This window comes from Bradyrhizobium sp. CCBAU 45384 (assembly GCF_028128665.1).
In the GTDB taxonomy this organism is placed as follows: Bacteria; Pseudomonadota; Alphaproteobacteria; order Rhizobiales; family Xanthobacteraceae; genus Bradyrhizobium; species Bradyrhizobium manausense.
The window spans coordinates 110404-165822 of record NZ_LBIZ01000110.1; the positions used below are offsets into that span (position 1 = coordinate 110404).

Consider the following 55419-nt stretch of genomic DNA (forward strand, 5'->3'; position numbering starts at 1 on the left):
CGGCGCACGGACCGTTTCTGGAAACACACCGAACGAGCCCGCTACCTCCTCGAGCGGCTTTTGCTTGTCGGCCCAGTGCAAGGCTGTGTAGTCGAAGCCGTGCACGATGGTGGGTTTGACCACTTCGAAATAGGGCGAGATGTCGAAGTCGCGGGGCATGTAGAGCGAGGAATCGCGGATGTGCAGGATCTCGCGGCGGGCGGCGCGGCTGCCGGCCTTGGTGATCTTCGGCAGGATCGGATAGCGCACGGCGTCGAAGGCCTGCGCGATCAGCGCCGAGCAGATGATCTTGGTCGGATCGCCCGAGCCGAGCGCGATCATGCGCCGCCGCCAGCGCTGCGGCACCGGCAGCGGGAACAGGAAACGCATCAGGTCCAGGATGTTCTTGGTGTCGTAGCCGAAGCCGATGCGGTTGATCGCATAGCGGCAGACCGTGTTGCGGTCCTCGTAGGACAGCCCGACCGGCCGGCAGAGGCGGGTATGGTAGGGGAAATATTTCGACAGCGGCGCGGAGGTGACGCCCTCGCCGATATTGGCCTCGATCAGCACATGCGGCTCGCCGTCGGGCTCGACCGCGCCTTCGACCGGGCCGACATAGAGCGCGGCATGCGACCAGGTCGACTGCGTCAGATATTTGATGATGCCGGAGATGCGGTTGTTGCCCTCGACCAGCATGACGTCGCCGGGCTGGATCACGCCGCGCAGATGCTCGGGGTCGCTGGGTGTGAACGGCTCATAGCCCGGCACCTCTTTCGAGAGGTATGCGGCTATCACCTTTCCGACTGAATCTAGGACCGTCCCCATGAACTCCCCCGGGGGCCTTTCTGGCCGTCTTTTTTTCATCTGTATCATGGTCGAAACCCGTTGCAATTCAGTTCATGACCTCTGTGAGTTCAAGCACGATTGATTCACCATGATGGTTGCTGCGCAACATCAGATGCGGCAAGGTTCGCCGGCTGTTCCCGTTCGCCGCAAGTCTCCGGAAACCATGACATGACAATCACGCGCCGCAGCTTCCTATCGGCGTCGGCGGCCTTTATGTCCGCGCCGGTCCTGAGCGCCGCGGCCGCGCCATTGCCGCGCGAGGCTGACATTGTCGTGATCGGCGCGGGTGCGGCCGGTATCGCTGCGGCGCGGCGCGTCATGGCGGCCAACCGCAAGGTGATCGTCGTCGAGGCGGCCTCGCAGGTCGGCGGGCGCTGCATCACGGACAGCTCCACCTTCGACGTGCCGTTCGATCGCGGCGCGCGCTGGATGCATAATCCGGACACCAACCCGATGATCCGGCTCGCGCGCAGCGCCGGGCTCGATGTCTCTCCAGCACCGTCGGGCCAGAAAATGCGCATCGGCCGCCGCAATGCCCGTGCGGGCGAGACCGAGGAGTTTCTGGCGGCGCTGGTGCGCGCCAACAGGGCGATCGACGAGGCCGCGCGCGGCAAGCTCGATACCTCATGCGCGTCGGTGCTGCCGAAGGATCTCGGCGACTGGGCGGGCGCGGCGGAGTTCCTGCTCGGCGCGGGCTTTGCCGGCAAGGATCTGAAGGAGCTGTCGGCGATCGACAAGGCGCGCGCGCAGGACCGCAATGCCCCGATCGCCTGTCGCCAGGGTCTCGGCACCCTGATCGCCAGGCTCGGCGAGCAGGTGCCGGCAGTGCTTTCGACGCCGGCGAGCCGGATCGTCTGGAGCAATCGCGATGTCGGCGTGGAGACGCAATCCGGCAAGATCGCCGCGCGCGCCGCCATCGTCACGGTGTCGACCAATGTGCTGATCTCAGGTGCGATCAAGTTCGCGCCTGACATCCCCAAGCGCACGCTGGATGCGGCGTCAAAGCTCACGCTCGGCAGCTACGATCACATCGTGGTGCAATTGCCGGGCAATCCGCTCGGGCTGTCGCGCGACGACATCCTGATCGAGCAGAGCAACTCGACGCGCACCGCGCTGATGTATGCCAATATCGGCGGATCGTCGCTGTGCTCGATCGACGTCGGCGGCTCGTTCGGCCGCGATCTCTCGGCGCAGGGCGAAAGCGCGATGACGGCCTTCGCGAAGGAATGGATCACAAAATTGTTCGGCAGCGAAGCGGCGGCCGCCGTGAAGAAGACCGCCGCGACGCGCTGGAACGCCTCGCCCTATGTGATGGGCGCAATGTCGGCGTCCTCGCCCGGCGGCCAGCTCTCGCGAAAGATTTTGACCGAGCCGATCGGCAATCTGTTCCTCGCCGGCGAAGCCACGCATGAGACGCTGTGGGGCACCGTCGACGGCGCCTGGGACAGCGGCGAGCGCGCCGCGGACGCAGCGCTCCGCAAGATCGGCGCGATCAGGGACGAGCCGGCCGACGTGCCGACGCAGTCGACGAAGCGCCGGCGGGCGCCGCGGTAGTAGGGGCAGAGGCAATCAGGCCGCAACAAACTGCGCCGGGACGATAGCGGGTGGTTACCGCAATACCCTGTCCAGCACCGGCAGCCCTGTTATCACCGCGATCGCGATCAGGGCGTAGCAGATCCTGCGAAACACCGTCTCGCTGGCGCGGCCGAACAGCGAGGCGCCGAAGGCGACGCCGAGCGCATAGACCGGGCCGACGATCACCGACAGCACCAGCGACTCGCGCGAGATCAGGCCTGTCGTGGCATAGCTGACCATCGAGAAGCAATCCGAGGCGCCGAAGAACAGCAGGATATTGGCGCGCGCGACCAGCGGAGCGATGGGCCGGCCGAGCCAGTAGCCGACGATCGGCGGACCGCCGGTCTGCGCAAGCCCGCTGCAGAAGCCGGAGAGGCCGCCGATGCCGACAGAGAGCCAGACGTGGTCCTTGCCGCGGTAGCGCCAGCCCGACAGCAGCAGCAGAAGAAGCGCTGCGACGAAGCCGGAGATGATCCAGCGCGTGGTGACGGGCTCGAGCACGCTGAGGAAATAGGTGCCGAGGGGGACACCGACCAGCGCGCCCAGCACGATCACCGCGGTCGCCTTGCGATCCGCCTTCCGCCAGGCATCAGGCAGCAGCGGCGCGGCGGCAACGAAGTCGATGACGAGGAGGAGTGCCGCGACCAGCCGCGGCGCCGCGACGCTGCTCGCGAGCGGCATGAAGATCAGCGCCGAGCCGAAACCGGAGAAGCCGCGCGCGGTGCCCGAAACGAAAGCGATGGCGCAGAGCGCCATCGCGATGGTGAGGCTGACGTCCTTGGGGAGGAAGTCGGTGATGCTCATGCCCTGTCGTTCCGGGGCATCACGCCCTCAACGTGCCGCCGGTCTTCTTCGTGACATCAGCCACGATCTTGGCGGCGACCGCCTCGATCTCCTGATCGGTCAGCGTCTTCTCGCGCGGCTGGATCGTCACCGCGATGCCGACCGACTTCTTGCCGTCGTCGATGCCCTTGCCCTCGTAGACGTCGAAGACGTTCACGCCGGTGATCAGCTTCTTGTCGACGCCTTGCGCGGCGCGGACGATGTCCCCGGCCTTCACCGTGCGGTCGACGATGAAGGCGAAGTCGCGCGTAACAGGCTGGAATGCCGAGAGCTCGATCAGTGGCTTGGCGCGGGTCGGCTTCTTCTTGGCTTCCGGAATGCGGTCGAGAATCACCTCGAACACCACAAGCGGACCGTCGGCGCCGAGCGCTTCCAGCGCGCGCGGATGCATCTCGCCGAAGTAGCCGAGCACGTTCTGCGGCCCGATCTGGATCGTGCCGGAGCGACCCGGATGCAGCCAGGCCGGACCACCGGCGACGATCTGCAGCGCCTGCATCGGTGCGCCGCTTGCTGCCAGCACCGCGAGCGCATCGGCCTTGGCGTCAAACACATCGGCCTGTGCCGAGCCGGTCCAGTGCCGTCCGAGACCTTCGGACGAAGCCAGGCCGCGCCGCACGCCGCTCGCCGCCATGAACTGGTCTCGCGGGCGATCGCCCCTGAAGACCTGGCCGACCTCGAACAGCGCGACATCGCCATAGCCGCGATCGGCATTGGCCTGCGCGGCAGCGACCAGTCCCGGCAACAGGCTCGGCCGCATGTCGGAGAGATCAGCGGCGATCGGATTGGCCACCTCCAGCTCGCGCTGGCCGCCGCCGAACAATTGTGCCGCGGCCTTCGTAATGAACGACCATGTCACCGCCTCGGTCATGCCGCGGCTTGCCAGCGCGCGCCGGGCACGGCGGGTGCGCAGCTGCAGCGGAGTCAGCACCGATTTGCGCGCGTCCTCGCCGCGCTCGAACGGCGTCATCGGCACCTTGTCGACGCCGTAGATGCGGACGACTTCTTCAACGATATCGGCCTTGCCGTGCACGTCGGAGCGCCATGAGGGCACCGCGACCTTCACGACCGGACCCGGGCCCGCCATCATGAAGCCGAGATGGGTGAGGATGCGCTTCATCTCCGGCACCGGCACCTCGATGCCGGAGAGCCGCTTCACCTCGGTGACAGGGAAATCGATGATGCGATCATCGCCGAAGGCCTTGCCGACCACGACGTTCTCCGATGGCGTGCCGCCGCACAGCTCCATCACCAGCTTGGTGGCGAGCTCGAGCCCGGACACCATGAAGGCCGGATCGACGCCGCGCTCGAAGCGGTAGCGCGCATCGGAGTTGATGCCGAGCTTGCGGCCGGTCTGGGCGATGTTGATCTCGTTCCACAGCGCCGATTCGATCAGCACGTCGGTGGTGGTCTCGTCGCAGCCGGACGCTTCGCCGCCCATGATGCCGGCGAGCGATTCGACGCCGTGCTCGTCGGCGATCACGCAGATCGAGGGATCGAGATCGTAGGTGCGGCCGTCGAGCGCGAGCAGCGTCTCGCCCTCGCGGGCATGGCGCACGACCAGATTGCCCTTCACCTTCTTGGCGTCGAACACGTGCAGCGGGCGCGCGCGGTCATAGGTCATGAAGTTGGTGATGTCGACCAGCGCGTTGATCGGGCGCAGCCCGATCGCCGTCAGCCGCTTCTGCAGCCAGTCCGGCGACGGCCCGTTCTTGACGCCGCGGACGAGCCGGAGCGCAAAACCCGGGCACAGCTTGGCGTCCTCGACCGTGACTTTCACGGGACAAGGGAATTCGCCTTTGATCGGCTTGATGGTCGGGTCCTTGAACTTGCCCATGTCGGCAGCGGCAAGGTCGCGCGCGATGCCGTGCACGCCGGTGCAATCCTGCCGGTTCGGCGTCAGATTGATCTCGATCACGGGATCGCCGAGCGCGGCCCATTCGGCGTAAGCAGCGCCAACAGGCGCATCCGCCGGCAATTCCATGATGCCGTCATGGTCGTTGGAGAGCTGCAGCTCCGCCGCCGAGCATAGCATGCCGCGGCTTTCGACGCCTCTGATGGTGCCGACGCCGAGCGTGATGTCTTTGCCGGGGATATAGGTGCCGGGCGGTGAGAACACGCTGACGAGCCCAGCGCGCGCATTCGGCGCCCCGCACACCACCTGCACCGGCGCGCCACCGTCGCCGGTGTCGACCATGCAGACGCGCAGCCGGTCGGCATTGGGATGCTGCTCGGCCGAGATCACCTTGGCGATGGTAAAGGCCTTCAGCGCCTTCGCCTTGTCCTCGATATTCTCGACCTCGAGCCCGATCATGGTGAGCTTGTCGGCGAGCTTGTCCAAGGGCTCGTCGGTGTCGAGATGATCCTTCAGCCAGGAGAGGGTGAATTTCACGAGCTCAGCCCTCCCGCGAGTGTCGGCACTTCGAGCGGCTTGAAGCCGTAATGGTTCAGCCAACGGACGTCGCTGTCGAACAGCTGGCGCAAATCGGCGATGCCGTATTTCAGCATGGCGATGCGGTCGATGCCCATGCCCCAGGCAAAGCCCTGATACTCGTCGGGATCGATGCCGCAGGCGCGCAGCACGTTCGGATGCACCATGCCGCAGCCGAGAATCTCGAGCCAGTCCTCGCCTTCGCCGAAGCGGATCTCGCCCTTGTCGCGGCGGCACTGGATGTCGACTTCCAGCGACGGCTCGGTGAACGGGAAGAACGAGGGGCGGAAGCGCATGTTGATGTGGTCGACCTCGAAGAATGCCTTGCAGAACTCGTGCAGGATCCATTTGAGGTGGCCGAGATGCGAATGCTTGTCGATGACGAGGCCCTCGACCTGGTGGAATTGCGGCGTGTGGGTCGCGTCCGAATCGATGCGGTAGGTGCGGCCCGGGCAGATCACGCGGATCGGCGGCTTCTGGCTCAGCATGGTGCGCACCTGCACCGGCGAGGTGTGGGTTCTAAGCAGCATGCGCGAGCCGTCCTCCTTCGGATGGAAGAAGAACGTGTCGTGCATCTCGCGCGCCGGATGGCCTTCCGGGAAATTCAGCTTGGTGAAATTGTAGTCGTCGGTCTCGATATCGGGCCCTTCGGCGACCGAAAATCCCATGTCGGCGAAGATCGTGGTCAGCTCGTCCCAGACCTGGCTCAGCGGATGGATGCGGCCCGTTTCAGCCTGCGCATCGCGTAGCGGCAGCGTGACGTCGACGGTCTCGGACGCCAGCCGCGCATCGAGTGCCGCGGACTTCAGCACGTCGCGCCGTGCGGCGAGCGCCTCGGTGACCTTGTCCTTGGCCTGGTTGATCGCGGCGCCCTGCGTCTTGCGCTCGTCGGGCGACATCTTGCCGAGCGTGGCCAGCAGCGCCGAGATCGAGCCCTTCTTGCCGAGGGCGGCGACGCGCACCGCTTCGAGCGCGGCTTCATCGCCGGCGGCCGCGATCTGGTCGAGGATGGATGCTTCAAGCGTTGCGAGGTCGGACACAGTCAAATCCTTGGCTCCAAATTCGGCTGGGTTGTCGCCGCCCGAAGGGCGTAACGTCAAGCAAAAAGCCGGTCATTTCGGCTTCTCGAGCGGCTGGGTTGAACCTCGCGCGGGGGCCGGGCACCAAGACAGGATGCGAGGAGACTTTGTGATGCTTTCGAAATGCTGTCTGGCCGCTGCCGCCATCGTCCTGTCGGTCGCCGCAACGCCTGCGCGCGCCATCGTCTGCATGGACACATCCATGACGTTGGATGAGGTCGTGGACGCCATCGGCGCCCAGAAGGGCTGCCAAAGTGCGATGAAGCTGGCTCAGGATTGCGCGCTGACCGCGAGCGGCGATGTCCAGCTCGGCGCCGCCGTCGAAAAGAAGTGCGAGGCGGACTTCAAGCCGGGCCTCAGTGCCGCACAAGCGCAGGCGTACAAGAGCGAGATGCACGCATGCGACATCAAGTACCGGAACAAGTCCGGTACCATGTACATCTCGTTCACGGCTTTCTGCCGGGCGGAGGTCGCCCAGCGTTACTCTGAGCGCGCGCTGAAGGCTGCGGGCACGAAGGCCCGCTAGCCTGATCAGGCAGCGAGTGCCGCCTTGGCCTTCTCGGCGATCGCCTGGAACGCCGCGGGCTCGCTGATCGCGAGATCCGACAGCACCTTGCGGTCCACGGTGATTCCGGACTTGGCCATGCCGTCGATAAATCGGCTGTAGGTCAGGCCGAACGGACGGACGGCAGCGTTGATGCGCTGGATCCAAAGCGCGCGGAACGTCCGCTTCTTGCGCTTGCGGTCGCGGAAGGCGTATTGCTGGGCCTTCTCGACAGCCGGCTTGGCGGCGCGGATGGTGTTCTTGCGGCGGCCGTAGAAGCCCTTGGCGGCCTTGTAGACTTTCTTGTGCTTGGCGTGGGCGGTCACACCGCGTTTGACGCGAGACATGACAATTATCCTTCAGAGATGACTTTGTTTTCGGATTGCCGCGAAGGACGCGGCAGAGATGGCATCGATCTTCGACGTCCTTGGACGCGATCAGGCGTTCGGCAAGAAGTACTTCTTGACGTTGTCGCCGTCGGTCTTGAACAGCACAGCGGTGCCGCGGAGCTGACGGATCTGCTTCTTCGTCCGCTTGATCATGCCGTGACGCTTGCCGCGATGGGCGAACATCACTTTGCCGGTGGCAGTCACCTTGAAGCGCTTTTTAGCGCCCGATTTGGTCTTCAGCTTGGGCATTTGGCTCTCCTAATGGCCAAAGAAATCCGCCCGCGAAGGCGGTCTGGCCGTCAAAAATGCTCGTTAGAGCGTTGATTGTGCTCAGGTTTTTGCGACAAAGCGCGAAACCCGCACGAAACACCGCCACGGCAGCCCTAAATCAGCCGGGCGATGAAGGCCGGGCTTATGACAGAGAACGGGCCAGAAGGCAACGATGAACCGGCCAAAGCCGCTCGCCGACTATTGGGGGTCACCACCCCATCGTTCATGTCGTCCCGTTCGGAGCAGGACCAAAATGGCCTATTTCTCTCAATCGATTTTGTCTGTTGTCGCCCGTCCGCGCCACCTTGCACTGTTTGCCGTGCTCGCAGCGGCTGCCGTTCCATCGAGCGCCGATGCCCGCATCGGTGGTTATGACGGCGTCTGGAACGTCACCTTCGCCACCACCCGGGGCGTCTGCAGCTCGGGCTACAGCGTCCCCTTCACCGTCACGGGCAACCGGGTGTCGTCCGCTGGCGGCGGCCGGGTGTCCGGCACCGTCAACCGCGGCGGCGCCGTCGCGGTCCAGGTCTCCGTCGGCGCCTCCCACGCCAGCGGTGGTGGCCGGCTCGGCGGTACGGCTGGGGCCGGCTCCTGGAGGGGCGTCATCTCCGGCGACCAGTGCAGCGGCACCTGGCAGGCGACGAGGACCTGAAAACAAAACGGCCCGCCGGAGATCAGGACGGGCCGTTGAAACTTCGGCTCTAGCGTGCCGATCTCAGCGCGGAGCCAGCACCATGACGACCTGACGGCCCTCGAACCGGGCGTCCTGCTCGACCTTGGCGAGCTCGGCGACGTCGGTCTTGATCTTGTCCAAAAGCTTGGTGCCGATCTCCTGGTGCGCCATTTCGCGGCCACGATAGCGCAGGGTGATCTTGACCTTGTCGCCCTCTTCGAAGAACCGCAGCATCGCGCGCATCTTCACGTCGTAATCGTGGTCGTCGATCATCGGGCGGAGCTTGATCTCCTTGATCTCGACGGTCTTCTGCCGCTTGCGGGCTTCGGCGGCTTTCTTCTGGGCGGAATACTTGTACTTCCCGTAGTCCATGATCTTGCAGACGGGAGGGCTGGTATTCGGCGAAATCTCGACGAGATCCATGCCAGCTTCCTGGGCCATCTTGACGGCCATCATCGTCTCGACGGTGCCCTTGTTGTCACCGTTCTGGTCGATCAGCTGGATCTGCGCGTTGCGAATATCATCATTGATGCGCGGCCCGTCTTTGCTGGCTGGGGCCGGGGCTCTATTGGGACGGCGAATGGGTGGTTCTCCAAAGTTGTGAAAGGAAGCGGCTATTTTGAAGGAAGATACTGATGCCGGCAAGCAAGTCGCCCGTGCCGGAAGCGAGAAACCCTCAAATGCGAGGCATTTTGGTCACGCCCATCGGCACGGTGCTCGACATAGACACCTTGCCTCTGTTCCGCAAGCGTCCCAAAGGGACAATGCCGAGATAGGCTTGCCTTGCGGAATACGCCTTGGGACCTCAAACCCCACAACAAGAGTAAACGTTCCATGACCTCAGCAATTCCCGATGCCGTGCTCGACTTCATCGATGTTGGCGAGGGTTCGTCGGCGCGCCGGATCGCGGTTCGCCACCGCGCCGGGCGAGGATCTGGGCCCGGCCAAGGACCTGGTCTCGTCTGGCTCGGCGGTTTCAAATCGGACATGCAGGGCGGCAAGGCGGTAGCGCTGGATGGCTGGGCCGGCGAGCATGGCCGCGCCGCCGTCAGGTTCGACTATTCCGGCCACGGCGAATCCAGCGGCGCTTTCGCCGATGGAACCATCGGCAGCTGGCTCGAGGACAGCATCGCCGTGTTCGAGCGCTTCTGCACCGGCCCGCAAATCCTGATCGGCTCCTCCATGGGCGGCTGGATGGCGCTGCTGCTCGCGCGCGAGATCAAGAGGCGGCAGGAGACACAGCAAGCCAAAGCCTCGCTCGCGGGTCTCGTGCTGATCGCACCGGCGCCCGACTTCACGGAAGAGCTGATGTGGAAGAATTTTTCGCCCGGGGTGAAGCAGGAGATCGAGACCAAGGGCTTTTGGCTCAGGCCATCCGAATATGGCGACGGCACGCCCTATCCGATCACACGCAAGCTGATCGAGGAGGGGCGCAACCATCTCGTGCTCGGCGGCGCCATCGATCTCGGCTGTCCGGTGCGCATCCTGCAAGGCGCCCAGGACCCTGACGTGCCGTGGCAGCACGCGTTTGCGCTGACCCACCGCCTGCCGGCCGACGATGTCGTGCTCACCCTGATCCAGGACGGCGACCACCGCCTGTCCCGCCCGCAAGACATCGCGCGCATTCTTGCCGCGGTGGCGGAGATCGGGTGAGGCGTTGCCAAGCGCTCGGTGTCATCGCCCGACTTGATCGGGCGATCCAGTACGCCGAGATGGTTTTGGTTGAACGATAAGCCGCGGCGTACTGGATGCCCCGCCTTCGCGGGGCATGACGACGAAACTATCGCTTCTCCACCTTCGCCATCGGCTTGCGCTGCGCCAGCGCTGCCACCGTCGCGGTGCCGATCGGGCCCTGCTCGTCGTAGAGCCAGCATTCGCCGATCGCGACGCCATCGGTGGCGTGATGGTTTACCACTTCGAAGCCGATCCAGTTCGTCACCGGCAGGCGATGCAGATAGATCGTCACGTCGCTGTTGATGTAGCCGAGCCCCTTGTCGCCGGCATTGGCAAACGGACTGGCGAAATCGGCGCCAACAGCGACATGCACGAACGGCGTCATCGGCATGCCGGCCACGAGCTCACGCACCTCGCTCATCCAGAGCCGGCGCGGTCCGAGCGAACCCATGTGTCCGACGATCGGCCGCGTCGTCCATTTGCCGTTCATGCCGAGCCTGGGATCGGTGGGTTTTGGAATGTCTGATGGCTTCGGCACGTCCCAGTTCGGCGGCGACCAGACATTGCCGTCAGGGTTCTGCGTCCGCCGCAACATCTGGCACGAGGCGCGCGCCATGCTGACGCCGCCGGAGAAGAATTCCGCCTCCACCACACGGATGCGCATTCCGTCACGCACCAGCTTTGTTGTCACGTTGATCGGCTTGTCGATGGTCGGCAGGCGAAACATGTCGACGGTCAATCGCGCCGGCACGAAGTCAGGACCGGAATGGCGCTCCTCGATGGCGAAGCCGAGCAGGCCGACGATAACGCGTCCGTGCAGCGATTTCGGATCCCAGGGGCCGCTCGCCACTTCCGTCGGATGGAATGTCTCGCCGTCGCGGGTGAAGAAAGGGATGTTTGTCATGGCGCGCGAGATTGCGGGAATGAACGGGGAAATCAAGGGTGATGCACGTCCCCACACTCCCGTTGTCATCGCCCGGCTCGACCGGGCGATCCAGTACGCCGAGGCAGCAGTGATTGAGCCGAAAAGCCGCGGCGTACTGGATTCCCCGCCTTCGCGGGGAATGACAGCGGTGGGTTAGGAGGCGGCTTGCCACTCCTCACGCACGCTCTCGTCCGACTCCTTGTTCAGCGCATCGGCTTGCATCGCCTCGAACTCATCCCTCTCCAGCAACTGTCCCAACGCCCACACCGCCGCACCACGCACCAGCGGGCTTGCATCATCCAGCAAGCGCCGCGCCTGGTCCGCCAACGTAACGTCGCCGGAATTGCCAATCGCAATCAGCACATTCCGCAGGAACCGGTCGCGGCCAATCCGCTTCACCGGCGACCTCGTGAACAGCGCGCGAAACGCGGCGTCGTCGAGTCGCGCCAGTTCGGCCAGCTCCGGTGCACGCAACTCATGCCGCGCGGCGAGTCTTGCTTCGCGGCCCTGTTGCGCAAACTTGTTCCAGGGGCACGCCGCCAGGCAATCGTCGCAGCCATAGATGCGGTTGCCGATGGCCTTGCGAAACTCCTGCGGGATAGATCCCTTGTTCTCGATGGTCAGATACGAGATGCAGCGCCGCGCATCGAGCTTGTAGGGGGCCGGAAACGCCGCGGTCGGGCAGATGTCGAGACAGGCCCGGCACGAGCCGCAATGGTCGATCTCGGCGGAGTCGCGCGGCAGTTCGAGCGTGGTGTAGATCGCGCCGAGAAACAGCCATGAGCCGAACTCGCGCGAAACCAGATTGGTGTGCTTGCCCTGCCAGCCGAGATGCGCGGCCTGCGCCAAGGGCTTCTCCATCACCGCCGCGGTGTCGACGAATACTTTCACTTCGCTCGGGGCAGTCGCGACCAGCCAGCGCGCCAGCGCTTTCAGCCGTTTCTTGATGAGGTCGTGATAATCGTCGCCCTGCGCATAGACCGAGATCGCCGCGCGCGTGCGCTGCTTCAGGATCGCGAGCGGATCCTGGTCGGGGCCGTAATTGACGCCGAGCATGATCACGCTGCGCACGTCGCTCCACAGCCCGCGCGGATCGACGCGCCGCTCAGGCTGACTCGCAAGCCAGTCCATGTCGCCGTGTCCGCCCGTGGCGATGAATTCGAGAAAATGCGCGCCGGCCTGCTCGATCGTGCCAGGCTCGGTGATGCCGATGCAGTCGAAGCCGAGCGCGCTCGCTTCGCGTGCCAGCTGAGCCTTCAGTTCAGTCGGATCAAGGCTCAGAAATCCAGGTCCACGTAGGTTCGCGACGCCGGCACGCCCGCCAGCCACTCGCTCAGCAGCGGGCGGAACGACGGGCGGGATTTCACCCGCGCGTACCACGCCTTTGCTGCGTCGTCCTCGCTCCATGGCACGTCGCCCAGATAGTCGATCGCCGAGAGATGCGCCGCGGCGGCGAGATCCGCGTAAGTGAGCCGGTCGCCGGCAAGGAAGTTACGCGTCTGCGCCAGCCAGCCGATATAGGCGAGATGATAGCGCACGTTTGCTTTGGCAGCGCGCATGATATCGGCTGAGGGCGGCCCGCCGCCGTGCTCTTCGCTCATGAAGCGCTTGTAGATGCGCTCGGTGACGAGCGGGTGCGACACTTCCTCGAAGAACTTTTCGTTGAACCAGGCCATCAGCCGGCGCACCTCGACGCGCTCGGCGATCGTCTCCGGCATCAGGCGCTTGGGTCCCATCTCGGCGCCATAGGCCTCGTCGAGATACTCCGCGATGATCGCGGCGCCCGGGATCGGCGGCTGCTCGTCGTCCACCATCACAGGCGTCGTGCCGGCCGCGTTGAGCAGCAGAAATGCCTCGCGCCGTTCCCAGCTGCGTTCCTCCGTGAGCTTCAATTCGAGCCCGTATTCGCCCGCGATCAGGCGGATGAAGCGCGAATGCGGGCAAAACGGATGATGGAACAGCGTAAACATGCAGCCTTTGACTATTTGATGGTGCTTAAGAATCCATCAATGTTTGTGCGGTGCCACACTAGTCCTTCAAATCAGTGAGGCAAGGCGCGATAGCGCATTTTGCGATTGCGAGCGAGGGGCGAATAGGCGAGAAGAGCCCCGCTTTTCCAGCGGAAATGGACCGTAAATATGTTAGATGCAATACGGGCAGTGATCCTCGGCATCATCGAGGGTGTAACCGAGTTCCTTCCCGTGTCCTCGACCGGCCATCTGCTGTTGGCCGAGCGTTTCTTCGGCCTCGGCGAGGGCGCGTTCTGGGATTCGTTTACGGTTCTGATCCAGCTGGGCGCGATCCTCGCGATCGTCGGGCTCTATTTCAAGAAGCTGTGGGACGTCGCAATCGGCATGTTCACGGGCGATGCCTATGCGCGACGGTTCGTGATCGGCGTGCTGGTGGCGTTCCTGCCCGCTGTCGTCGTCGGCCTCGTTGCCGGCAAATACATCAAGAGCGTGCTGTTCAATCCCTGGGTCGTGTGCTTCACGCTGATCGTCGGCGGCGCCATCCTGCTCTGGGTCGACCGGCTCGATCTCAAGCCGCGCGAGCATGACGCCACCAAATTTCCGCTGCTGATGTATCTCTATATCGGCATCGCGCAGTGCGTCGCGATGATCCCGGGCGTGTCGCGCTCCGGCGCCAGCATCGTCGCGGCGATGCTACTTGGCGCCGACAAGCGGGCGGCGGCGGAGTTCTCCTTCTTCCTCGCCATCCCCACCATGATCGGCGCCTTCGCCTACGATTTCTACAAGAACCGCTCCGAGATGACGATGGACCATATGGGCATCGTCGCGATCGGTTTCGTGGTGTCGTTCATCACCGCGATCATCGTGGTGAAGAGTTTCCTGGAATACGTCACCCGCCACGGCTTCGTGGTGTTCGCCTGGTGGCGCGTCATCGTCGGCACGCTCGGCCTGATCGCACTGGCGCTGGGGCGTTAAATCTTGTGGTCCTGTAGCCCGGATGGAGCGCAAGCGTAATCCGGGATCGTGCCACAAGCGCTGCTGCCCCGGATTGCGCGGAGCCTGTCATCGGGCGGCGCGTCGCGCCGACCCGTCGGCTCCGTCCGGGCTACGCGAACGGCGCTACGCCGTTAACCTTTGAAAACTCGCCGACAAGCCTCAACCCAATATCAGCTTTTGACCGCTAGGCAGTTCCTGGTGCGGGATGGCCCGCAGGCGGAGCTGTGCGATGACGACAGTCAGCGGCTGGGGGCGCTTCCCGGTCGTCGATAGCGAAATGCTGCGGCCGCGGTCGTTCGAGGCTGTGGGGGAGGCTGTCGTTGCCGGCTCGGTAGCGAGGGGCAATGGCCGCGCCTATGGCGATGCCGCGATCGGCGCCGCCAGAACCATCACCATGACGGCGTTCGACCGGGTGAGGTCGTTCGATCCCGCGACCGGCCGCATTCGCGTTGAAGCCGGCGTGCTGCTGTCCGACCTGATCGACACCTTCGGCCCACGCGGCTTCCTGCCATCAGTGGTGCCGGGCACGCGCTTCGTCTCGGTCGGCGGCGCGATCGCGGCCGACGTGCATGGCAAGAACCATCATTGCGAGGGCGGTTTCGGCCGCTACGTCGACAGCATCCTGCTGCGCACCGGTTCCGGCGAGACCATCGAAGCCTCGCGCGAGCAGAATTCCGATGCCTTCTTCGCAACCGTCGGCGGCATGGGCCTCACCGGCGTGATCCTCGAAGCGACGATGCGGCTTCGCCCGGTCGTAACAGGCTGGATTCGGGAGCGGGTGATCTCCGCGTCCGATCTCGATGCTGCCATACGCGCGCTCGAGGCCGGCGATTCCGCCACCTATTCGGTGGCGTGGATCGATTGCGTGGCGCGCGGGCGCAACCTTGGCCGCTCCTTGATCTATCTCGGGGAGCATGCCGACCGGGACGAGCTGGCCGAAGGCGCCGTGGTGTTTCCCGTCGGCAAACCGCCGGCGCTCGCGGTGCCGCTCGACCTGCCGTCGGTCACGCTCAATCGCTACAGCGTCAGTGCCTTCAACGAGCTCTATTACCGCATGGGCGCGCGCCGCGCCGGTGGCGATCATGTGGTCTCGCTCTATCCGTATTTCTTCCCGCTCGACAGTCTCAGCGACTGGAATCGCATCTATGGACGGCGCGGCTTCCTCCAGCATCAATGCGTGATCCCCGAAGCTGCCGCGCGCGAGGTGCTCGGCGACATCCTGGATCGCGTTGCAAGGCGCGGCGATGCGTCGTTCCTCGCGGTGCTGAAGAAGCTCGGTCATGGCGACGGGCTGCTGTCGTTTCCGCTGCCCGGCTACACGCTGGCGCTGGATTTCCCGGTGAACGGCGACATCCTGGATTTCCTCGACGAGATCGACCGCCTGGTCGTCGCCGCCGGCGGCCGGCTCTACCTCGCAAAGGACGCGCGCCAGTCGCGCGCGACGTTCGAGGCCGGCTATCCGGCGTTTCAGCGCTTCAAGGCGATCCGCAAATCGCTCGATCCGGCCGGCAACATCCGCTCGAAATTGTCACAACGCCTGCTCGATGAGGTTTAAGCCGTGACGTCACGCAAGTCAGTTCTGGTGCTTGGTGGCTCCTCCGATATCGGCCGCGCCGCCGCGCGCGCCTTCGCCAAGGCCGGCTACGATGTCGCGCTCGCAGGTCGCGATGCCACAGCGCTCGAGCCTGACGCCGCCGATCTGCGCGCGCGCTACGATATCGAAGCGAGCACGCAGGTCTTCGATGTGCTCGACACCGCATCTTTTGACGGCTTTGTCGCCGGCCTTCCCGTCTTGCCCGACGTCGTGATCTCGATCGTCGGATTGCTGGGTGTGCAGCAAAAGGCCGAGAGCGACCTCGCCCACGCCACCACCATCATGCGCTCCAATTATGAGGGACCGTCGCTGATCCTCGGCCTGTTCGCGGAGAAGTTTTTAGGCCGCGCCAACGGCACCATTGTCGGCGTGTCGTCCGTGGCCGGTGATCGCGGCCGCGCCTCGAACTATGTCTACGGCTCGGCGAAAGCAGGCTTCTCCGCCTTCCTCTCAGGCCTGCGCGCCCGCGCCAGCCGCGGCGGCGTGCATGTCGTCACCGTCAAGCCGGGCTTCGTCCGGACCAAAATGACTGAAGGCATGAAGCTGATCGGCCCGCTCACGGTCGAAGCGTCCGTCGTCGGCGATGCAATCCTCCGCGCCGTCGAGAAGAAGACCGACGTCGTCTATGTCAGCGGCATCTGGCGCCTCGTGATGCTGATCATCAGGGCGCTGCCGGAAGTGGTGTTCAAGAAGCTGAAGTTTTAAGCTTGTGTAGCGCACCAGTCTTCGCTGCGTGATCGGTGCGCTCCCTCCCCGCTTGCGGGGGAGGGTTGGGGAGAGGGTGTCTCCTCAAAAAGATTTACCCAAGAGGACAGAGCCCTCACCCGCCGCTACGCGGCGACCTCTCCCGCAAGCGGGAGAGGTGTACCAACTCACACGCCCATGCGCTGGAACTGCCCTTGCGGGCGGAAGCGCCAGAGATATTGCGGGGCGATCGCTTCCAGCGAATCGGGGGTGATGCCGAGCCCTTCCAGCGTCAGGCCGGCGGCCTTCGCCGCGTCCGACACGACATTGTCGTGCTCGAGCAGCGTGACCTGGTCCGGCGTCAGCTTGAACGCGCCCGGGGCGAATTGCAGGAGGGCGGCCTCGAGGCGGGCGAGGCCGAACGACAGCGGCACCAGCGTGCGCTCGCGGTCGGTGATCGCGAGAATGGTCTCGATGATCTCGCGCATCGTCAGCACCTCGGGCCCGCCGAGCTCGTACGTTGCGCCCGCCTTGGCCTTGCCGTCGACGGCATCCGCGATCGCGGTAGCGACATCGCCGACATAAACCGGCTGCATCCGCGTGCTCCCGCCGATCAGCGGTAGCAGCGGCGACAGCCGCGCCAGGGCCGCGAAGCGGTTGGTGAACTGGTCCTCGGGGCCGAACATCACGGAGGGGCGGAAGATCGTGGCCGACGGCACCGCCGCGCTCACCGCGGCTTCGCCGGCGGCCTTGGCCTTGGCATAGCGCGAGGGCGAATCAATATCCGCGCCGATCGCCGAGACATGGATCAGGTCGGCGCCCGCCGCGGCCGCCGCCTTGGCGACGGTCTCGGCGCCCTTGGCCTGGACGGCGTCGAAGGTCTGGGCGCCGCCCTCGGTGAGGATGCCGACCAGGTTGATCACGACATGCGAATCACGCACCGCCGCCTCGACCGAGGCGGGGTAGCGCAGGTTCGCCTGGATGGTGTGGACCTGGCCGACCTTGCCCGAGGGCTGCAGGTATCCGGCGAGTTCCGGCCGCCGCACCGCAACCCGGATCCGGTAATCCCGCCGGCACAGCGCCCGAACCACATTCCGGCCCAAAAACCCCGATCCGCCGAAAACCGTGACGAGAGTTTCCAGATTCGATGCCATGGAGGTCCATTCCTGCAGGAAGATTGCGCGATATCAGGCTTCTACCGGGGCGGTGTGCGATGCGCAATCGGCATCCAGAACCATGAATTGACAACGGCGTCACCGAACCGTAGTAACCGCCTCCGTGCCCCAAACGGCATGCCCAGGTGGTGGAATTGGTAGACGCGCTGGCTTCAGGTGCCAGTGGCTTAACGGCCGTGAAGGTTCGAGTCCTTTCCTGGGCACCATTAGTCCCTTGGGGCGCAGTCCCAAGGCCGGCAGTGGGGCTCCGTCGGTCGGGCCAAAGCGCCTGATGCGCAACAATGTTGCGGATCAATCCAAGAGTCCATTTGCGCTTGTTAGCCGCCCCTCTTTCCATTTGCCGCGGCGATAGCAATATTGGTCTCGACGGATCCGTGAGGATCGTGATTTCGTTGGCCAAAGGGGTTGGAGACGATGGCAACGCTCGACATCAGTCGCTTGACTCCCAAGGAGCGGCTCGACCTCATCGGCGAGCTCTGGGACAGCCTCTCTGCGACCGATGTGCGGTTGACCCCCGCGCAGGAGGCCGAACTTGACCGTCGGCTGGCGACTTTTGATGCGGACCGCCGCGAAGCGATTCCGTGGGAAGATATTGAGGCCGAGCTCGATCGCCGGTCACGATAAGTGGCCAAGGTCCTTTTTACGCGGGCGGCACGAGCCGACCTCCTCGAAGCTGTCCGCTGGTACGACACTCACGCTCCGCACGTGGTGCCGCAATTTCGGGACGCCTTGCGTGCAGCGCTGATTAAAGTCGGGGAGAATCCCAAGCAATTTCCGCTGGCCTCCAAGAACGCTCGCCGCGCTTTGCTTCGACGTTTCCCCTACATTGTGGTGTATCGTGAAACGCAAGATACCATCTATATCATCGCGGTGTTCCACACGAGCCGCGATCCCCTGACCTGGAAGCGCCGCTCGTAGCGTCTCCACCGCTGCCAGGCGCCCTCACATCATCCGCTTCCCTACGCGCCGCGGCGTGAGGCCATAGGATCCCGTATGCTTCAATAATTATCAAAACCCTTGTCGTGATCCTTTCAGACCGACGATTCTGCCGGAACGAAAACCGTCATGAGGCCCCCACTCGCGAAGTTGGGCCAAACGGCTGTTGAGCCAACGTGCCGGACGCGCGTTCAACATGCTGGCGGTGATCAGAAGTCCGCCTGCTCCAGCAACAAGCTCCTGCTCCATGTGCTGCGTGATCCTACTCACGGTCGGAACGACCGGCTCTGAGGCAAGGTGCGGCATCAACCCGATGGGCGGGATGACCTTCGGATGGAGAGAAGACCATGTGCGCAATGTCGAACATCGATGAACTGTCCCTCGACCGGCTCGACGACGTTGCGGGAGGATCCGGTAGTTTCGGCACGTCAGGACATACCGGATCTATCGCCTGGGGAACGAAAAGCAACGGCGGTATGGCTGTTACGTGGCCGGGCAGCCTTGGCGGTGTGAACGGTGTTTGGTCGGTTTCTTCGGACGGCGGTGTGCAGTGGCACGGCAAGCCCCAGTGAAGTCGAGGGAGAAGGAAAATGACCCAACCATCCTGTCAGGAGCTGACCGACGCCGATCTGACCGTCGTGTCCGGAGGAATGCTAAAGGAAATTTTTCAGCAAGCCGGGCGTCAGATCATGGACAAGGTCATGCAACCTTCGCTCCTGTGCAATCCGGACACGGCCCTGATGCGGCCGGACGGAACGCTGACGTCAGATAGCCCCGGCTGCCACCGGACCTGAAATGCGAGCGCCAGCGATCTACGCGCATGGCCGTTCTAGAGCGCGATGACGATTCAACCCAATCTCATCGCGCTTTAAGGATCGGCTATCCGATGTCACGTAATGTACGCGAGGTCAGACCGTAGAATTTCAGATGGACCCGATTCATCTGCTCGACCGACCCGAAGCCGCACCTGTCCGCAACCGTCTTGAGCGGCAAAGTCGAGGTCCGAAGATGGTGACGCGCCGTATCGGCACGAAGCCGTTTGACCGTCTCGGCGGGCGGCACACCGATCAACCTACGATATTTGCGCGCGAATGTTCGCTCGCTCATGCCCGCCTGAGCCGCAAGCCTGGGAACGCTGAGGTCGCGGCGGATATTGCGCAGGATCCACTGGCGAAGCTCCGCAAAAGCGCCCGCCTTCTCATGGTCGATGGTTTCGATGAATTCGCTGAATTGCGACTGGCTGCCTGGTCGCTTGACGTAAAGCACCATCCACTTGGCCGTGACTGCGGCCGCTGCTTCGCCGTGGTCATCGGCGACGAGCGCGAGGGCGAGGTCAATGCCGGCGCTGACGCCTGCGGAACTCCAGATTTTGCCGTCGCGCACATAGATGGCATCGCGGTCGACCGTGACATCGCGGAAGTTCCGTTGGAGCTTGTCACAATCGACCCAATGCGTTGTCGCTCGCTTGCCCGCAAGCAACCCGGCCCGGGCGAGCACGATTGCACCGTTGCAAACGGAGCAGATCCGCTCCGCCTCGTCTGCGTGGCTCCGCAACCAGTCGATCAGAACAAGATCCTGCGACGCCGCTTCAACGCCCTTTCCTCCAACCACCATAACCGTCGTTCCGGGCATCAACGCGGACGGCAAAGGCTCGGCATTGATCGCCAGTGACAAGGAGCCCTGTACCCTGGTGGGACCGGACGACACGACGGAGACGCGGTAATCGATTGGCAGCCCTGTTGCGGCGTCTCGCGCATGTTCGCTCGCCGAAAGGAACACCTGCATCGGGCCGGCGAGATCGAGCACTTGGAAGCGCTCAAAGATCAGAAAGACAATATGCCGAGGGCGTGCCGGGGCCGGTGTGAGCATTGGCAGGAAATACGACAAGTTTGGCAAATATGCCAGTCGCAACGGGCGTAACGCAGATAGGCTTAAACCAGGCGAGGATGAGAGATGATCTACGAATTGCGCACCTACCACGCCCTGCCGGGCCGGATGCCGGCGCTGCTGACGCGTTTTGAAACGCGCACACTGAAGATTTGGGAGCGGCTCGGCATTCGCCAGCTTGGCTTTTGGCGGACCACGGTCGGACCGTCACACCTTGAGCTGGTCTACATCCTGGTCTGGGACTCGCTCGCGGAGCGGGAGCGTCTCTGGGGTGCCTTCGTAGCGGACCGCGAATGGCAGGAGGTCGCCGCTGCCTCGGAGGTCGACGGGCCAATTCTCGCGAATATCACGAACTCTTTCATGAGCCCGACAAGCTTCTCAGCCCTGCAATAAGAGAGGCCTCAAGAGGTGGAGGCGCCGCTCGTAGCGTCTCCACCGCTGCCAGGCGCCCTCACACCACCCGCTTCCCTGCCTTCTCCGCCACCCCCTTCTGCACGAAATACATCGCCACCAGCGTGATAACAGTCGTCATGACGACGACGTAGCCGATCCGCTCGAAATGCAGCAGCGAGCCGTCGGCTTGCTGCGAGATGATCGCGGCCGCGAGCACCGAGCCGAGGCCGCCGGAAAGCTGCTGCAGCGAGGCGCTGATTGCGCTGAACGCGCCGCGCTGGCTTTGATCGGGGATCGCCGAGATCAGCGCCTGCGACGGGATCATGCGCGAGAAGATGCCGACGAACAGCAGCACGTTGACGGCGATCGCGGTTACCAGCGAGACGTGGCCGAGATGGGTGTAGATCAGCACCATAGCGATGGTCATCGCGCAGCCGAACACGAAGGTCGGATATTTGCCGAAGCTGTCGGCCGCGCGGCCGACCAGCGGTCCGGTGACGATGCTGAACAGGCCGGAAACCAGATAGATCGTCGGCAGATGCACGATGTCGATGCCGATATTGTTCACGGTGAAGGCGCTGGAATACGGCATCAGCATGTAGCCGCCCGTCGCCAGCAAGGTCGTGACCGCGAAGGCCAGCGTGTAGCGCGGCTCACTGACCGTCGCGACCAGATGGTGGAACGGGTTCCGGTCCTGCTTCAGCTTCAGATGCGCATCGACCGGCTCCATGGCAAAGGCGATGACGGCGATCGACAGGATCGACAGGCCGACGATCGCAAAGAAGCAGACATGCCAGCTCCAGTGATTGGCCAGGAACAGGCCGGCGGGAACGCCGAGCACCTGGCTCGCGGCGAACGCCGTCTGCACGAACCCCATCACGCGGCCGCGCAAATGCAGTGCGAACAAATCGGTGACGATGGCGAGCACGATCGAGCCGATCACGCCGCCGAACAGGCCGGTGACGATGCGGCCGAGCAGCAGCACATGATAATTCTGCGCCAGCGCGCACAGTAGGGTTCCGAGCGTGAACCCGGTGTAGAAGAACAGCAGCAGCCGCTTGCGGTCGAAGCGATCGGCAAAGCCGGCGGCCAAAATGCCTGAAAGGCCGGCGCTGAACGCGTAGGCCGACACCGCGACGCCGAATTGCCCGGCCGTGATGTTGAGCGAGGGCATCATGATGGCGCCGAGCGGCGACATGATGATGAAGTCGAGAATGATCGTGAACTGCGCGAAGGCGAGCAGCGCCACGAGAAGCGATTGGTAGCGCGTAAAGCCGCGCTGGCGTTCCTGCTGATCGTCGATCGGCGCGGCGAGCGTCTGGTCTGTCATGGCACCTGATGCGTGTGAGAAACCGGGCTCAGATAGGGTGGGCGCCGCCGATTACCACCGGCTCGGACCTGGGCTTCGGCTGGTATATCCAGCCCGCGCCGGATTGTGGGATCCCTGCAACAGCTGGCCTCGGGGTCCCCTTTGCCGGAAGGGTTAAGCCGCCCTTAGCCAATGCCGCCTAGGCTCGCGGCCGTCCTTTTCCCGCTTCCCGCCAGCCCTTGGGGCCGGCCGTGTCGCGGCAAGTCAGAGCGTTTTCGGATGGAGCAACCCGCCTCGCAGTACGATCCGAGTGAGGCCGCGCCGCAGGCGAGGCCGGCGCCGGCCCGTACTCTCGTCATCGATCTCGAAGGCGCCCTGCTGCGTTCGGAATTGCTGATGGAGGCGCTGTTCTCAGCCCCCGCCCGCATGCTGGCCCGTTTCGGCGCGGGCGGACGTCCGGGCATGGCTGTCCTCACGGAGGTTCTGGCGCGCGCCAGGATCGACTACGCCCACCTGCCCTATGATGCCGAGGTGCTGAACCGGGCACTGGCGGCGCGGGCGCGGGGCGCGAAGATCTATCTGGTCGCGGAGCGCTTTGCCGACCAGGCGGCCGGCATCTCGGCGCATCTCGGCTTCGACGGCGTCGTGACCCCAGCCGACCTTGCGGCCGGCGGCAATCTGCCGTTCGATCCCGCCGCGATCGAACGCATCGACCATGTCAATCGTGATCGCGCCAGTCTTCGCACCTGGGCGAAGGCGCTGCGGCTCTATCAATACGCCAAGAACACGCTGGTGTTCGTGCCCGTTCTCACCGCGCATCAGGTCAATGTCGCAACGCTCGGCACCACGCTGCTGGCGTTCCTGGCGTTCTCGGCCTGCGCCTCGGGCGCCTATCTGATGAACGATCTGCTCGACCTCGCCGCCGATCGCCAGCATCCGACCAAGCGCCACCGCGCGCTGGCCGCGGGGGACTTGCCGATCTCGTCGGCGCTGCCGGCGATCCCCGCGCTGTGGCTGTTCGCCTTCGGTGCCAGCCTCTGCATTTCCTGGACCTTCCTCAGCGTGCTCGTCGCCTATCTCGTCACCACCATCGCCTATTCGCTGGTGCTCAAGCGCAAGATGCTGGTCGACGTCGTCACGCTTGCCGGCCTCTATTGCCTGCGCATCGTCGCCGGCGCGGTCGCCGCCGGCGTGGTGCTGTCGGAATGGCTGATGGTGTTTTCGCTGTTCGTGTTCACCTCGCTGGCGCTGATCAAGCGTTTCAGCGAGCTCAGCATGCGCCAGGGCGAGGGCCTCGCCGATCCGTCCAACCGCGACTACCGCATCAGCGACCTCCACATCATCGCCGCGATGGCGGCGGCGAGCGCGATGAATGCGGTGACGGTGTTTGCGCTCTACGTCTCGTCCTCGGCGGTGACACCGCTCTACAGCCGGCCCTGGATGCTGTGGCTGCTCGCGCCGCTGCTGCTCTACTGGTTCGGGCGGGCCCTGATGATCGCGCATCGCCGCGAGATGCCTGATGACCCCATCATCTACGCCTTCCGCGACGGCGCCAGCCGCACCACCGTGGCGGCGATGGTCTGCATCATGCTGGCGGCGATCTGAGCCAGCCGCGGCTTGCGCCGCCTGTCCCTAATGGCTAAATCGCGGACCATCCGATTAGCCTATGCTGCCGAGCGACCGATTCGATTTGAGGGTTTGAAACGCCATGACCGTACGCCTGCATCGCGGTGACCTGCCTGACCTCTCCCGCTACACCGGCGCGGTGGCGATCGACACCGAGACCATGGGGCTCAACCCGCACCGCGACAGGCTCTGCGTGGTCCAGCTCTCGCCGGGCGACGGCAGCGCCGACGTGGTGCAGATCCCCAAGGGCCACACCGATGCGCCGAATTTGAAGGCGCTGCTGGCCAATCCCGCCATCACCAAGATCTTTCATTTCGCCCGGTTCGACGTCGCGGTGCTGTACCAGACCTTCGGTGTGATGACCGGGCCGATCTACTGCACCAAGATCGCCTCCCGCCTGACCCGCACCTATACCGACCGCCACGGCCTCAAGGACCTCGTCCGCGAGGTGCTCAATGTCGACCTCTCCAAGCAGCAGCAGTCGAGCGATTGGGGTTCCGACAGCCTGAGCGAGCCGCAGCTGGCCTATGCCGCCTCCGACGTGCTGCATCTGCATGCCTTACGCGAGCGGCTGGACGCCATGTTGGTCCGGGAGGGCCGCACGGCGCTGGCAAAAGCCTGTTTCGACTTCCTGCCGACCCGCGCTTTGCTCGACCTCCAGGGCTGGGAGGAAGAGGACATTTTTGCGCATTCCTGAGATCGTTTCGACGTCATTCCGGGTTCGATGCTTCGCATCGCCCCGGAATGACAGCAAGCGGACCAGGGCTGCCGCCTCGTTTCGGACACTTTCGTACCGGTTTGTCGCGGGCTGCATATTCCAGCGGTCGCGGGTACAATGGCGCGGCCTTGAACCGGACAAGGCGAGCGACACCCGGAGCAGCGGTGAATTCGGCCCAGTTTCCCACCTACGACGCTGCGCTTGCGGCGAAGTTTGCCAGTGCGGCGCGCCACAGCCGTCTGGTGCGGATTCTGCGCATCGCAGTCCCGGTGACGGTGGCTGCGTCCCTGGCTGCAATTGTCCTGGTCTCGACCTTGCTCAATCCCTTCCAGATCCCCATCAAGCTCGATTCTGGAAACCTCGTGGTCACGGGCACCAAGATCACGATGGAATCGCCGCACCTCTCAGGCTTCACGCCGGACCAGCGGCCCTACGAGCTGTGGGCCAAGACGGCGACGCAGGACATCACCGACCCCGATCATGTCGACCTCAACGACCTGCGCGCGAAAGTGTTGATGGAGGACCAGTCGACCGTGTTCCTCGATGCCCGCACCGGCCGCTTCGACAACAAGCAGCAGCAGCTCGATTTGCACAAGGACGTCTTCGTGCGCACCTCGACCGGCTACGAGGCGCGGCTGAATTCGGCCTTCGTCGACATGAACAAGGGCACGGTCTCCTCGGACGAACATGTCGACGTCAAATTGACCAACGGCACGCTGACCGCCGACAAACTGCGCATCACCGAGGGCGGCGATGTCATCCGTTTCGAAGGCAATGTGGTGATGCATCTGGACAAGATCAGCACGGATGATGCAGCTCCCGCGCCGGTTGCGCAGCCCGCGCCGCCGCCGGCGAAGAAGAACAAGTCTGCGAATTCGAATTCAAAGTGATTTTCATGGCTCATGTTTTCCCGCGCAATGACGTCAAGCGCCGCGCCATCATCGCAGCGGCTGCGCTGATCATCGCGACTGGCGCAGCGGTCGCGCAGAGCACGATGCAAGGCGTGCCGAACGCGATGCAGGGCTTTTCGCAGAACCGCGATCAGCCGATCCAGATCGAGGCCGCCTCGCTCGAGATGCGCGACAAGAAGAAGGAGGCAACCTTCTCCGGCGACGCGAAGAGCAATGTGAAGGTCGTGCAGGGCGACACCACCATGACCTCGAAGACGCTGGTGGTGTTCTACGAATCGAACAGTGACAAGCAGCCCGCCCCGCAGGCAGCGCCTGCCAAGGGCGCGAAGGCGGCGCCGCCGATGCAGGCGTCGACACCGGGGCCGGGTGGCGCCTCCTCGATCAAGCGGCTGGAAGCGCGCGGCAATGTCGTCGTCACCCAGAAGGATCAGGTGGTGACAGGCGAGACCGCCGTGTTCGACACCAAGACCAACCTCATCACCATGCTGGGCGGGTCTGCGGGGCAGGTGGTGCTGACCCAGTGCCAGAACGTGCTGCGCGGCGACCGTCTGATGGTCGACATGACCACCGGCGTCTCCCGGGTGGAATCCGACAGCGGCAAGGTGCAGGGCCTGTTCATCCAGTCCCAGGGCGGCGGCAATGGCAAATGCGGGACGCCCGCAACGCCTGGCTCCGGCCCGGCGATACCGTCGCTCATTCCGAGTAAGCCAAAGTAAATCAATAGGTTATATAATAATTCGGGGTCGCCAGGTTGAAGCCGGCCCGACAAGATTGTATCTAGCGCGCAGGGCTTTCGAAGCGGGGTTCGCCGCTTTTCGGGCGTGTTTCACTGGGCATGAGACATCCCTTCACTCATGCTGCGCTGGCGAATCGCTGGGGCCGGCGCAGCAGATCGCGAGATCACGCACGATCGTCGTGCAAGATTGTCGTGAAAGGCTAGAAGGCGGGGATGGTCGATCTTTTCAGCATGTTCCGACGGCGCCCCGCCAAGCGCGGCCGGCCAGGATTTGCCCGTCAGGACATCACCGCGCTCGGTGACAGTGTCGGCGGGCTCATACCGAGCCCTGTCAGGGATGCGCCGCCGATCGCCCGTGACCAGCCGATGCAGGCCGCGGATCCCTATGGGGTCGAGGCTCCGCCGCGGCCACGACCGGCGGCGCCGCCGCCTCCCCAGGCCAGATCCAGTTCCAGGGCGAATGGCGCAGGCGCGCCGCAGCTGTTGCGGCGGCCGGGCTTCCTGGCTGTGCATAGCGTGGAAAAGAGTTTCGGCAGCCGCCAGGTCGTGCGCGGCGTCAGCATCTATGTGCGCCGCGGCGAAGCGGTCGGTTTGCTCGGTCCGAACGGCGCCGGCAAGACCACCGTGTTCTACATGATAACAGGCCTGATCAAGGCCGATCGCGGCGCGATCGAGCTCGACGGCCACGATGTCACCCAGCTGCCGATGTATCAGCGCGCGCGGCTCGGCATCGGCTATCTGCCGCAGGAAGCCTCGATCTTCCGCGGCCTCACCGTCGAGCAGAACATCCGCGCCGTGCTCGAAGTGGTCGAGCCTTCGCGCAAGAAGCGCGAGCAGCAGCTCGACTCGCTGCTCGACGAATTCAACATCACGCGCCTGCGGAAATCGCCTTCGATCGCGCTGTCGGGCGGTGAGCGCCGCCGCGTCGAGATCGCGCGCGCGCTGGCAACGCGTCCCAACTACATGCTGCTCGACGAGCCCTTCGCGGGCATCGATCCGATTGCGGTCGGCGACATTCAGGACCTCGTCCGCCACCTCACCAATCGCGGCATCGGCGTCCTGATCACCGACCACAATGTGCGCGAGACGCTCGGCCTGACCGATCGCGCCTATATCGTCTATGCCGGTGAGATCTTGACAGAGGGGAGCCCGGACGAGATCGTCGCGGATCCCGATGTCCGCCGCCTTTACCTTGGCGAGGAATTCCGCCTCTAGCCCGTTTTTGCGTTTCGTCAAGACGTGTACATCGGGCTCGGACTAGGATAAGCAAAAATCGGACCAATTTTTTGGGAACGGTTCTTGCTTCATGGCGCTTACGCAGAGATTAGAGTTCCGGCAATCGCAATCGCTGGTCATGACGCCGCAGCTGATGCAGGCGATCAAGCTGCTGCAATTGTCCAATCTCGATCTCACCACCTTCGTGGAGGAGGAACTCGAGCGTAACCCTCTGCTGGAACGGGCCAATGACGAGGGCGGCGGCGAAGCACCGGCCGAGACCGCCCAGTTCAGCGACAGCCATGGTGACGACGATTCGGGCAGCCACGGGGACGGTCCTGGTGAGGGTCTTGGCGCCGACGATGGCTTTGGCGGCAGCGGCGAGGCCTTCGAGCCGGGCCAGGAAGAATGGATGAGCAAGGATCTCGGCTCCCGCGCCGAGATCGAGCAGACCCTCGACACGGGCCTGGACAACGTCTTCTCCGAGGAGCCGGCCGAGGCGGCCGCGCGCAACGCCCAGGACGCCGCGCCGACCACCTACACCGAATGGGGCGGCGGCGCCTCGGGTGACGAAGACTACAATCTCGAAGCTTTTGTCGCGGCCGAGACAACGCTGTCGGACCATCTCGCCGAGCAGCTCTCGGTCGCCTTCACCGGCGCGGCGCAGCGCATGATCGGCCAATACCTGATCGACCTCGTCGACGAAGCCGGTTATCTGCCGCCCGATCTTGGCGGTGCGGCCGAGCGGCTCGGCGCAACGCAAGAGGACGTCGAGGACGTTCTTGCCGTGCTGCAAAAATTCGATCCGCCCGGCGTCTGTGCGCGGTCCTTGAGCGAGTGCCTCGCGATCCAGCTCCGCGAGCTCGACCGCTACGATCCGGCGATGCAGGCCCTCGTCGAGCATCTCGATCTCCTCGCCAAGCGCGACATCGCATCCTTACGCAAGCTCTGCGGCGTCGACGACGAGGACATCGCCGACATGATCGGCGAGATCAGGCGGCTCAATCCCAAGCCCGGCATGAAGTTCGGCTCGGCGCGGCTCCAGACCATGGTGCCTGATGTCTATGTCCGGCCGGGTCCTGATGGCGGCTGGCATGTCGAGCTCAACAGCGACACTCTGCCGCGCGTGCTGGTCAACCAGACCTATTACTCCGAGCTGTCGAAGAAGATCGGCAAGGACGGCGACAAGTCGTATTTCACGGATGCGCTGCAGAATGCGACCTGGCTGGTGCGCGCGCTCGACCAGCGCGCCCGCACCATCCTGAAAGTCGCCACCGAGATCGTGCGCCAGCAGGACGGCTTCTTCACCCATGGTGTCGCGCATCTGCGGCCGCTGAATCTGAAGGCCGTTGCCGACGCCATCCAGATGCACGAATCCACGGTGTCGCGCGTCACCGCCAACAAATACATGGCGACAAATCGCGGCACATTCGAGTTGAAATATTTCTTCACGGCCTCGATCGCCTCGGCCGACGGCGGTGAGGCGCATTCGGCCGAAGCGGTGCGTCACCACATCAAGCAGCTGATCGATTCGGAAGCGCCGACGGCGATCCTGTCGGATGATACCATCGTGGAACGCTTGCGCGCCTCGGGCATTGATATTGCCCGCCGCACGGTCGCGAAGTACCGCGAAGCCATGCGCATTCCGTCCTCGGTGCAACGCCGCCGCGACAAGCAGAGCGCTCTTGGTAACGTCCTTTCCACCGCAATGTCCGATCGCTCCCGCAACACCGAACCGGCCTGATTGCGCTGGCGCGAAATCGCGCTACTCTCTTCCCCCATTCGCGACCGATCCAAGCAGGCGCATGATCCGGAAAGGTGTCCGGCGGTTTTCCGACAAGATCATGCGCAGGGAAATGACCTAAGATGCGATGACGCGTCATCGCACCTTAGCCAATTGAACCAAGCGAGGCATCACATGACTCTTCGGATTTCGGGCAAGAGCGTTAGTGTCGGTGAGGCCCTTCGCGGCCGCGTCACTGACCGGACTGAAGAGGTCCTGCGTAAATATTTCGACGGCAATTATTCCGGCCACATCACGCTCAGCAAGGATGGCTTCGGCTTCCGCACCGACTGCGCGCTGCATCTCGATTCGGGAATTACGCTGGAAGCGGATTCGAACGCGCCGGACGCCTATGCCAGTGCCGACCAGGCCCTGATCATGATCGAGAAGCGCCTCAAGCGCTACAAGAGCCGGCTCAAGGACCGTTCAGCCCGCAAGGCCCATGTCGCCTCCGCGGCGCTGGCCGCGCTCGACGCCACCGCCTATGTGCTCGAGGCCCCCGGCGAGGGGGACGATGATGAGGAAGTCACCGGCTACAGCCCGGTGATCATCGCCGAGGCCACGACCTCGCTGAAGCAGATGTCGGTCAGCGAAGCCGTCATGGAACTCGACCTCAGCGGGGCGCCCTGCCTGGTATTCCAGCATGGCTCCTCGGGCCGGGTGAACATCATCTACCGCCGGGCCGACGGCAATGTCGGCTGGATCGACCCGCCGGGTGCCAAATCCGGCGGCTAAAGCGTTTTCGAGCGAAGTGGAAGCCGGTTCGCGGTAAGAAAACGCGTCAAAACAAGAATCCGCTCCCGAAAGGGCACCCCCCGTATCAACCACAGGTCTTAACAATGACCGGGACAAAGCCGCACGCAGCAGTTGGCACCGGGATTGCGTTGGAGTAGAAGCGCCCCACATCAAGACTGGGGCTAAGTCCCCCTTCTGCTTGACCTTCTTGACGCCGGTCGGGCTCGCTTCTAGCGAGACGGCCAATTCGGAACCTGACGGTTTAATTCACCTCGGAACACTTCCATGCCGATTACCGATCTGGTCGCACCCGAGGCGATTCTCCCGGCATTGAAGGTCAACAGCAAGAAGCAGGCGCTCCAGGAGCTCGCGGCCAAGGCAGCCGAGCTGACCGGACAAAACGAGCGCTCGGTGTTCGAGGTGCTGCTCCAGCGCGAGAAGCTCGGCACCACCGCGGTGGGCTATGGCGTCGCCATTCCGCACGGCAAGCTGCCCAAGCTCGAGAAGATCTTTGGCCTGTTCGCCCGGCTCGATCGCCCGATCGATTTCGAGGCGATGGACGGCCAGCCGGTCGATCTCGTCTTCCTGCTGCTCGCGCCCGAAGGCGCCGGCGCCGATCACCTCAAGGCGCTCGCCCGCATTGCCCGCCTGCTCCGCGACCAGGACATCGCCAAGAAGCTCCGCGCCTCGCGCGACGCCCAGGCGATCTATTCGGTGCTGGCCCTGCCGCCGGCGAGCGCGGCGTAATCTTTCACCATTGCCGACTGAGAGAGTGTGTCTGCTCTCTCGCCACGAGGCGCAAACGCCTCAGCACACCGTCGGCAGCAGGCGCCGGACTTCGTCGAGCAGCTCGGCAATCGCCGCCTTGTCACCCGCGAGGTGCTTGAGCAGCGCACCCTGGAACAGACCGTCGAACAGCGCATAGAGCGCGGCTGGTGACGATGCCGGCCGCTTGTTGCCGAGCTCGGCATAGCGCGAGGCGATTCGCCAGATCATCGCCTCCAGACTCTTGTCGATCTCGAGCACGTCCTTGCGAAACGCCGCCTCGAACATCGCCTGCGAGCGCAAATCGTACCAGAGCCGGTGCATCCGGGCTTCGTTCTGCAGCGTTGCTGCGAGCTTGGCGAGGAACCCCTCCGTCAATTCATCGCGGCTTGTCGCCGTCGCGACGACCTCGTCATAGCGCGTCACGCACTTCGCCTTGTAGTGGCGCACGCAGCAGCAGATCAGGTCGAGCTTGTCGCTGAAATAATAGTGGAACACGCCGTGCGTGAAGGCCGAGTTCTGCGCGATCTCGCGCAGGCTGGTGCGGGCGAAGCCGAGCTCGCCCAGGGTTTCGAGTGCGGCCTCCGCCAGCTCGATCCGCCGCGCGTTGAACTTGTCGTCCCGCACGACCTCCGCTACGGCCTCACGCTTCGCCGCTCCTGTCGCTTGCCGCGCCATTGTCGCGCTGTCTCCGGTCTCTTCCTCACCACGATCCGTCATCCCTACAGACCATCCTCTTTGACAACTGTCAAATTTTTACCTTGACAAGTGTCAAGTTCCGGGAGGAGGGTGCGCGCCAAGAATTTGGACAGTCGTCAAGACGCCAGCACATGGAGGAAACGCATCCACCGGCGCCGCGCCGCCGGAACGGACTCGCATGCCGTTGCGCACCGCGCCGGCACCGTGCTGCCGATAGCAGCACGCACCGATCAGCAGCGAACAGATCAGTCCAGCAGATCAGTCCAAAGATCAGTCCAAAGATCAGTCCAAGCAAAGGGAGGACGTGCGATGAGTGAGAAGAGCCTTGATGGCCGCAAAGCCCTGGTCACCGGCGGAGCGCGCGGGATAGGAGCCGCTATTGCAGAGGCACTGGCGCGATCCGGTGCGGCGGTCATGATCGGCGACATCCTCGATGACGTCGGCAAGGACAGCGCCGGCCAGATCGCCAGGCTCGGCGTGAAGACCGGCTTCGTGCATCTCGATGTCAGCGACGATGCGCAGTGGGAGAAAGCGACTGCTGCGACGATCGCCACCCTCGGCGGCTACGACATTCTCATCAACAATGCCGGCATCGAGATCACGTCCCTGATCTCGGAGGTCAGGGCCGAGGACGCGCGGCGGATGTGTGACGTCAACATCGTCGGCACCGTGCTCGGCATGAAGCACGCCTTCCGCGCGATGCGGCCGGGCGGACCGGCCGGCAAGGGCGGCGCGGTCGTCAACATCGCCTCCGTCGCGGCGACGATCGCCTTCCCGAGCATCGCGGTCTATTCCGGCACGAAGTCCGCGGTCGATCGCATGACACGGGTTGGCGCGATGGAAGCCGGCAAGCTCGGTTTCGGCGTGCGCGTCAACTGCATCTATCCCGGCTTGATCCCCACCGACATGGGCATGCAGCTGGCCAGCGACATCGTGAAGATCGGCCTCGCGCCCGACGTCAACGCCGCGGTCGGCTCGGTGGTGGAGCAGACGCCCCTCGGCAAGCTCGCGGAAGTCGGCGACATCGCCAATGCCGCGGTGTTCCTGTGCTCGAACGAGGCCCGTTTCATCACCGGCATCGGACTGCCGGTCGATGGCGGCATGGGCATGTAACAAAGAACCTGACATCAAGCATTTCGGAGGAAGGCTATGAGCGCGAAGAAGCCCGTCATCGTCTATGGCGCGTCCGGCTACACCGGCCGGCTGGTCTGCGAATACTTACGCGAATACAACATCCCCTTCGTCGCTGCGGGGCGCAGCGCCGAGAAGCTCAACGCCGCGATGAAGGCGAACGTGGCCGGCATCGAGACCGCCGACTATGAGGTGGTCGAAGTGCCGCACACCGTGAGCGCACTGACGGAGTTGTTCAACGGCGCCTCCGTGGTGCTCAACACCGTGGGTCCCTTCGCCAGGTTCGGCAACGAGGTGGTGCAGGCGTGTTGGGCTTCCCGATGCCACTACACCGACACCACGGGTGAGCAGGACTGGCTGATCATGCTCGAGCAGGAGTGGGGCACCAAGTTCGCCAATGCCGGCCTGCTGCTCGCGCCTGGCATTGCACAGATGTACACCACCGGCGAGATCGCAGCCCAGCTGTGCCTGGAGACGCCCGGCCTCGACACCCTTGATATCGCCGTGTTCTGGGGCGGCAGCCCGACCATCGCCTCGACCCAGACCATCCTGGTCAATGCCGCGATGGCCAAGGCCTACTACCTGGAGCAGAACAAATATGTCGAGCACCAGCCCGACGCCGGCCTCACCAACCTCGCCATCCCCGGCCAGCATGAGTTGGCGCTGGCGCTGCCCTGGGGCGGCACCTCGCACCCCGTGTGGTTCAAGCGCGATCCGCGCGTGGCCAATGTGAAGGTGCTGGGCGGCGTGTTCAACCGCGCACTGATGCTGGGCGTGCCGCAGATCGTCGCCGCCGCGCTGGAGGCGACCAAGGACATGAACCCCGACGACCGCTACGCCGCGTTGGCGCAGACCGCCGCCGGCGTGATGAACAAAATGCCGCCGCGCGAGAACCCGCGCGTCAACAAGTCGCTGGATTCGGTGCATGCCTCCGGCCCGCTGGGGCGCGCGCACTGCGTCATCAATGGCAACAGCAACTACAAGCAGACCGGCATGCTGCAGGCCTACGCCGCGGCGCACCTGCTGCAACAGCCGCCCAAGCGCGTGGGCTTCGCCTCCGGCTGCCAGGCCTTCGGCCATCACGAGCTGCTCGGGCAATTGCGCAGTTTTGGTCTGGTCAGCAAGCCTGTTCTGACGGTGCACGATTAGCTCAATCGCGGGTGGCGCGGCTTGCCGCGTCACCCGCTGCCACTTCGGGGGCGACCATGCGCTTCATCGACTATCTCGACAAAGGCGCCTCACTCGGCGCCGATGTGCCGTGCCTGACCATGGACGGGCGAGATCTCAGCTATCGCGAGGTGCAGCAGCTCAGCTATCGCGTCGCGCGCGGGCTCGACCGGTCGGGCATCGCGCCCGGCGAGAAGGTTGCGATCCTCTCCGGCAACGATCCGGTCGCGTTTGCCTGCGTGTTTGGCATTTCCCGCGCCGGCGCGGTCTGGTGTCCGATCAATCCGCGCAACGAGGCGGCCGAAAACCGTGTTATCCTCGACCAATTCGACTGCAGCCTGCTGCTGTTTCATTCAAGCTTTGCGCCGATGGTGGCGGCAGTGCGTGCAGAGCTGCCGAAGCTGCGCAAGCTCGTCTGTCTCGATGCCGAATTGCCCTTCGCGCCCTCGTTCGACAGCTGGCTCGCCGGCTTCCCCAACGATCCCTACCAGCGCGCGACGGTCGACGATCTCGCGATGATTCCCGGCACCGGCGGCACCACCGGCAAGCCGAAGGGCGTCATGCTGTCGGGCCGCAACATCGAGACCATGACGGCGCTGACGCTGATGGGTTATCCGTTCAAGGGCCGTCCGGTCTATCTCGCGCTCGCCCCGCTGACCCACGCGGCCGGCGTGCTGTGCTTTCCAATCATGGCGCTCGGTGGCCGCATCGTGATCATGCATCACCCCGACATCGCCGAATTCCTCGATTTGATCGAGCGCTACCATGTTACGCACGCCTTCCTGCCGCCGACCGTGATCTACATGCTGCTCGATCATCCGAGGCTGGACTCCGCCAAGCTCGAATCGTTGCAATGTTTCTGGTACGGCGCGGCGCCAATCTCGGCCACGCGGCTTGCGGAGGCGCTCCGGCGCATCGGGCCGATGGCGCAGCTGTTCGGTCAGACCGAAGCGCCGATGATGATCTCGATGATGGCACCGGATGAGCATTACAATGCCGACGGCACCATCGCGATGGAGCGGCTCGCTTCGGCCGGGCGGATCAGTCCGCTGGTGCAGGCCGGCATCATGGACGGTGACGGCAATCTGCTGCCATCAGGCGCGCGTGGCGAGATTGTGGTTCGCGGTTCGCTGGTGATGCAAGGCTATTACAAAAATCCCGACGCCACGGCGGAGGCGTCCGCGCATGGCTGGCACCACACCGGCGACATCGGCTACCTCGACGACGACGGCTACCTCTATATCGTCGACCGCGCCAAGGACATGATCATAACAGGCGGGTTCAATGTCTATTCGATCGAGGTCGAGAACGCGCTGCGGGCGCATGAGGCGGTGCAGGATTGTGCCGTGATCGGCCTTCCGGACCAGAAATGGGGTGAGCGCATCGTCGCCGTGGTGCAGCCCCGCGCCGGCCAGAGCATCGATGCGACGGCGCTGGCAGCCTTCGTCAAGCAGCGCATCGGCAGCGTCAAGACACCGAAGCAGATCGAGGTCTGGGACGATCTGCCGCGCTCCAAGGTCGGCAAGGTGCTGAAGCCGGATATTCGCGCACGGCTGGCAGGTCTCTCAGCCGGCTAAAGCGCGATGGGTGCAAGTTGAAGCGAGTTCGGCCGCACGATGTGGCGGCATCGGCACTGCGCTCCCTCTCCCGCTTGCGGGAGAGGGCTGGGGAGAGGGTATCTCCGCAACGGGACAGTCCCGAAGAGGAAAGAACCCTCACCCGCCACACTCTGCGAGCGTGCAATAGCCGAGGCTAAGCCTCGGCGTCCTTGAAGAACGGCCGCCGAAGGCGGCCTATGCTCTCCCGCAAGGCAAGCGGGAGAGGCAAGCGTGCCCAGCCGGCTAATCCGAAAGCCGCTCCAGTACGTCGCGCATCAGCCCTTGCAGCAGATCGAGCTTGTAGGCCGTCATCGGTAGTGGCTTGGCTCCCGAGGTCGCCGCTTTCGCCGCCGCTGCGATCGATGCCGCATCGGCAATCTGGCCATGAAGCGCGACTTCCGCGGCGGTGAGGCGAAGCGGCACGGGCGCGACGCCGCCGGCAGCGAGACGCACGAGCTGGAACTTGCCGTCGGCGATCACGACGCGGGCGCAGAGCTCCACCAGCGGCCATTCCGCATAGGTCCGGCTGATCGCGCGCTTGTAGGACGCGCGCTCACCCCCAAGCGGAGCCGGAAACGCAATGCTCCTGATCATCTCGCCTGCTGCGAGCATGTGATCGGCGTGCGCGACCGAGCCATCGCCGAGCAGATCCGCGATCGAGAGTCCGCTGCGCCGGTCCGTGGCGATGGTCGCATCATAGGCGAGCAGGGCCGCGGCCATGGTGGAGGGATGCGGCGCGACGCACGGGCCGAGATCGAAGGCAACGCCATAGAGATGATTGCCAGACCGGGCAGGGCAGGTGGTGCCGCCTTTCTTCAGGCAATCGATGTCGGCCCGGCGGAAGTACCAGCAGCGCGATCGCTGCGCGAGATTGCCGCCAAGCGTTGCGACCTGGCGCACCTGTGGCGTGGCGAGGCCTTGCGCGCTCGCCGCGATGCCGGGATAGGCAGCGGCGATGCGCGCGTCCGTCGCGATCGTGGCGACGGTGGTCAGCGCGCCGATCTGGGCTGCTCCGTTGGCGTCCCAGGTGATCGCCTTGTCGCCGCTGGCCGAGATATCGACCACCAATCCCTGCGACACGCCGCTGCGGCGGCGTTCGCTGAAATCGGTGCCTCCGGCGCGGAATTCAGGCGTGGGCTTGGCAGTCGGCTTGGCGGTCATGACGGCGACACTCATGCTGCATCCCTCCCCTTCAGCGCGGCCACCAGGCGATCGGGCCGGAACGGAATTTCGGTCAGTCTCACGCCGATCGCATCGCGGATGGCGTTGGCGATCGCGGGCGAGGTCGGCACGGTGGCGACTTCGCCGATGCCGACGCTGCCACCGGGCACATGCTCGAAACCGGCCTCGTCGAAATGCACCTCCAGTTTCGGCATGTCGGCAATCCCCGGAATGCGGTAATCCTCCATGCTGCCGCTCAGGATGTGGCCGCTCCTGGGATCGGTCTCCCGCGCCTCATAGAGTGCGTAGCCGATGCCCTGGATCACCGCGCCGGCGGCCTGGCTTCGCGCCAGCATCGGCGCGGCGAGCTTGCCGATCGAAAGGCCGGTATAGGCGTTGAGCACGCGCACATGGCCGAGCCAGGTATCGACCTCGACTTCCATCACCTGCACCGAGCTCGGTACGCCGGCGCCGACCACCATGTGGTTCATCAGGCGCAGCACCCAACCGAACACCCGGCCCATGATGCCCGCCTCGTGCAGCGCGGGCCGCACGCCGGGCGGCGGCTTGCCGTCCTCCTGGCGTCTTGCCGACACGGCGATATCAGGGGAAGCCGCGATCATCTCGCGCCACGGCGCGTTCGAGCCCGGAGCGGGCGTGCGGGACGCGGTGCGCTTGATTTCCGCCTTCAGCTTGTCGATGGCGAGCAGGGTCGGTGGCACCACCGAGGCGGTGACGCGGCTGCCGCCGGAGCCCGGCCCTCGCGGCAGGTTGGAGCGGCCGATGCGAACCTCCACGTCCTGTGGCTCGAGATCGAACGCTTTGGCGACAGTGTTCGCGATCACGCTGCGTGTGCCCGTGCCGATATCCTGGACCGCGCAGCTTGCGACGATGCGGCCGCCCTTGACCGCGAGCTCGACCGAGGAGCCGGTCTGCCAAAGATAGAGCCAGTAGCCGGTGGCGACGCCGACGCCGCGCCGGTAGCGCCCGGTCTGTGCGGCGGCCGGCTTGCGGTTCTTCCAGACGTCGAGGCCGGCGGCCCAGTCGTACAATCGCTGGCGATTGGGATCGGGGTCCCAGCGCTTGCGCAGCTGGATCGGGTCGATCTTCATCCGCAGCGCGGCTTCATCGACCGCCTGCTCCAGCGCAAACGACATCGGCGGACCGCCGGGGCCGCGGAACGGCGCGCCGGGCGGCAAGTTGCTCAGCACGTCGAAGTCGACGAGTTCTTTCGCTTCGGCCGGATAGATCAGCCGCGCCAGGCCGGAGATCAGCGAGTTCACGGCGGCGCCGGTATCGGCATGCGCGGTGAGCGACAGCGCCTTGAGGCGGCCTTCCGTCGAAGGCAGCAAGGACAGCTTCAATTCGGCGGCCGGACGATAGCCGGCGACGGAAAGCTCCTCTTCGCGATCGAAGGCGACCCGTACCGGCGCCTTCGCGGCGCGCGCGAGCTCGATCGCGGCGATGGTCTCGAGGCCAAGGCTGCCCTTGGAGCCGAAGCCGCCGCCGACATGATCGGCGATCACACGCACCTTGTCGTGCGGAAGGCCATAGCGCTTGGCGATCTTCTCCATGCTCTCGTGAATGGCCTGTGTCGAGATGTGCACGGTGAGCTCATCGCCATCGAACCTGGCCACGGCGGCATGTGGTTCGAGGCTGGCGTGCTGTTGCGTCGAGACGCGGAAGGTTTCCTCGACCAGCAGCGGATTGCGTTGCGCCCGCGCCTCGTCGAGCCAGCTCCTGGCCTGCTTGGCATTCTGCGAGAATGGCGCCGAAGGTCCGCGCACATTGCCCTTCCACGACACCGGAGCGCCGCCGGCGCCCTCGGACACGTTGCCGGCACGCTTGCGGTCCTTCTTGTCGAACACGATTGGCGCATCGTCGCGTCGCGCTGCATCGAGCCCGATCACCGCGGGGAAAGGCTCGGGCTTGAAGCTGATCGCGGCGATGGCCTGCAATGCGGTGCGGCGATCCCTGGCCGCGACGGCTGCAATCGGCGCGCCGACGAAGCGGACCATTTTGTCATCGTCGAGCAGCGGAACGACCGCGGCAACACCGGGAATAGTGCGTGCCGGCGCCAGGTCAAGGGAGGTGATCCTCGCATGCGCGACGTGCGCGCGCAGGATGACGCCCTCGAGCTGGCCGTCATGGTGGATGTCGACGGTATAGCGGGCCAGTCCCGTCACCTTGTCGCGGGCTTCCAACCGCGGTGCGACGGGATCGTTGCCGTCGAAGCGGCCTGAACAAGCCTCCGCCACCGCGCGAAAAATGCCTTCATAGGCGCCGCAGCGGCAGAGATGTCCCGCGAGCGCGGCGGCGATCTCCTCGCGCGATGGCGTCGCCGTGCCCTTGGTCGCGCGCCAGCCGTCATGGAAGGCGGTGGCTTCGACGACAAAGCCCGGTGTGCAGAAGCCGCATTGCAGGGCGTCGTGCGCCATGAACGCCTTCTGTACCGGATGCAATCCGGCGGCTCCTATGCCCTCGATGGTCGTCACTGATTTGCCGCCGGCCGCCTGCGCCGGCAACAGGCAGCTCACGACGGGCACGCCGTCGAGCAGCACGGTGCAGGCCCCGCAGACGCCGGAGCCGCAGACGAGCTTGGTGCCGGTGAGGCCGCCATCGCGGATCACGTCGATCAAGAGCGCGTCCGGATCGTCTGATAGCACCAGAGGCCTTCCATTGAGGGTCGTGGCGGTCATTTTCGAACTCCCGTTTTGCGTGGGGACTTCTTCGCGGCAGGCGCCGTCGCGCCGGCGATCAGCATGCGCAGCATGGTCTCGAGCTGTTTCAGGAACGCTTCGAACGGCTGCATGGAAGGGAAGGCGGATTTGGTACCGTGGATCGCCATCTCGACGCAGCGCGCGAGCTCGCGGGCACTGACGCCGCTTTCGAGCGTCATTTTTCGCTTGCGGCACACCCGCGCGATCGTGGTTGCGATCTCGTCGGCGAAACGGCTGGAATAGCTCTGGTAGAGGTCGCGCGCCTGCGCGAGGTGCTCGGAAAACAGCTCCTCGGTATGGGGCGAGTCCTTGAGCGAGGCGAGCAACGACTGCATCCGCGCGCCGATCTGCGCGACCAGGATGTCGGCAAGCGCGAGGCCCGATTCTTCCGCCGCCTTCGCTGCCGCGATTTCGGCGGCGAGCCCCTGCTCGTAGAGCCGCTCGATCACGGCGTGAAACAGCGCCTCCTTGGAGGCGAAGTGATGATAGAGCGCCTGCCGCGTCAGCCCGGCTTCCTCAGCCGCCTGCTCGATCGAGGAGCGGCGGAAGCCGTGGCGCCGGAACACGCGCATGGCGGCGTCGAGGATACGATCCTGGGGAGGGGCCTTGGCCTGCATTTTGTCAGATTTGACAAATGTGAAGGAACTGTCAAATCACGGATTGATGACGGTGTCGTGCGCGCATGGCCGAGGCCGCCCCCGCACGCGGACAGGGACAGCGCATATGGTCGCACGATGTGGCGGCATCGGCACTAGGCCCCCCTCTCCCGCTTGCGGGAGAGGGTCGGGGAGAGGGTGTCTCCGCAATGAGACAATCCCCAAGAGGAAAGAACCCTCACCCGCCACGCGCGGGACGATGCTTTCGCATCGCCCGGGCGTGTCGGCCTCTCCCGCAAGCGGGAGAGGCGGAGCAAACCCGCAGGCAATCCTCGTGCAATCGATATGCCATTGCCCTGCCGCACGCGGCAGGTACATCGCCGAATTGCCGCTGGCTCGCGATAGCGGCGCGAAAAACATCACCTCTCAAATGAAAACGGGCACGCCTTCCTGCGAAGGCATCCCCGCCAAAAACTCTCTTCCCGCGCCGCGCGTTACGTTCAGTGAACGCTCACTTGATCGTCAGGCGTTCAAATTCCAGGTCACCCAACGGGGATTTGGCAAGGACTGTAACGATGTCGCGACCGCTCACGGGACGCTGGAGTCGGTCGAATTCCTCTGCCGCGACAATAACCGCAGCATCTTTCCCGTGCAGCGTCACGCGCTGCGGTCCGACGCGGTGGGCTTCTCGGAGGATCTGGCTCAGGTGAGTCTTCGCATCCTGAAGGCTCCATCGTCCGGACTTGGAGCCCTTCTTCGAAGAGGGACGCTTTGCAGTCATCTGCTTCTTTCTGGTCGTATCGACCAGATTTGAGAGTATCCGAATTCGACGGTCAAAGCAAAACGGGCATGCCTTCGCGCGAAGGCATGCCCGCCAAAACTCTCTTCGTGCGACGCGCGCGCTTAGTGCACGCTCATCGCTTGCAGCTCATTGCTCCAGGCGTTGGCGATCGCGGCTTCGCGGCTGTCGGTCAGCATGATCGGCGTGCCGTCGGCGGCGTGGAGCGCGAACAGCTTGAGGCCGGGCGCAATCTTCGGGGCTTCGGGGAACAGGCCGGGCACATCCTCGGAGCGGATCTGCTTCACATAGGCGATGTGGCCTTCGCCGAGGTTTGCCAGCGTCTCGGGTGAGACGTTCCTGGCTTCGTATTCGAACGCAACGTGACCTTCACTCATGGTCTCGACTCCTTCACAGAACTAAGCGGTCGAGTCCGCTACTCGTTCCATTATTCGTGCTCATTGATAGCGATTGTCTTAACGATCCTCTCCGGTTCTGGCCGGGCCAGGTCGATCGACAACAACCCGTTCTTCAGATCCGCACCCAGCACCAGCATCCCCTCCGCCAGCACGAAGGTGCGCTGGAAGTGGCGCGCGGCGATGCCGCGATGGATGTATTGCCGGGTCTTGTCGTCCTGCTGCCGCCCGCGAATGACGAGCTGGTTTTCCTCAATGGTTACATCGAGTTGGTCGCGGGTGAAGCCGGCGACCGCCAGCGTGATGCGCAAGCGCTCGGGCTGGCCGTCCGATCGGTCGCACCTCTCGATATTGTAGGGAGGATAGCCGTCGGCGCCTTTGACGACGCGATCGAGCACGCGCTCGATTTCGTCGAAGCCCAGCAGGAACGGACTGGAAAGCGTGGGAACACGAGACATAGTTTACAAAGTCCTCGCGGAAAGCGACTTTGGTGTTTCGGGGCCCCATCAAGGCACCCCTTGGTCAGCAATATGGGCATATCCCCGTGCGGGTTCAAGCACGTAGCAGGGGCTGTGGATTCACTGCTTGCGCTGCCCGCGCGGCGGTGCCGGATTTCTGGACGATTCTCCCAATGAAAACAGACCCCCTTCTACTGTGCATGGGGTTGTTTTCGACAGGTTTGGCCGGGAACCGATCAGACCTCGATCCGCGTCCGTCCATCGCCACTGAAGAGATGCAGCTTGTTGCGGACTGCGGCGACATGGATCTTCGCGCCGATCGCAGGAGCCTCGGTTCCGGGGATGCGGACGATGACCTCGCCCGGCGGCAGCTCGCCCGGCGTGGCGGCGACGGGCTGCTCGTCCTGGGCGCGCGAGCCGTAGACGAAAGTCTCGGCGCCGACGCGCTCGATCGCGTCGACGGTCAGCGACAGCGCAACGCCGCCTGATGGCGTCTGGTCGGTGATGACGAGATCCTCGGGTCGGATGCCGAGGATGCCGGCTTCGCCTGCGGCGCCGCCGAGCTGCGACTTGATCTCGTCCTGGCGTGTCGACATCAGGTTCATCGGCGGTGCGCCGATGAAGGAGGCGACGAAGGTGGTCGCCGGCTTCTCGTAGATCGCGAGCGGATTGCCGACCTGCTCGACCCGGCCGCCGTTCATCACCACCAGAATGTCGGCGAGCGTCATCGCCTCGAGCTGGTCGTGTGTGACGTAGATCGAAGTGACGTTGAGCCGGCGCTGCAATTTGCGGATCTCGACCCGCATCGAGATGCGCAGCTTGGCATCCAGGTTCGACAGCGGCTCGTCGAACAGGAACACCTTGGGCTGGCGCACGATGGCGCGGCCCATGGCGACGCGCTGGCGCTGGCCGCCGGAGAGCTGGCGCGGCTTGCGCTCCAGCATGGCGGAGAGCTCGAGCACCCGCGCGGCTTCCTCGACGCGGGTCTTGATCTCGGCTTCCGGCATGCCGCGATTGCGCAGGCCGTAGGCCATGTTGTTGAACACGCTCATATGCGGATAGAGCGCGTAGTTCTGGAACACCATCGCGATGTCGCGATCGGCGGGCTCGATTCCATTGACGACCTTGCCGCCGATGTCGATCTCGCCGCCGGTGACGGTCTCGAGGCCGGCGACCATGCGGAGCAGCGTGGACTTGCCACAGCCGGAGGGGCCGACCAGCACGCAGAACTGGCCGTCGCCGACATCGACGTTGACGCCCTTGATGGCCTCGAAGCCGCCGCTGTAGGTCTTGCGGACGTTGCGCAGGGTGACGTTGGCCATCTCTCTTTACTTCTCCGTCTCGACCAGGCCGCGCACGAACAATTTCTGCATGGCGACGACGACGAACACCGGCGGCAGCATGGCCAGCACGGCGGTCGCCATCACGATCGGCCATTCGGTCAGCGCATCGTTGGTGGTCATCATCTTGCGGATGCCGATCTGGATGGTCTGCATGTCGTCGCGCGTGGTGATGAGCAGCGGCCAGAGATATTGATTCCAGCCGAGAATGAAGAGGATCACGAACAGCGCCGCCATGTTGGTGCGCGACAGCGGCAGCAGCGTATCCCAGAAGAAGCGCAAGGGACCGGCGCCGTCGATGCGCGAGGCCTCCAGCAATTCATCCGGCACGGTCATGAAGAACTGGCGAAACAGCAGCGTCGCCGTCGCCGACGCGATCAGCGGCAGCGCCAGGCCCGCATAGCTGTCGAGCATGTGCAAATCGGCGACGATCTTGTAGGTCGGATAGATGCGCACCTCGACCGGCAGCATCAGGGTGATGAAGATGATCCAGAAGATCGGCATCCGGAACGGAAAGCGGAAATACACGATCGCATAGGCCGAGATGATCGAGATCGCGATCTTGCCGATCGCGATCGCCAGCGCCATCACCAGCGAATTGAACATCATGTTGCCGACGGGCTCGCGGGTCGTGCCGCTCGTGCCGACGAAAATCGTCTGGTAATAGACCTCCAAGAAATGGCCGCCCGGGAGCAGCGACATCTGGCCGTTGGCAATCAACGCGTTGTCCTGGGTCGACGCGACAAAGGCCACGTAGACCGGAAAGGCGACGATCGCGATCCCGATCCAGAGGATGATGTGGGCGACGTAACGCCTGAAGCCCTCTTGCTCGACCATCAGTAGGTCACCTTGCGTTCGACGAAGCGGAACTGGATTCCGGTGAGCACGATCACCATGATCATCAGGATCACCGATTGCGCCGCCGAGCTGCCGAGATTTCCGCCGATCAGGCCGTCATTATAGACCTTGTAGACCAGCGTGACCGTCGAGGTGCCGGGGCCACCGCGCGTCATGGTGTCGATGATGCCGAAGGTGTCGAAGAAGGCGTAGACGATGTTGACGACCAGGAGGAAGAAGATGGTGGGCGACAGCAGCGGGAAGGTCACGGTCCAGAACCGCCGCATCGGGCGCGCGCCGTCGATCGCGGCGGCCTCGAGCACGCTTTTCGGAATCGCCGCGAGCCCTGCGAGGAAGAACAGGAAATTATAGGAGATCTGCTTCCAGGCGGCGGCGAGGATGACGAGTGTCGCGGCCTGGTTGCCGTCGAGCAGCGGATTCCATTCAATGCCGGCGGCGCGCAGATAGCGCGAGAGCACGCCGAGCGAGGGATGCAGCATGAACACCCAGAGCACGCCGACCACCGGCGGCGCCACCGCATAGGGCCAGATCAGCAGCGTGCGATACACCGCGCCGCCGCGTAAGGGCTTGTCCGCCATCACCGCAAGCAGCAACGCCACGGAGAGCGAGGACGCCGCGATCGCGAACGAGAAGAAAAAGGTGCGCACGACAGTCTCGAAATAGGCGGGCTCACTGAACAGCTCGAAATAATTCTCGAACCAGACGAAGCTCGTCGAGAGGCCGAAAGCGTCCTGGAGCAGGAACGACTGGATCACGGCCTGCAAGGCCGGCCAGTAGAAGAAAACCAGGACGATCGCGAGTTGCGGGGCAACCAGCGCGTAAGGCAGCAGCTTTGATTGGAAAATCGCTTGCTTTTGCATGATGGGGTAGCGCGGGCGGGCCGCTGATCGATGCGGCCCGCCGGCGCCTTCGCCTTATTTTACGGCGGTCTTTTCGAACTGGCGCAGCATGGTGTTGCCGCGCTCGACCGAGGCGTCGAGCGCCTGCTTGGCGGTCTTCTTGCCGGCGAGCGCCTGCTCGATCTCTTCCGCCCAGACGTCACGCAGCTGGACCATGTTGCCGAGGCGCAGGCCGCGCGAATTCTCGGTCGGCTCCTTGTTGGTCAGCTCGAGCAGCGGGGTCTCGAGATAGGGCTGATCCTTGTAGAAGCCCTCGGCCTTGGCCTTCTCGTAGGCGGCCTTGGTGATCGGCAGATAGCCCGAGGCCTTGTGGATGTAGACCTGGCGATCGGTGTCCGACAGGAAGGTCAGGAATTTCGCGACGCCCTTGTACTCGTCGGCCGACTTGCCGCCCATCACCCAGAGCGAGGCACCGCCGATGATCGAGTTCTGCGGCGCGCCCTTGACGTCGGGATAGTAAGGCATCGGCACGGCGGTGAAGTTGAACTTGGCCTGCGCCTTGACGTTGCCGAAGAAGGCCGACGAGGTCAGGTAGATCGCGCACTCGCCCGAGGTGAAGCGGCCTTCGCCCTGGTTGGTGCGGCCGGCGTAGTCGTAGGTCTTGTCCTTCTGCAGCTCGACCAGTTTCTCGAGATGCTTCTCCTGCAGCGGTGCGTTGAACTCGAGCTTGGTGTCGAAGCCGTCGAGGCCGTTCGCCTTGCTGGCGAGCGGCACGTTGTGCCAGGCGGAGAGCTGCTCGAGATTGACCCAGGTGACCCAGGAGTTGGAGAAGCCGCAGGTCGGATGGCCGTTGTCGTGCAGCTTCTTGGCGACCTCGAACACTTCGGGCCAGGTCTTCGGGATCTCGGCATTGACCTTCTTCAGCTCGTCGAGATTGACCCACATGACTGTCGACGACGAGTTGAACGGGAAGGACAGCATCTCGCCCTTCGAGGTCGAGTAGTAGCCGGTGATCGCGGACAGATAGGCCTTCGGATCGAACTTCTCGCCGGCGTCGGCCATCAGCTTGTAGACCGGCTTCACGGCGCCGGTCGCGGCCATCATGGTCGCGGTGCCGACCTCGAACACTTGCATGATATGCGGCGCATTGCCGGCGCGGAATGCGGCGATGCCGGCGTTCATGGTGTCGGGATAGCTGCCCTTGTAGGTCGGGATGACCTTGTAGTCGCTCTGCGCCGCGTTGAAGTCGTTGGCGAGCTTGACGATGACGTCGTTGTTCGCGCCGGTCATCGCGTGCCACCACTGGATTTCAGTCACGGCGAGCGCCGGCGAAGCCGTCATGCCGACTGCCATTGCGACAGCGGCAGCCGCCCCAAAAAATCGAAGAGCCATCAAGAAACCTCCCTCAGCCGTCAATAAAGAAGCGCTTGCGCTAGCAGCGCCATATGACGTTCACATGACTGTGTAAGCGGCCGAAACGAAAGCGGCAAGCGCCGGAAAAGGGAAGTCGTCAAATAGGCGAACGCGCCGTGCAACGGCCGGCGTTCGCGGTGCACACCAATGCCCGCGCCGCACTGCGGCATCACGCATCGGATGCGGCAGTTGGGCCTAGCGCTTGCGCTCGGGACCGCAGACCACGCCGCTCTCGACCATCGCGTCGATCTCCGACCTTGAGTAGCCGAACTCGCCCAGCACCTCCTGGGAGTGCTGGCTGAACTTCGGCGGCAGCCGGCGCAGGCTCGGCTTGCTGCGATCGAGCCGGATCGGCGAAGCCACGCCCTTGTACCAGTCCTTCTCGATGACATCGCCGCGGGCGACGGTGTGCGGATTGGTCAGCGCCTGGTCGATCTTCTGCACGGGGCCTGCGGGCAGGCCCGCGGCGAGCAAGCGATTGCATAGCGGCTCGGCCTCGTGCTGGCTGAACACCGCGGCGAGCTCGGCGCGCAGCGCCTCGCGATTGGCGATGCGGTCCTTGTTGCGGGCAAAGCGCGGGTCGGTGCCGAGCTCGGGCTTGCCGATCTCCTTGGCGAGCTTGCGGAAGGTGCCGTCATTGCCGACGCCGATGAAGATGTTGTCGGTCTTGGTCGGGAAGATCGCGTACGGCACGAGGTTCGGGTGCTCGTTGCCGGTGAGGCCAGGCGGCTTGCCATGCATGAAATAATTCGCGGTGTGCGGATGCATGATGGCAAGGCCGGTCTCGTACAGCGTCGTCTCGAGGAACTGGCCCTTGCCGGAGCGTTGCCGCTCGGACAGCGCCATCAGGATGCCGATCGCGGCGTAAAGGCCTGTGGTGATGTCGACCAAGGGCACGCCGATCCGCATCGGGCCGCTCTCGGGCGATCCGGTCGCCGCGATCATTCCGGTCATGGCCTGGATGATGGCGTCATAGCCGGGATTGCCGCCGCGCGGGCCGTCGGCGCCAAAGCCGCAGATCCGGCAGTGCACGAGGCGCGGAAATTTCTGGGCGAGTACATCGTTGCCGATGCCCCATTTCTCCAGCGTGCCCGGCTTGAAATTCTCGATCAGGACGTCGGCCGTCTCCAGCATCTTCATCAGCACGAGGCGGCCGCCTTCGGAGGCGAGGTCGAGACCGATCGAGCGCTTGTTTCTGTTGATGCCGATGAAATAGGCCGCGTCGTCGTCGTGGAAGGGAGGACCCCAGTCGCGCACCTCGTCGCCCGCGGGCGGCTCGACCTTGATCACGTCGGCGCCGTGGTCGGCGAGGATCTGGGTGCAATAGGGGCCACCAAGCACGCGCGTGAGATCGATGACGCGAAGTCCGCTCATTGCGCCTGTGTCAGTCATGCCTTGCTTCCCTGTGTCGATATTGATCACAGGCCTAGCGAGGTTCGGACGCGCCAGCAATGGCCTGTCGCGTGGGGGCGTATGCGTCGCCGCGCAATCCCGCAGCGTGGGAAATCTCGCGGAAGCGGCCGGCCCGAGAGGGATCCCGGGCCAGCCATTTCACCGTCCGGATCAGACGACCGTCAAGCGAACGTCGACATTGCCGCGCGTCGCGTTGGAGTACGGGCACACTTGGTGCGCCTTCTCGACCAGCGCTTCGGCGTCCGCGCGGGAGAGGCCCGGCAGCGAGACGGCGAGATCAATGTCGAGGCCGAAGCCGCCGGCCGAGCGCGGGCCGATGCCGACGGTCGAGGTCACGGAGGCGTCGGCGGGAACCTTCGGGCCGCCCTGCGAGGCCACGAACTTCATGGCGCCGATGAAGCAGGCGGCATAGCCGGCCGCAAACAGCTGCTCGGGATTGTTGCCGGCGCCGCCGCCGCCGCCGAGCTCCTTCGGCGTGGTCAGCTTGACGTCGAGCGCGCCGTCGAGGGTCGCAGCATGGCCGTCACGGCCGCCGGTGGCTTTCGCGCTGGTCTTGTAAAGGACGTTCACGGACATTTTCGTCTCCCTGAGGGGCTTCGGTTGGGGTGTGGTCTGTATTGCAAACAATTAGATTGCGTGCAATTGAAATCCGCAAGCCTCACATTTAATTGTTCGCAATTGAATGTAGGCCCGCCCGGTCCCACAATGCGGGCCAGTCTCAAGAGATTCTCCATGGCCCGCAAATCAGCGACCCTCGATCCGCAACGCCTCGACAACCAGATCTGCTTCGCGGTCTATTCGGCCGCGCACGCCTTCAACCGCGTCTACAAGCCGCTGCTGGACCGGCTCGGCCTGACCTATCCGCAATATCTTGTCATGCTGGTGCTGTGGGAGCGCGACGACGTGCCGGTGAAGGACATCGGCGAAAAGCTGTTTCTGGATTCAGGCACGCTGACGCCGCTCCTGAAGCGGCTCGAGGCCGCGCACCTCGTCAAGCGCACGCGCTCGAGCGAGGACGAGCGCCAGGTGCTGATCGCCCTGACCCCGCAGGGGCATGCGCTGAAGGAGAAAGCGCGCAGCGTGCCGCAATCGATCCTCGCGGCGTCGGATTGCACGGTGTCGGAGCTGATCGCGATGAAAGACGAGATTGTCGCGCTGAGGGATCGGTTGAATGCGGTGATTGGGGAGTAGGCCCCGAACGCGCACGGTCAGAAATGCTTCTTGGCGAACGCGCGACCAGAGCCAGATTTCAGATATCGCTCGAATGCGGCAGCCCGTGCGGCGTCGTCGAAAGCGAAATACGTGCGAATTCGCCAAGGGCCGTATTTTGACGTGTGCGGCACCTCGCCGGCATTGTGTTTTGCCAGGCGCGGTGATGCCGACATAGAAGTGCTCGGAATCGAGACTTTCGAGGATATAGACGTATTTCAATCTGCTTCCTCTCCAGAGGTAGGATAGCAGATCTGAGACACGTTTAGGATGTTGTTAGCGATAGGGCAGACAGCATGGATATCAGCCCCAGTCCGCCGTCGCCCTCCGGGCTATGGCGGGACAGCCTTCGCTCACTTCGCTACGAGGGACTTCCTCAGGCTTGCCCAGCCGAAGCTCGCGAAGCGAGCGAAGGCTGGTGGAGCCAGGCGGGATCGAACCGCCGACCTCTTGCATGCCATGCAAGCGCTCTCCCAGCTGAGCTATGGCCCCTTAACCCTTGGGATGATCCTGGGGGATCACTCCCGACCGGCGAGCCTTCCGACTCGCGCGGTGCACCCTTTTTCACAGATCAGGACTGATCTCAAGTCTCTTCGTCGCCTCCGACATCACCAATGATGTCGGTCACGTCCTCATCACCCTCTTCTTCGTCGGCAATGAAGGTCGAATCATCGTCATCGTCGTCGTCGAGGGTCTCGTCGACCTCGATATCGTCCTCGGATTCGGGCACGACGGCCTTGACCTTGCCGGTGTTCTCCTCGGCATCGGCCTCCTCGAGCGAGACCAACTCTTCGTTCTCGGCCGGCTCCGGCGCGGTGTCCGCAGCTGCAGCGTGGCGTGCCTCGGCCCCGCGGGTGCCGCGGGTGGGCGCCACAGGCGCGATCGGCACAACCTCGCCGGTATAGGGCGAGATCACCGGATTCTTGTTGAGGTCATAGAATTTCTTGCCCGTGGTCGGGCAAATACGTTTGGTTCCGAGTTCGGACTTGGCCACGGCAGAGGAATCCTGGGATGTCTGAAAAGCGGTGTTTCACTTGGCTAGTTGGCGGCCCGCTGTCAATAGCGCATTACGGGAGAAAGACATGCTCGTGACGGCGGGGAGGCCATGTGGTAGGTGCCCGCCAGCCTCCGAGGCGCATCCAAGGACACAATCTTGACCCATTCCGACAAGCCGACACCCCTGAAGTCGAGCCCAGGCGGTCCCCTGACCGGAAAAGTACGGGTACCCGGGGACAAGTCGATCTCCCACCGTGCCCTCATCCTGGGCGCGCTGGCCGTCGGAGAGACCCGCATTACGGGCCTGCTCGAGGGCGAGGACGTCCTCAACACCGCCAAGTCCATGCAGGCCCTCGGCGCGAAGGTCGAGCGCACCGGCGATTTCGCCTGGAAAGTGAATGGCGTGGGTGTCGGCGGCTTTGCCCAGCCCAAGGCGGTGCTGGATTTCGGCAACTCCGGCACCGGTTGCCGGCTGGTCATGGGCGCCGTTGCCGGCTGCCCGATCTCGGCTGACTTCGACGGCGATGCCTCGCTGCGCAGCCGGCCGATGCGCCGGATCCTCGATCCGCTCGAAAAGATGGGCGCCAAAATCGTCTCTGGCGGCGAGGGCGGCCGCCTGCCCCTGACCATTCAGGGTGCGCGCGATCCGCTGCCGATCACCTACAAGACCCCGGTCGCCTCCGCTCAGATCAAGTCGGCGGTGCTGCTGGCCGGCCTCGCCGCGCCGGGCACCACCACCGTGATCGAGAGCGAGGCCAGCCGCGACCACACCGAGCTGATGCTGAAGCATTTCGGCGCCGACATCAGCTCGGTCGCCGAGGGAGCTCATGGCCGCCGCATCACGCTGGTCGGCCAGCCCGAGCTGCATGGCGCGACCGTCATCGTGCCCGCCGATCCATCGTCTGCAGCTTTTCCTGTCGTCGCGGCACTGATCGTCGAAGGCTCCGACATCGTTCTGTCCGACGTGATGACCAATCCGCTGCGCACCGGCCTGTTCACGACGCTGCGTGAAATGGGCGCGTCGATCGAGGAAAGCGAAATGCGCGGTGATGCCGGCGAGCCGATGGCACGCCTGCGCGTACGCGCCTCAAAGCTGCGCGGCGTCGAGGTGCCGCCGGAGCGCGCGCCCTCGATGATCGACGAATATCTGGTGCTGGCCGTGGCGGCGTCGTTTGCCGAAGGCACCACCATCATGCGGGGCCTGCAGGAGCTGCGCGTCAAGGAATCCGACCGGCTCGAGGCCACCGCCGCGATGCTCCGCGTCAACGGCGTCAAGGTCGAGGTCTCCGGCGACGACCTGATCGTCGAGGGTCGCGGCCATGTGCCCGGCGGCGGGACTGTCGCCACCCATATGGATCACCGCATCGCGATGTCTGCGCTGGTGATGGGCTGCGCCTCCGACCAGCCGGTGATCGTCGACGACACCGCCTTCATCGCCACCAGTTTCCCTGACTTCATACCGATGATGCGTTCCCTTCGGGCCGAGTTTTCATGATTATCGCCATCGATGGTCCCGCGGCCTCGGGCAAAGGCACGCTCGGCAAGCGCCTCGCCCATCACTATGGTTATCGTCACCTCGATACCGGCGTGATCTACCGCGCGGTGGCCTATGCCCTGATGCAGTCCGGCACCGATCTCCACGACGAGGCCGCGGCGGTGCAGGCCGCCTTGGAACTCGATCCCGAAAAGTTCGGCAATCCCGCCCTGAAGACCCAGGAGGCCGGTGAGGGCGCCTCGATCGTCTCGGCGATCCCCAAAGTCCGTGAGGTCCTGGTCAATTTCCAGCGGCAATTCGCCGCCGACCCGCCCGGGGCCGTGCTGGACGGAAGGGATATTGGAACCGTGATCTGCCCCCATGCCGACGTGAAAATCTTCGTCGTGGCCGACCCCAGGGTCCGCGCTCGCCGGCGCACCATGGAGGCCAGGGCGCGGGGCGAGGAAGCGGACGAGGCGGCCGTGCTCGCCGACATCATCCGCCGCGACGAACGGGACAAGAACCGGCCGATTGCGCCTTTGAAACCGGCCCCGGATGCTTACTTGCTAGATAACTCCCAACTGGATATAGAAGGCGGCGTCCGGGCCGCCATCGACATTATCGAGGCCGTCCGAGCGGGCCGGTCGCGGGGTTAAGCCGCAGCCGTCATTGGAGGAAGTGCCCGCTCCCGCTCTTTGAGGTCGATACTCTCGGTCCCTGTTTGGGGATCGACGCGATCCAGGCTCCGGACACAACGATTTCCACGTATCGAACGCGCGGGCCTCTGCCGGCCCGCTTCCGCTGTTTCGGTTTCAGGCCGGAGCAGCGAGCGGTCGCTCGAAGGTCTTGCGGGCCTTCCGACACTGCGCGCGCGATACGCCCATGAACCCAACGGCCGGCAAGACATCCGCAACTGGAGAACAAATGGCTTCGACTTCCGCTGATACCTATAGCCCGTCGCGTGACGATTTCGCCGCGATGCTCGACGAGTCCTTCGCGGGTGGCAACCTGCAGGAGAGCTCCGTCGTCAAGGGCAAGGTGGTTGCAATTGAAAAGGACATGGCCGTCATCGACGTCGGCCTGAAGACCGAAGGCCGCGTTGCGCTGCGCGAATTTTCCGGCCCCGGCCGTGACAGCGAAATCAAGGTTGGCGACGAGGTGGAAGTGTTCCTCGATCGCATCGAGAACGCCCTCGGCGAGGCCGTGCTGTCGCGCGACAAGGCGCGCCGCGAAGAGAGCTGGGGCAAGCTGGAGAAGGCGTTCCAGAACAACGAGAAGGTCACGGGCGTCATCTTCAATCAGGTCAAGGGCGGCTTCACCGTCGACCTCGACGGTGCCGTTGCCTTCCTGCCGCGTTCGCAGGTCGACATCCGCCCGATCCGCGACGTTGCACCGCTGATGAACAATGCGCAGCCGTTCCAGATCCTCAAGATGGACCGCCGTCGCGGCAACATCGTCGTCTCCCGCCGCACGGTGCTCGAAGAGACCCGCGCCGAGCAGCGTCAGGAGCTGGTGCAGAACCTCGAAGAGGGCCAGGTCATCGACGGCGTGGTCAAGAACATCACCGATTACGGTGCGTTCGTTGATCTCGGCGGCATCGACGGCCTGCTGCACGTCACCGACATCGCGTGGCGCCGCGTCAACCACCCGACCGAGGTGCTCTCGATCGGCCAGACCGTGAAGGTCAAGATCATCAAGATCAACCACGAGACGCACCGCATCTCGCTGGGCATGAAACAGCTGCTGGACGATCCGTGGCAGGGCATCGAAGCCAAGTACCCGCTGGGTGCCCGCTTCACCGGCCGCGTCACCAACATCACCGACTACGGTGCGTTCGTCGAGCTCGAGCCGGGCATCGAAGGCCTGATCCACGTCTCCGAGATGTCGTGGACCAAGAAGAACATGCACCCCGGCAAGATCGTGTCGACCTCGCAGGAAGTCGACGTGCAGGTGCTGGAAGTTGATTCCGTCAAGCGCCGTATCTCGCTCGGCCTCAAGCAGACCATGCGCAACCCGTGGGAGGTCTTCGTCGAAGGTCACCCGACCGGTTCGGTGGTCGAGGGCGAGGTCAAGAACAAGACCGAGTTCGGTCTGTTCCTGGGCCTCGAGGGCGACGTCGACGGCATGGTCCACCTCTCCGACCTCGACTGGAAGCTTCCGGGCGAGCAGGTGATCGACAACTACAAGAAGGGCGACATGGTGAAGGCCGTGGTGCTCGATGTGGACGTCGAGAAGGAGCGCATCTCGCTCGGCATCAAGCAGCTCGAAGGCGACCCCTTCGCCGAGCCGGGCGATGTCAAGAAGGGCGCGGTCGTGACCTGCGAAGTGCTCGAAGTGAAGGAGAGCGGTATCGAGGTGAAGATCGCCGGGACCGACTTCTCGACCTTCATCAAGCGCTCGGAGCTCGCGCGTGACCGCAACGACCAGCGCGCCGAACGCTTCGCGGTCGGCGAGAAGGTCGATGCCCGCGTGATCCAGTTCGACAAGAAGGCCCGCAAGGTCCAGGTGTCGATCAAGGCGCTCGAGGTCGCCGAAGAGAAGGAAGCCATCGCGCAGTACGGCTCCTCGGATTCGGGTGCGACGCTCGGCGACATCCTGGGCACCGCGCTTAAGAACCGCGACAGCAAGTAAGCGAAACGCAAGTTTTCGCTGACATCGAAGCCCCGGCTCTGGCCGGGGCTTTTTTGTCGCTATCGTCGTCCCGGCGAAGGCGGGACCCATACCGCGGAATCTATCGATCGCGATCTGTCGGAGTACCGAACCAAGAATCTTCGTCAAACCACGCCCTGTGGTTATGGGTCCCGACCTTCGCCGGGACGACAGCGAATGTTCGATGAAGTTCTCGGCTCGCACCAAGAGGCCTTGTTTTCTTCAAATTGCGCCGCAATTGATGTATCCAGGCGAGCTGAGGGTCACAATGTGACCGCACAACGCCAGCGGCCTTTCATTTGGAGATATCTCGATGTCGCTCGATTCGGACATCATCGTCGATCGCCGCAGGATCCGCCGCAAGCTGACGTTCTGGCGCGTGATGGCCGCGCTGATCGCGATCGCCGCGATCGCGGGCTTTGCGCTGATCGCAACGCCCGGCGCGCGCGGCAGCTTCGTCTCCGCCGGCTCCATCGCGCGTGTGCAGATCGAGGGCCTGATCCGCAGCGATGCCGAGCGCACGCGGGCGCTGGAGCGGCTGGAGAATTCGCAGGCCGCCGCCGTGATCGTTCATGTCAACTCGCCCGGCGGCACCACTGCCGGCTCCGAGCAGCTCTATGATTCCTTGATGCGCCTGAAGGCGAAGAAGCCGCTGGTCGTGGTGGTCGAGGGCCTTGCGGCATCCGGCGGCTACATCACCGCCATCGCCAGCGACCACATCATCGCCCAGCAGAGCTCGCTGGTCGGCTCGATCGGCGTGCTGTTCCAGTTCCCCAACGTCGCCGAACTCCTGAAGACCATCGGCGTCAAGGTCGAGGAGGTAAAATCCACGCCGCTCAAGGCCGCGCCCAACGGCTTTGAGCCGACCAGCCCGGAAGCGCGCGCCGCACTGGATGCGCTGGTGAAGGATTCCTACGCCTGGTTCAAGGATCTGGTGAAGCAGCGCCGTGGCATGGATGACACGCAGCTCGAAAAAGTCGTCGATGGCCGTGTCTTCACCGGCCGCCAGGCCATCGATCTCAAGCTGATTGATCAGCTCGGCGACGAGAAGACCGCGGTCACCTGGCTGGAGGAACAGAAAGGCGTCAAGAAGGGTCTTTCCGTGCGCGATTACAAGCTCGAGCCGCGCTTTGGTGACCTGACCCTCTTCAAGACGGCGGCCTCAGTGACCCTGGAAGCGCTTGGATTCAGCGCGATTGCGCATCAAATCGAGCAAACTGGCCTCGTGCAGGCGGTTGATCGTGCCGGGCTGGATGGAATGCTGGCGCTGTGGCAGCCGGCCGCGTCGAATTGAGCTGAAACTGACGGAACCGCGCGAGCTCCAGACCCTTTTCCCGTCTGGCGGGTGGCTTTGCAGCCCGCTTTTTCGGCAAATGTCACGCACTTTCACGACGCCTACCCTTCATTTAGCGTCTTGACAGATCAAGGCATTTTCACGGAAATGGTCATCCGCACGCTTCCGGGTCCTATCTCTCGATGATCAAATCCGAACTTGTTCAGCGTATCGCCGAGCACAACCCGCATCTGTACCAGCGGGATGTCGAGAACATTGTGAATGCGATTCTCGAAGAGATCGTAGCGGCACTCGCGCGCGGTGACCGCGTCGAGCTGCGCGGCTTCGGCGCTTTCTCGGTCAAGCATCGCCCCGCCCGCGCCGGCCGCAATCCGCGCACCGGCGCCCATGTCCCCGTCGATCAGAAGAGCGTTCCGTTCTTCAAGACCGGCAAGGAAATGCGCGAGCGGCTTAACCGCGACCATCCGGATCCGGGCGCGCCCGATTAGGTCTGTCGTCCGGGGTTGGCCGAACCGCCGTTTGCTGCGGCGGCAGGTGATTCAAGGCGAGCGA

57 protein-coding genes, 2 tRNA genes and 1 pseudogene (1 of these 60 only partly in view) are annotated in these 55419 nt (G+C 64.3%); 31 read left to right on the forward strand and 29 right to left on the reverse strand.

Going from position 1 to position 55419, the window contains the following annotated elements:
* Positions 1 to 804: the 5' portion of a YiiX/YebB-like N1pC/P60 family cysteine hydrolase gene (locus XH80_RS21275; protein ID WP_271600258.1), read on the reverse strand. It extends 165 nt beyond the left edge of the window; the window shows 804 of its 969 coding nt (coding positions 1-804); the start codon lies at positions 802 to 804; the stop codon falls past the left edge of the window.
* Between the two features lie 189 nt (positions 805 to 993).
* On the opposite strand from XH80_RS21275, the gene XH80_RS21280 reads away from it, so the two are divergent.
* Complete coding sequence (locus XH80_RS21280) at positions 994 to 2379, forward strand: flavin monoamine oxidase family protein (RefSeq protein ID WP_271600259.1); 1386 nt, start codon at positions 994 to 996, stop codon at positions 2377 to 2379.
* A gap of 54 nt (positions 2380 to 2433) precedes the next feature.
* Here the strand turns inward: XH80_RS21280 and XH80_RS21285 are convergent, their stop codons facing one another.
* From XH80_RS21285 to pheS, 3 genes are read right to left on the reverse strand one after another with little or no spacing between them, the layout of a single operon-like run.
* On the reverse strand, positions 2434 to 3204 hold the full coding sequence (locus XH80_RS21285; protein WP_271600260.1) for a sulfite exporter TauE/SafE family protein: 771 nt from the start codon (positions 3202 to 3204) through the stop codon (positions 2434 to 2436).
* 19 nt (positions 3205 to 3223) lie between these two features.
* Positions 3224 to 5632: a phenylalanine--tRNA ligase subunit beta gene (gene pheT / locus XH80_RS21290; protein WP_271600261.1), complete on the reverse strand. Its 2409-nt coding sequence runs from the start codon at positions 5630 to 5632 to the stop codon at positions 3224 to 3226.
* Complete coding sequence (pheS, locus tag XH80_RS21295) at positions 5629 to 6711, reverse strand: phenylalanine--tRNA ligase subunit alpha (RefSeq protein ID WP_271600262.1); 1083 nt, start codon at positions 6709 to 6711, stop codon at positions 5629 to 5631. Before pheS ends, pheT begins: the two co-directional genes overlap by 4 nt.
* A 31-nt stretch (positions 6712 to 6742) precedes the next feature.
* Between pheS and XH80_RS21300 the strand changes: the two genes are divergently transcribed.
* Positions 6743 to 7276, forward strand: coding sequence for a hypothetical protein (locus tag XH80_RS21300; protein WP_442868629.1), 534 nt, complete (start codon positions 6743 to 6745; stop codon positions 7274 to 7276).
* A 5-nt stretch (positions 7277 to 7281) separates the two neighbouring features.
* Here the strand turns inward: XH80_RS21300 and rplT are convergent, their stop codons facing one another.
* Both rplT and rpmI read right to left on the reverse strand, forming a co-directional pair.
* On the reverse strand, positions 7282 to 7641 hold the full coding sequence (gene rplT, locus XH80_RS21305) for a 50S ribosomal protein L20 (protein ID WP_027561620.1): 360 nt from the start codon (positions 7639 to 7641) through the stop codon (positions 7282 to 7284).
* Between the two features lie 90 nt (positions 7642 to 7731).
* Positions 7732 to 7932 (reverse strand): 50S ribosomal protein L35, encoded by a 201-nt coding sequence (gene rpmI / locus XH80_RS21310; protein ID WP_008143958.1) that lies wholly within the window; start codon positions 7930 to 7932, stop codon positions 7732 to 7734.
* A 274-nt stretch (positions 7933 to 8206) separates the two neighbouring features.
* Between rpmI and XH80_RS21315 the strand changes: the two genes are divergently transcribed.
* The gene (locus XH80_RS21315) at positions 8207 to 8605 is read left to right on the forward strand and encodes a hypothetical protein (RefSeq protein WP_271600263.1); all 399 of its coding nucleotides are present in this window, start codon (positions 8207 to 8209) and stop codon (positions 8603 to 8605) included.
* Positions 8606 to 8668: 63 nt separating this feature from the next.
* On the opposite strand, the gene infC is transcribed toward XH80_RS21315, so the two are convergent.
* Positions 8669 to 9208 (reverse strand): translation initiation factor IF-3, encoded by a 540-nt coding sequence (gene infC / locus XH80_RS21320; RefSeq protein WP_083514473.1) that lies wholly within the window; start codon positions 9206 to 9208, stop codon positions 8669 to 8671.
* 252 nt (positions 9209 to 9460) lie between these two features.
* Here infC and XH80_RS21325 point away from each other — a divergent pair, with 252 nt between their 5' ends.
* Entirely contained in the window at positions 9461 to 10279 is an 819-nt protein-coding gene (locus tag XH80_RS21325; protein ID WP_271600264.1) for an alpha/beta hydrolase, read from the forward strand.
* Positions 10280 to 10406: 127 nt separating this feature from the next.
* Here XH80_RS21325 and XH80_RS21330 read toward each other — a convergent pair whose 3' ends face one another.
* Positions 10407 to 11204: an acyl-CoA thioesterase domain-containing protein gene (locus XH80_RS21330; protein WP_271600265.1), complete on the reverse strand. Its 798-nt coding sequence runs from the start codon at positions 11202 to 11204 to the stop codon at positions 10407 to 10409.
* Here XH80_RS21330 and XH80_RS21335 point away from each other — a divergent pair.
* Complete coding sequence (locus XH80_RS21335; RefSeq protein WP_271600266.1) at positions 11203 to 11382, forward strand: hypothetical protein; 180 nt, start codon at positions 11203 to 11205, stop codon at positions 11380 to 11382. The two genes, XH80_RS21330 and XH80_RS21335, sit on opposite strands and share 2 nt — an antisense overlap.
* On the opposite strand, the gene queG is transcribed toward XH80_RS21335, so the two are convergent.
* On the reverse strand, positions 11379 to 12554 hold the full coding sequence (queG, locus tag XH80_RS21340) for a tRNA epoxyqueuosine(34) reductase QueG (RefSeq protein ID WP_271600267.1): 1176 nt from the start codon (positions 12552 to 12554) through the stop codon (positions 11379 to 11381). The genes XH80_RS21335 and queG overlap by 4 nt on opposite strands.
* Positions 12503 to 13195 (reverse strand): glutathione S-transferase family protein, encoded by a 693-nt coding sequence (locus XH80_RS21345; RefSeq protein WP_220003706.1) that lies wholly within the window; start codon positions 13193 to 13195, stop codon positions 12503 to 12505. The genes queG and XH80_RS21345 overlap by 52 nt, the downstream gene beginning before the upstream one ends.
* Positions 13196 to 13363: 168 nt before the next feature.
* Here XH80_RS21345 and XH80_RS21350 point away from each other — a divergent pair, with 168 nt between their 5' ends.
* The 3 genes from XH80_RS21350 (at position 13364) to XH80_RS21360 (ending at position 16490) form a co-directional block, all read left to right on the forward strand.
* The gene (locus tag XH80_RS21350; RefSeq protein WP_271600268.1) at positions 13364 to 14170 is read left to right on the forward strand and encodes an undecaprenyl-diphosphate phosphatase; all 807 of its coding nucleotides are present in this window, start codon (positions 13364 to 13366) and stop codon (positions 14168 to 14170) included.
* Between the two features lie 250 nt (positions 14171 to 14420).
* On the forward strand, positions 14421 to 15746 hold the full coding sequence (locus tag XH80_RS21355; protein WP_271600269.1) for an FAD-binding oxidoreductase: 1326 nt from the start codon (positions 14421 to 14423) through the stop codon (positions 15744 to 15746).
* Between the two features lie 3 nt (positions 15747 to 15749).
* A complete protein-coding gene (locus XH80_RS21360) occupies positions 15750 to 16490 on the forward strand; it encodes an SDR family oxidoreductase (protein WP_271600270.1) in 741 nt (246 codons plus the stop codon).
* A gap of 167 nt (positions 16491 to 16657) precedes the next feature.
* Here the strand turns inward: XH80_RS21360 and XH80_RS21365 are convergent, their stop codons facing one another.
* Positions 16658 to 17623 carry a complex I NDUFA9 subunit family protein gene (locus tag XH80_RS21365; protein ID WP_271600271.1) on the reverse strand — a complete coding sequence of 322 codons (966 nt, stop codon included), beginning with the start codon at positions 17621 to 17623 and terminating at the stop codon, positions 16658 to 16660.
* A 140-nt stretch (positions 17624 to 17763) separates the two neighbouring features.
* On the opposite strand from XH80_RS21365, the gene XH80_RS21370 reads away from it, so the two are divergent.
* From XH80_RS21370 to XH80_RS21390, 5 genes are all read left to right on the forward strand, one after another.
* A tRNA-Leu gene (locus XH80_RS21370) sits at positions 17764 to 17850 on the forward strand.
* A gap of 208 nt (positions 17851 to 18058) precedes the next feature.
* Positions 18059 to 18268 carry an addiction module protein gene (locus tag XH80_RS21375; RefSeq protein WP_271600272.1) on the forward strand — a complete coding sequence of 70 codons (210 nt, stop codon included), beginning with the start codon at positions 18059 to 18061 and terminating at the stop codon, positions 18266 to 18268.
* Positions 18269 to 18562 carry a type II toxin-antitoxin system RelE/ParE family toxin gene (locus tag XH80_RS21380; protein ID WP_271600273.1) on the forward strand — a complete coding sequence of 98 codons (294 nt, stop codon included), beginning with the start codon at positions 18269 to 18271 and terminating at the stop codon, positions 18560 to 18562. It abuts the gene before it with no gap.
* A 374-nt stretch (positions 18563 to 18936) separates the two neighbouring features.
* Positions 18937 to 19152, forward strand: coding sequence for a hypothetical protein (locus XH80_RS21385; RefSeq protein ID WP_271600274.1), 216 nt, complete (start codon positions 18937 to 18939; stop codon positions 19150 to 19152).
* A gap of 18 nt (positions 19153 to 19170) precedes the next feature.
* Entirely contained in the window at positions 19171 to 19374 is a 204-nt protein-coding gene (locus XH80_RS21390) for a hypothetical protein (protein WP_271600275.1), read from the forward strand.
* Between the two features lie 85 nt (positions 19375 to 19459).
* Here XH80_RS21390 and XH80_RS21395 read toward each other — a convergent pair whose 3' ends face one another.
* A complete protein-coding gene (locus XH80_RS21395; RefSeq protein ID WP_271600276.1) occupies positions 19460 to 20467 on the reverse strand; it encodes a GlxA family transcriptional regulator in 1008 nt (335 codons plus the stop codon).
* A gap of 66 nt (positions 20468 to 20533) precedes the next feature.
* Between XH80_RS21395 and XH80_RS21400 the strand changes: the two genes are divergently transcribed.
* Positions 20534 to 20860 carry an NIPSNAP family protein gene (locus XH80_RS21400; protein WP_271600277.1) on the forward strand — a complete coding sequence of 109 codons (327 nt, stop codon included), beginning with the start codon at positions 20534 to 20536 and terminating at the stop codon, positions 20858 to 20860.
* A gap of 58 nt (positions 20861 to 20918) precedes the next feature.
* Here the strand turns inward: XH80_RS21400 and XH80_RS21405 are convergent, their stop codons facing one another.
* Positions 20919 to 22190 (reverse strand): MFS transporter, encoded by a 1272-nt coding sequence (locus XH80_RS21405; RefSeq protein WP_271600278.1) that lies wholly within the window; start codon positions 22188 to 22190, stop codon positions 20919 to 20921.
* A 258-nt stretch (positions 22191 to 22448) separates the two neighbouring features.
* On the opposite strand from XH80_RS21405, the gene XH80_RS21410 reads away from it, so the two are divergent.
* The 8 genes from XH80_RS21410 (at position 22449) to ptsN (ending at position 30640) form a co-directional block, all read left to right on the forward strand.
* Positions 22449 to 23774 carry a UbiA family prenyltransferase gene (locus XH80_RS21410; protein ID WP_271600279.1) on the forward strand — a complete coding sequence of 442 codons (1326 nt, stop codon included), beginning with the start codon at positions 22449 to 22451 and terminating at the stop codon, positions 23772 to 23774.
* 103 nt (positions 23775 to 23877) lie between these two features.
* On the forward strand, positions 23878 to 24492 hold the full coding sequence (locus tag XH80_RS21415) for a ribonuclease D (protein WP_057752212.1): 615 nt from the start codon (positions 23878 to 23880) through the stop codon (positions 24490 to 24492).
* A gap of 185 nt (positions 24493 to 24677) precedes the next feature.
* The gene (gene lptC / locus XH80_RS21420; protein WP_271600280.1) at positions 24678 to 25403 is read left to right on the forward strand and encodes an LPS export ABC transporter periplasmic protein LptC; all 726 of its coding nucleotides are present in this window, start codon (positions 24678 to 24680) and stop codon (positions 25401 to 25403) included.
* 5 nt (positions 25404 to 25408) lie between these two features.
* Complete coding sequence (locus tag XH80_RS21425) at positions 25409 to 26140, forward strand: LptA/OstA family protein (RefSeq protein ID WP_271600281.1); 732 nt, start codon at positions 25409 to 25411, stop codon at positions 26138 to 26140.
* Between the two features lie 233 nt (positions 26141 to 26373).
* Positions 26374 to 27375, forward strand: coding sequence for an LPS export ABC transporter ATP-binding protein (gene lptB, locus XH80_RS21430; protein WP_271600282.1), 1002 nt, complete (start codon positions 26374 to 26376; stop codon positions 27373 to 27375).
* Positions 27376 to 27466: 91 nt separating this feature from the next.
* The gene (gene rpoN / locus XH80_RS21435) at positions 27467 to 29119 is read left to right on the forward strand and encodes an RNA polymerase factor sigma-54 (protein WP_271600283.1); all 1653 of its coding nucleotides are present in this window, start codon (positions 27467 to 27469) and stop codon (positions 29117 to 29119) included.
* Between the two features lie 174 nt (positions 29120 to 29293).
* On the forward strand, positions 29294 to 29893 hold the full coding sequence (gene hpf / locus XH80_RS21440) for a ribosome hibernation-promoting factor, HPF/YfiA family (RefSeq protein ID WP_057752227.1): 600 nt from the start codon (positions 29294 to 29296) through the stop codon (positions 29891 to 29893).
* A gap of 285 nt (positions 29894 to 30178) precedes the next feature.
* Entirely contained in the window at positions 30179 to 30640 is a 462-nt protein-coding gene (gene ptsN, locus XH80_RS21445; RefSeq protein WP_027528272.1) for a PTS IIA-like nitrogen regulatory protein PtsN, read from the forward strand.
* Between the two features lie 60 nt (positions 30641 to 30700).
* Here ptsN and XH80_RS21450 read toward each other — a convergent pair whose 3' ends face one another.
* Entirely contained in the window at positions 30701 to 31378 is a 678-nt protein-coding gene (locus XH80_RS21450) for a TetR/AcrR family transcriptional regulator (RefSeq protein ID WP_271600284.1), read from the reverse strand.
* A gap of 288 nt (positions 31379 to 31666) precedes the next feature.
* On the opposite strand from XH80_RS21450, the gene XH80_RS21455 reads away from it, so the two are divergent.
* Genes XH80_RS21455 through XH80_RS21465 form a run of 3 tightly spaced genes read left to right on the forward strand, consistent with a single transcriptional unit; the run spans position 31667 to position 35232 of the window.
* Positions 31667 to 32470, forward strand: a complete 804-nt coding sequence (locus XH80_RS21455) for an SDR family NAD(P)-dependent oxidoreductase (protein ID WP_271600285.1) — start codon at positions 31667 to 31669, stop codon at positions 32468 to 32470.
* 36 nt (positions 32471 to 32506) lie between these two features.
* Positions 32507 to 33637 carry a DUF5938 domain-containing protein gene (locus tag XH80_RS21460; protein ID WP_271600286.1) on the forward strand — a complete coding sequence of 377 codons (1131 nt, stop codon included), beginning with the start codon at positions 32507 to 32509 and terminating at the stop codon, positions 33635 to 33637.
* Between the two features lie 56 nt (positions 33638 to 33693).
* A complete protein-coding gene (locus XH80_RS21465; RefSeq protein ID WP_271600287.1) occupies positions 33694 to 35232 on the forward strand; it encodes an AMP-binding protein in 1539 nt (512 codons plus the stop codon).
* A 264-nt stretch (positions 35233 to 35496) separates the two neighbouring features.
* Here the strand turns inward: XH80_RS21465 and XH80_RS21470 are convergent, their stop codons facing one another.
* The 12 genes from XH80_RS21470 to XH80_RS21525 all read right to left on the reverse strand — a co-directional run bounded on the left by XH80_RS21470 (position 35497) and on the right by XH80_RS21525 (position 47821).
* Positions 35497 to 36429: an FAD binding domain-containing protein gene (locus XH80_RS21470; protein WP_271600288.1), complete on the reverse strand. Its 933-nt coding sequence runs from the start codon at positions 36427 to 36429 to the stop codon at positions 35497 to 35499.
* Positions 36426 to 39113: a molybdopterin-dependent oxidoreductase gene (locus XH80_RS21475; protein WP_271600289.1), complete on the reverse strand. Its 2688-nt coding sequence runs from the start codon at positions 39111 to 39113 to the stop codon at positions 36426 to 36428. Before XH80_RS21475 ends, XH80_RS21470 begins: the two co-directional genes overlap by 4 nt.
* Entirely contained in the window at positions 39110 to 39751 is a 642-nt protein-coding gene (locus XH80_RS21480) for a TetR/AcrR family transcriptional regulator (protein ID WP_271600290.1), read from the reverse strand. The genes XH80_RS21475 and XH80_RS21480 overlap by 4 nt, the downstream gene beginning before the upstream one ends.
* 490 nt (positions 39752 to 40241) lie before the next feature.
* Positions 40242 to 40511: a type II toxin-antitoxin system Phd/YefM family antitoxin gene (locus tag XH80_RS44075; protein ID WP_442869167.1), complete on the reverse strand. Its 270-nt coding sequence runs from the start codon at positions 40509 to 40511 to the stop codon at positions 40242 to 40244.
* A 122-nt stretch (positions 40512 to 40633) separates the two neighbouring features.
* On the reverse strand, positions 40634 to 40906 hold the full coding sequence (locus XH80_RS21490; protein WP_057752251.1) for a DUF1150 family protein: 273 nt from the start codon (positions 40904 to 40906) through the stop codon (positions 40634 to 40636).
* 50 nt (positions 40907 to 40956) lie between these two features.
* Positions 40957 to 41382: an Hsp20 family protein gene (locus XH80_RS21495; RefSeq protein ID WP_011083554.1), complete on the reverse strand. Its 426-nt coding sequence runs from the start codon at positions 41380 to 41382 to the stop codon at positions 40957 to 40959.
* Positions 41383 to 41618: 236 nt separating this feature from the next.
* Entirely contained in the window at positions 41619 to 42704 is a 1086-nt protein-coding gene (locus tag XH80_RS21500) for a sn-glycerol-3-phosphate import ATP-binding protein UgpC (protein WP_271600292.1), read from the reverse strand.
* A 6-nt stretch (positions 42705 to 42710) separates the two neighbouring features.
* Positions 42711 to 43559, reverse strand: coding sequence for a sn-glycerol-3-phosphate ABC transporter permease UgpE (gene ugpE / locus XH80_RS21505; RefSeq protein WP_271600293.1), 849 nt, complete (start codon positions 43557 to 43559; stop codon positions 42711 to 42713).
* Complete coding sequence (gene ugpA / locus XH80_RS21510; RefSeq protein WP_271600294.1) at positions 43559 to 44440, reverse strand: sn-glycerol-3-phosphate ABC transporter permease UgpA; 882 nt, start codon at positions 44438 to 44440, stop codon at positions 43559 to 43561. Before ugpA ends, ugpE begins: the two co-directional genes overlap by 1 nt.
* Before the next feature lie 54 nt (positions 44441 to 44494).
* Positions 44495 to 45811, reverse strand: coding sequence for a sn-glycerol-3-phosphate ABC transporter substrate-binding protein UgpB (ugpB, locus tag XH80_RS21515; protein WP_271600295.1), 1317 nt, complete (start codon positions 45809 to 45811; stop codon positions 44495 to 44497).
* Between the two features lie 216 nt (positions 45812 to 46027).
* Positions 46028 to 47224 carry a CaiB/BaiF CoA transferase family protein gene (locus XH80_RS21520; protein ID WP_271600296.1) on the reverse strand — a complete coding sequence of 399 codons (1197 nt, stop codon included), beginning with the start codon at positions 47222 to 47224 and terminating at the stop codon, positions 46028 to 46030.
* Positions 47225 to 47395: 171 nt separating this feature from the next.
* Complete coding sequence (locus XH80_RS21525; RefSeq protein WP_194478699.1) at positions 47396 to 47821, reverse strand: organic hydroperoxide resistance protein; 426 nt, start codon at positions 47819 to 47821, stop codon at positions 47396 to 47398.
* 156 nt (positions 47822 to 47977) lie between these two features.
* Here XH80_RS21525 and XH80_RS21530 point away from each other — a divergent pair, with 156 nt between their 5' ends.
* Positions 47978 to 48436 (forward strand): MarR family winged helix-turn-helix transcriptional regulator, encoded by a 459-nt coding sequence (locus XH80_RS21530; RefSeq protein WP_271600297.1) that lies wholly within the window; start codon positions 47978 to 47980, stop codon positions 48434 to 48436.
* Between the two features lie 17 nt (positions 48437 to 48453).
* Here the strand turns inward: XH80_RS21530 and XH80_RS21535 are convergent.
* The 3 genes and pseudogenes from XH80_RS21535 to XH80_RS21545 form a co-directional block, all read right to left on the reverse strand.
* Positions 48454 to 48676 (reverse strand): annotated as a pseudogene (locus XH80_RS21535) (GIY-YIG nuclease family protein).
* Between the two features lie 194 nt (positions 48677 to 48870).
* Positions 48871 to 48946: transfer RNA gene (locus tag XH80_RS21540), tRNA-Ala, on the reverse strand.
* 91 nt (positions 48947 to 49037) lie between these two features.
* Complete coding sequence (locus tag XH80_RS21545) at positions 49038 to 49448, reverse strand: TIGR02300 family protein (protein ID WP_271600298.1); 411 nt, start codon at positions 49446 to 49448, stop codon at positions 49038 to 49040.
* 159 nt (positions 49449 to 49607) lie between these two features.
* Here XH80_RS21545 and aroA point away from each other — a divergent pair, with 159 nt between their 5' ends.
* From aroA to XH80_RS21570, 5 genes are all read left to right on the forward strand, one after another.
* On the forward strand, positions 49608 to 50945 hold the full coding sequence (gene aroA / locus XH80_RS21550; protein ID WP_271600299.1) for a 3-phosphoshikimate 1-carboxyvinyltransferase: 1338 nt from the start codon (positions 49608 to 49610) through the stop codon (positions 50943 to 50945).
* Positions 50942 to 51580, forward strand: a complete 639-nt coding sequence (cmk, locus tag XH80_RS21555; protein ID WP_271600300.1) for a (d)CMP kinase — start codon at positions 50942 to 50944, stop codon at positions 51578 to 51580. Before aroA ends, cmk begins: the two co-directional genes overlap by 4 nt.
* 268 nt (positions 51581 to 51848) lie before the next feature.
* The gene (rpsA, locus tag XH80_RS21560) at positions 51849 to 53555 is read left to right on the forward strand and encodes a 30S ribosomal protein S1 (RefSeq protein ID WP_057752276.1); all 1707 of its coding nucleotides are present in this window, start codon (positions 51849 to 51851) and stop codon (positions 53553 to 53555) included.
* A 331-nt stretch (positions 53556 to 53886) separates the two neighbouring features.
* On the forward strand, positions 53887 to 54867 hold the full coding sequence (gene sppA, locus XH80_RS21565; RefSeq protein ID WP_271600301.1) for a signal peptide peptidase SppA: 981 nt from the start codon (positions 53887 to 53889) through the stop codon (positions 54865 to 54867).
* A gap of 182 nt (positions 54868 to 55049) precedes the next feature.
* On the forward strand, positions 55050 to 55355 hold the full coding sequence (locus XH80_RS21570) for an integration host factor subunit beta (RefSeq protein WP_007598410.1): 306 nt from the start codon (positions 55050 to 55052) through the stop codon (positions 55353 to 55355).
* Positions 55356 to 55419: the final 64 nt, after the last annotated feature.

Bases quoted from the DNA above. Each gene is read 5' to 3' on its own strand.
- XH80_RS21280 (WP_271600259.1), top strand. From the start codon at position 994: ATGACAATCACGCGCCGCAGCTTCCTATCGGCGTCGGCGGCCTTTATG.
- XH80_RS21285 (WP_271600260.1), bottom strand. From the start codon at position 3,204: ATGAGCATCACCGACTTCCTCCCCAAGGACGTCAGCCTCACCATCGCG.
- rplT (WP_027561620.1), bottom strand. From the start codon at position 7,641: ATGTCTCGCGTCAAACGCGGTGTGACCGCCCACGCCAAGCACAAGAAA.
- rpmI (WP_008143958.1), bottom strand. From the start codon at position 7,932: ATGCCCAAGCTGAAGACCAAATCGGGCGCTAAAAAGCGCTTCAAGGTG.
- XH80_RS21315 (WP_271600263.1), top strand. From the start codon at position 8,207: ATGGCCTATTTCTCTCAATCGATTTTGTCTGTTGTCGCCCGTCCGCGC.
- XH80_RS21325 (WP_271600264.1), top strand. From the start codon at position 9,461: ATGACCTCAGCAATTCCCGATGCCGTGCTCGACTTCATCGATGTTGGC.
- XH80_RS21335 (WP_271600266.1), top strand. From the start codon at position 11,203: ATGGCGCGCGAGATTGCGGGAATGAACGGGGAAATCAAGGGTGATGCA.
- XH80_RS21330 (WP_271600265.1), bottom strand. From the start codon at position 11,204: ATGACAAACATCCCTTTCTTCACCCGCGACGGCGAGACATTCCATCCG.
- XH80_RS21345 (WP_220003706.1), bottom strand. From the start codon at position 13,195: ATGTTTACGCTGTTCCATCATCCGTTTTGCCCGCATTCGCGCTTCATC.
- XH80_RS21350 (WP_271600268.1), top strand. From the start codon at position 13,364: ATGTTAGATGCAATACGGGCAGTGATCCTCGGCATCATCGAGGGTGTA.
- XH80_RS21355 (WP_271600269.1), top strand. From the start codon at position 14,421: ATGACGACAGTCAGCGGCTGGGGGCGCTTCCCGGTCGTCGATAGCGAA.
- XH80_RS21365 (WP_271600271.1), bottom strand. From the start codon at position 17,623: ATGGCATCGAATCTGGAAACTCTCGTCACGGTTTTCGGCGGATCGGGG.
- XH80_RS21375 (WP_271600272.1), top strand. From the start codon at position 18,059: ATGGCAACGCTCGACATCAGTCGCTTGACTCCCAAGGAGCGGCTCGAC.
- XH80_RS21385 (WP_271600274.1), top strand. From the start codon at position 18,937: ATGTCGAACATCGATGAACTGTCCCTCGACCGGCTCGACGACGTTGCG.
- XH80_RS21390 (WP_271600275.1), top strand. From the start codon at position 19,171: ATGACCCAACCATCCTGTCAGGAGCTGACCGACGCCGATCTGACCGTC.
- XH80_RS21400 (WP_271600277.1), top strand. From the start codon at position 20,534: ATGATCTACGAATTGCGCACCTACCACGCCCTGCCGGGCCGGATGCCG.
- XH80_RS21405 (WP_271600278.1), bottom strand. From the start codon at position 22,190: ATGACAGACCAGACGCTCGCCGCGCCGATCGACGATCAGCAGGAACGC.
- XH80_RS21410 (WP_271600279.1), top strand. From the start codon at position 22,449: ATGGAGCAACCCGCCTCGCAGTACGATCCGAGTGAGGCCGCGCCGCAG.
- XH80_RS21415 (WP_057752212.1), top strand. From the start codon at position 23,878: ATGACCGTACGCCTGCATCGCGGTGACCTGCCTGACCTCTCCCGCTAC.
- XH80_RS21425 (WP_271600281.1), top strand. From the start codon at position 25,409: ATGGCTCATGTTTTCCCGCGCAATGACGTCAAGCGCCGCGCCATCATC.
- lptB (WP_271600282.1), top strand. From the start codon at position 26,374: ATGGTCGATCTTTTCAGCATGTTCCGACGGCGCCCCGCCAAGCGCGGC.
- rpoN (WP_271600283.1), top strand. From the start codon at position 27,467: ATGGCGCTTACGCAGAGATTAGAGTTCCGGCAATCGCAATCGCTGGTC.
- hpf (WP_057752227.1), top strand. From the start codon at position 29,294: ATGACTCTTCGGATTTCGGGCAAGAGCGTTAGTGTCGGTGAGGCCCTT.
- ptsN (WP_027528272.1), top strand. From the start codon at position 30,179: ATGCCGATTACCGATCTGGTCGCACCCGAGGCGATTCTCCCGGCATTG.
- XH80_RS21450 (WP_271600284.1), bottom strand. From the start codon at position 31,378: ATGACGGATCGTGGTGAGGAAGAGACCGGAGACAGCGCGACAATGGCG.
- XH80_RS21455 (WP_271600285.1), top strand. From the start codon at position 31,667: ATGAGTGAGAAGAGCCTTGATGGCCGCAAAGCCCTGGTCACCGGCGGA.
- XH80_RS21460 (WP_271600286.1), top strand. From the start codon at position 32,507: ATGAGCGCGAAGAAGCCCGTCATCGTCTATGGCGCGTCCGGCTACACC.
- XH80_RS21465 (WP_271600287.1), top strand. From the start codon at position 33,694: ATGCGCTTCATCGACTATCTCGACAAAGGCGCCTCACTCGGCGCCGAT.
- XH80_RS21470 (WP_271600288.1), bottom strand. From the start codon at position 36,429: ATGAGTGTCGCCGTCATGACCGCCAAGCCGACTGCCAAGCCCACGCCT.
- XH80_RS21475 (WP_271600289.1), bottom strand. From the start codon at position 39,113: ATGACCGCCACGACCCTCAATGGAAGGCCTCTGGTGCTATCAGACGAT.
- XH80_RS21480 (WP_271600290.1), bottom strand. From the start codon at position 39,751: ATGCAGGCCAAGGCCCCTCCCCAGGATCGTATCCTCGACGCCGCCATG.
- XH80_RS44075 (WP_442869167.1), bottom strand. From the start codon at position 40,511: ATGACTGCAAAGCGTCCCTCTTCGAAGAAGGGCTCCAAGTCCGGACGA.
- XH80_RS21490 (WP_057752251.1), bottom strand. From the start codon at position 40,906: ATGAGTGAAGGTCACGTTGCGTTCGAATACGAAGCCAGGAACGTCTCA.
- XH80_RS21495 (WP_011083554.1), bottom strand. From the start codon at position 41,382: ATGTCTCGTGTTCCCACGCTTTCCAGTCCGTTCCTGCTGGGCTTCGAC.
- XH80_RS21500 (WP_271600292.1), bottom strand. From the start codon at position 42,704: ATGGCCAACGTCACCCTGCGCAACGTCCGCAAGACCTACAGCGGCGGC.
- ugpE (WP_271600293.1), bottom strand. From the start codon at position 43,559: ATGGTCGAGCAAGAGGGCTTCAGGCGTTACGTCGCCCACATCATCCTC.
- ugpA (WP_271600294.1), bottom strand. From the start codon at position 44,440: ATGCAAAAGCAAGCGATTTTCCAATCAAAGCTGCTGCCTTACGCGCTG.
- ugpB (WP_271600295.1), bottom strand. From the start codon at position 45,811: ATGGCTCTTCGATTTTTTGGGGCGGCTGCCGCTGTCGCAATGGCAGTC.
- XH80_RS21520 (WP_271600296.1), bottom strand. From the start codon at position 47,224: ATGACTGACACAGGCGCAATGAGCGGACTTCGCGTCATCGATCTCACG.
- XH80_RS21525 (WP_194478699.1), bottom strand. From the start codon at position 47,821: ATGTCCGTGAACGTCCTTTACAAGACCAGCGCGAAAGCCACCGGCGGC.
- XH80_RS21530 (WP_271600297.1), top strand. From the start codon at position 47,978: ATGGCCCGCAAATCAGCGACCCTCGATCCGCAACGCCTCGACAACCAG.
- cmk (WP_271600300.1), top strand. From the start codon at position 50,942: ATGATTATCGCCATCGATGGTCCCGCGGCCTCGGGCAAAGGCACGCTC.
- rpsA (WP_057752276.1), top strand. From the start codon at position 51,849: ATGGCTTCGACTTCCGCTGATACCTATAGCCCGTCGCGTGACGATTTC.
- sppA (WP_271600301.1), top strand. From the start codon at position 53,887: ATGTCGCTCGATTCGGACATCATCGTCGATCGCCGCAGGATCCGCCGC.
- XH80_RS21570 (WP_007598410.1), top strand. From the start codon at position 55,050: ATGATCAAATCCGAACTTGTTCAGCGTATCGCCGAGCACAACCCGCAT.